This is a genomic window from Kosakonia sp. MUSA4 (genome assembly GCF_013085925.1).
Taxonomy (GTDB): Bacteria; Pseudomonadota; Gammaproteobacteria; order Enterobacterales; family Enterobacteriaceae; genus Kosakonia; species Kosakonia sacchari_B.
On the sequence record NZ_CP025697.1, the window covers coordinates 1,662,637 to 1,720,307 of the forward strand.

48 protein-coding genes and 1 pseudogene (2 of these 49 only partly in view) are annotated in these 57,671 nt (G+C 53.8%); 23 read left to right on the forward strand and 26 right to left on the reverse strand.

Translation table 11 applies throughout. The features are described 5' to 3' along the window. The 3 genes from artI to C0557_RS07875 all read right to left on the reverse strand — a co-directional run. A protein-coding gene (gene artI / locus C0557_RS07865) for an arginine ABC transporter substrate-binding protein ArtI (RefSeq protein WP_035885879.1) crosses the window boundary here: on the reverse strand, window positions 1–537 show its 5' portion. It extends 195 nt beyond the left edge of the window; 537 of the gene's 732 nt are visible here — the first part of the coding sequence; it begins with the start codon at window positions 535–537; the stop codon falls past the left edge of the window. A 19-nt stretch (window positions 538–556) separates the two neighbouring features. Further along, entirely contained in the window at window positions 557–1,285 is a 729-nt protein-coding gene (gene artP, locus C0557_RS07870) for an arginine ABC transporter ATP-binding protein ArtP (RefSeq protein WP_208658067.1), read from the reverse strand. Window positions 1,286–1,485: 200 nt separating this feature from the next. After that, window positions 1,486–2,001 carry a lipoprotein gene (locus tag C0557_RS07875; RefSeq protein WP_208658068.1) on the reverse strand — a complete coding sequence of 172 codons (516 nt, stop codon included), beginning with the start codon at window positions 1,999–2,001 and terminating at the stop codon, window positions 1,486–1,488. Window positions 2,002–2,101: 100 nt separating this feature from the next. Between C0557_RS07875 and C0557_RS07880 the strand changes: the two genes are divergently transcribed. Genes C0557_RS07880 through C0557_RS07890 form a run of 3 tightly spaced genes read left to right on the forward strand, consistent with a single transcriptional unit; the run spans window position 2,102 to window position 3,846 of the window. After that, the gene (locus C0557_RS07880; RefSeq protein ID WP_208658069.1) at window positions 2,102–2,425 is read left to right on the forward strand and encodes a heavy metal-binding domain-containing protein; all 324 of its coding nucleotides are present in this window, start codon (window positions 2,102–2,104) and stop codon (window positions 2,423–2,425) included. Then, complete coding sequence (locus C0557_RS07885) at window positions 2,422–3,249, forward strand: N-acetylmuramoyl-L-alanine amidase (protein ID WP_208658070.1); 828 nt, start codon at window positions 2,422–2,424, stop codon at window positions 3,247–3,249. The genes C0557_RS07880 and C0557_RS07885 overlap by 4 nt, the downstream gene beginning before the upstream one ends. An 18-nt stretch (window positions 3,250–3,267) precedes the next feature. Then, window positions 3,268–3,846, forward strand: coding sequence for a hypothetical protein (locus tag C0557_RS07890; RefSeq protein WP_253073796.1), 579 nt, complete (start codon window positions 3,268–3,270; stop codon window positions 3,844–3,846). Between the two features lie 4 nt (window positions 3,847–3,850). Here C0557_RS07890 and C0557_RS07895 read toward each other — a convergent pair whose 3' ends face one another. The 4 genes from C0557_RS07895 to poxB all read right to left on the reverse strand — a co-directional run bounded on the left by C0557_RS07895 (window position 3,851) and on the right by poxB (window position 9,159). Continuing rightward, window positions 3,851–4,864: an NAD(P)-dependent oxidoreductase gene (locus C0557_RS07895; RefSeq protein WP_007374106.1), complete on the reverse strand. Its 1,014-nt coding sequence runs from the start codon at window positions 4,862–4,864 to the stop codon at window positions 3,851–3,853. Between the two features lie 94 nt (window positions 4,865–4,958). Beyond that, entirely contained in the window at window positions 4,959–6,395 is a 1,437-nt protein-coding gene (locus tag C0557_RS07900) for a DUF2867 domain-containing protein (protein WP_208658071.1), read from the reverse strand. A 9-nt stretch (window positions 6,396–6,404) separates the two neighbouring features. Next, window positions 6,405–7,403 carry a low-specificity L-threonine aldolase gene (gene ltaE, locus C0557_RS07905; protein WP_208658072.1) on the reverse strand — a complete coding sequence of 333 codons (999 nt, stop codon included), beginning with the start codon at window positions 7,401–7,403 and terminating at the stop codon, window positions 6,405–6,407. A gap of 37 nt (window positions 7,404–7,440) precedes the next feature. Further along, window positions 7,441–9,159, reverse strand: a complete 1,719-nt coding sequence (poxB, locus tag C0557_RS07910; RefSeq protein ID WP_074775565.1) for a ubiquinone-dependent pyruvate dehydrogenase — start codon at window positions 9,157–9,159, stop codon at window positions 7,441–7,443. A gap of 150 nt (window positions 9,160–9,309) precedes the next feature. Here poxB and C0557_RS07915 point away from each other — a divergent pair, with 150 nt between their 5' ends. Further along, window positions 9,310–9,738 carry a DoxX family protein gene (locus C0557_RS07915; protein WP_043954070.1) on the forward strand — a complete coding sequence of 143 codons (429 nt, stop codon included), beginning with the start codon at window positions 9,310–9,312 and terminating at the stop codon, window positions 9,736–9,738. Window positions 9,739–9,831: 93 nt separating this feature from the next. On the opposite strand, the gene hcr is transcribed toward C0557_RS07915, so the two are convergent. The 4 genes from hcr to aqpZ form a co-directional block, all read right to left on the reverse strand. Next, on the reverse strand, window positions 9,832–10,800 hold the full coding sequence (hcr, locus tag C0557_RS07920; RefSeq protein ID WP_208658073.1) for an NADH oxidoreductase: 969 nt from the start codon (window positions 10,798–10,800) through the stop codon (window positions 9,832–9,834). 10 nt (window positions 10,801–10,810) lie between these two features. Then, the gene (gene hcp / locus C0557_RS07925) at window positions 10,811–12,463 is read right to left on the reverse strand and encodes a hydroxylamine reductase (RefSeq protein ID WP_208658074.1); all 1,653 of its coding nucleotides are present in this window, start codon (window positions 12,461–12,463) and stop codon (window positions 10,811–10,813) included. A 148-nt stretch (window positions 12,464–12,611) separates the two neighbouring features. Continuing rightward, window positions 12,612–13,511 (reverse strand): lysine exporter LysO family protein, encoded by a 900-nt coding sequence (locus C0557_RS07930; RefSeq protein ID WP_043954068.1) that lies wholly within the window; start codon window positions 13,509–13,511, stop codon window positions 12,612–12,614. 132 nt (window positions 13,512–13,643) lie between these two features. After that, a complete protein-coding gene (aqpZ, locus tag C0557_RS07935; protein ID WP_074775571.1) occupies window positions 13,644–14,339 on the reverse strand; it encodes an aquaporin Z in 696 nt (231 codons plus the stop codon). 351 nt (window positions 14,340–14,690) lie between these two features. Here aqpZ and C0557_RS07940 point away from each other — a divergent pair, with 351 nt between their 5' ends. Continuing rightward, window positions 14,691–16,349, forward strand: a complete 1,659-nt coding sequence (locus tag C0557_RS07940; protein WP_208658075.1) for an ATP-dependent endonuclease — start codon at window positions 14,691–14,693, stop codon at window positions 16,347–16,349. On the opposite strand, the gene C0557_RS07945 is transcribed toward C0557_RS07940, so the two are convergent. After that, window positions 16,346–17,302 carry a VirK/YbjX family protein gene (locus C0557_RS07945; protein ID WP_208658076.1) on the reverse strand — a complete coding sequence of 319 codons (957 nt, stop codon included), beginning with the start codon at window positions 17,300–17,302 and terminating at the stop codon, window positions 16,346–16,348. The genes C0557_RS07940 and C0557_RS07945 overlap by 4 nt on opposite strands. 161 nt (window positions 17,303–17,463) lie before the next feature. Here C0557_RS07945 and macA point away from each other — a divergent pair, with 161 nt between their 5' ends. Both macA and macB read left to right on the forward strand, forming a co-directional pair. Then, window positions 17,464–18,579 (forward strand): macrolide transporter subunit MacA, encoded by a 1,116-nt coding sequence (macA, locus tag C0557_RS07950; RefSeq protein ID WP_208658077.1) that lies wholly within the window; start codon window positions 17,464–17,466, stop codon window positions 18,577–18,579. Then, entirely contained in the window at window positions 18,576–20,522 is a 1,947-nt protein-coding gene (macB, locus tag C0557_RS07955; RefSeq protein ID WP_208658078.1) for a macrolide ABC transporter ATP-binding protein/permease MacB, read from the forward strand. The genes macA and macB overlap by 4 nt, the downstream gene beginning before the upstream one ends. 64 nt (window positions 20,523–20,586) lie before the next feature. On the opposite strand, the gene cspD is transcribed toward macB, so the two are convergent. Next, window positions 20,587–20,808, reverse strand: coding sequence for a cold shock-like protein CspD (cspD, locus tag C0557_RS07960; protein ID WP_007374119.1), 222 nt, complete (start codon window positions 20,806–20,808; stop codon window positions 20,587–20,589). 328 nt (window positions 20,809–21,136) lie between these two features. Here cspD and clpS point away from each other — a divergent pair, with 328 nt between their 5' ends. Then, window positions 21,137–21,457 carry an ATP-dependent Clp protease adapter ClpS gene (gene clpS, locus C0557_RS07965; protein WP_007374120.1) on the forward strand — a complete coding sequence of 107 codons (321 nt, stop codon included), beginning with the start codon at window positions 21,137–21,139 and terminating at the stop codon, window positions 21,455–21,457. Window positions 21,458–21,488: 31 nt separating this feature from the next. Continuing rightward, on the forward strand, window positions 21,489–23,777 hold the full coding sequence (gene clpA / locus C0557_RS07970) for an ATP-dependent Clp protease ATP-binding subunit ClpA (RefSeq protein ID WP_074775584.1): 2,289 nt from the start codon (window positions 21,489–21,491) through the stop codon (window positions 23,775–23,777). 121 nt (window positions 23,778–23,898) lie between these two features. Here the strand turns inward: clpA and C0557_RS07975 are convergent, their stop codons facing one another. From C0557_RS07975 to trxB, 8 genes and pseudogenes are all read right to left on the reverse strand, one after another. After that, entirely contained in the window at window positions 23,899–24,363 is a 465-nt protein-coding gene (locus C0557_RS07975) for an RES family NAD+ phosphorylase (protein ID WP_208658079.1), read from the reverse strand. After that, complete coding sequence (locus C0557_RS07980) at window positions 24,360–24,803, reverse strand: antitoxin Xre/MbcA/ParS toxin-binding domain-containing protein (RefSeq protein WP_208658080.1); 444 nt, start codon at window positions 24,801–24,803, stop codon at window positions 24,360–24,362. The genes C0557_RS07975 and C0557_RS07980 overlap by 4 nt, the downstream gene beginning before the upstream one ends. Before the next feature lie 146 nt (window positions 24,804–24,949). Next, window positions 24,950–25,168: a translation initiation factor IF-1 gene (gene infA, locus C0557_RS07985; protein WP_001040187.1), complete on the reverse strand. Its 219-nt coding sequence runs from the start codon at window positions 25,166–25,168 to the stop codon at window positions 24,950–24,952. After that, window positions 25,096–25,268, reverse strand: a pseudogene (locus C0557_RS27400) (hypothetical protein); the annotation flags it as partial. The pseudogene C0557_RS27400 and the gene infA, both read right to left, overlap by 73 nt. Before the next feature lie 184 nt (window positions 25,269–25,452). Then, window positions 25,453–26,157, reverse strand: a complete 705-nt coding sequence (gene aat, locus C0557_RS07990) for a leucyl/phenylalanyl-tRNA--protein transferase (protein ID WP_208658081.1) — start codon at window positions 26,155–26,157, stop codon at window positions 25,453–25,455. 105 nt (window positions 26,158–26,262) lie between these two features. Beyond that, entirely contained in the window at window positions 26,263–27,984 is a 1,722-nt protein-coding gene (cydC, locus tag C0557_RS07995) for a cysteine/glutathione ABC transporter ATP-binding protein/permease CydC (protein WP_208658082.1), read from the reverse strand. Beyond that, window positions 27,985–29,751 (reverse strand): cysteine/glutathione ABC transporter permease/ATP-binding protein CydD, encoded by a 1,767-nt coding sequence (gene cydD, locus C0557_RS08000; protein ID WP_208658083.1) that lies wholly within the window; start codon window positions 29,749–29,751, stop codon window positions 27,985–27,987. A gap of 115 nt (window positions 29,752–29,866) precedes the next feature. Further along, complete coding sequence (gene trxB, locus C0557_RS08005; RefSeq protein ID WP_074775596.1) at window positions 29,867–30,832, reverse strand: thioredoxin-disulfide reductase; 966 nt, start codon at window positions 30,830–30,832, stop codon at window positions 29,867–29,869. 523 nt (window positions 30,833–31,355) lie between these two features. Here trxB and lrp point away from each other — a divergent pair. The 6 genes from lrp to C0557_RS08035 all read left to right on the forward strand — a co-directional run bounded on the left by lrp (window position 31,356) and on the right by C0557_RS08035 (window position 40,744). After that, entirely contained in the window at window positions 31,356–31,850 is a 495-nt protein-coding gene (gene lrp, locus C0557_RS08010; RefSeq protein WP_002439523.1) for a leucine-responsive transcriptional regulator Lrp, read from the forward strand. Between the two features lie 120 nt (window positions 31,851–31,970). Then, window positions 31,971–35,759: a DNA translocase FtsK 4TM domain-containing protein gene (locus tag C0557_RS08015; protein ID WP_208658084.1), complete on the forward strand. Its 3,789-nt coding sequence runs from the start codon at window positions 31,971–31,973 to the stop codon at window positions 35,757–35,759. 119 nt (window positions 35,760–35,878) lie between these two features. Beyond that, the gene (gene lolA / locus C0557_RS08020) at window positions 35,879–36,490 is read left to right on the forward strand and encodes an outer membrane lipoprotein chaperone LolA (protein ID WP_208658085.1); all 612 of its coding nucleotides are present in this window, start codon (window positions 35,879–35,881) and stop codon (window positions 36,488–36,490) included. A gap of 9 nt (window positions 36,491–36,499) precedes the next feature. Further along, on the forward strand, window positions 36,500–37,843 hold the full coding sequence (gene rarA, locus C0557_RS08025) for a replication-associated recombination protein A (protein ID WP_208658086.1): 1,344 nt from the start codon (window positions 36,500–36,502) through the stop codon (window positions 37,841–37,843). Window positions 37,844–37,938: 95 nt separating this feature from the next. After that, window positions 37,939–39,231 carry a serine--tRNA ligase gene (serS, locus tag C0557_RS08030; protein ID WP_043954052.1) on the forward strand — a complete coding sequence of 431 codons (1,293 nt, stop codon included), beginning with the start codon at window positions 37,939–37,941 and terminating at the stop codon, window positions 39,229–39,231. A gap of 364 nt (window positions 39,232–39,595) precedes the next feature. Next, complete coding sequence (locus C0557_RS08035; protein ID WP_208658087.1) at window positions 39,596–40,744, forward strand: MFS transporter; 1,149 nt, start codon at window positions 39,596–39,598, stop codon at window positions 40,742–40,744. 76 nt (window positions 40,745–40,820) lie between these two features. Here C0557_RS08035 and pflA read toward each other — a convergent pair whose 3' ends face one another. The 4 genes from pflA to ycaO all read right to left on the reverse strand — a co-directional run bounded on the left by pflA (window position 40,821) and on the right by ycaO (window position 47,111). Then, entirely contained in the window at window positions 40,821–41,561 is a 741-nt protein-coding gene (pflA, locus tag C0557_RS08040; protein WP_007374133.1) for a pyruvate formate lyase 1-activating protein, read from the reverse strand. 192 nt (window positions 41,562–41,753) lie between these two features. Further along, window positions 41,754–44,036 (reverse strand): formate C-acetyltransferase, encoded by a 2,283-nt coding sequence (pflB, locus tag C0557_RS08045; RefSeq protein ID WP_208658088.1) that lies wholly within the window; start codon window positions 44,034–44,036, stop codon window positions 41,754–41,756. Window positions 44,037–44,087: 51 nt separating this feature from the next. Next, entirely contained in the window at window positions 44,088–44,945 is an 858-nt protein-coding gene (focA, locus tag C0557_RS08050; protein WP_208658089.1) for a formate transporter FocA, read from the reverse strand. Between the two features lie 405 nt (window positions 44,946–45,350). After that, window positions 45,351–47,111, reverse strand: coding sequence for a 30S ribosomal protein S12 methylthiotransferase accessory factor YcaO (ycaO, locus tag C0557_RS08055; protein WP_064569041.1), 1,761 nt, complete (start codon window positions 47,109–47,111; stop codon window positions 45,351–45,353). Between the two features lie 138 nt (window positions 47,112–47,249). On the opposite strand from ycaO, the gene C0557_RS08060 reads away from it, so the two are divergent. From C0557_RS08060 to ihfB, 6 genes are all read left to right on the forward strand, one after another. Further along, a complete protein-coding gene (locus C0557_RS08060) occupies window positions 47,250–47,942 on the forward strand; it encodes a DUF421 domain-containing protein (RefSeq protein ID WP_208658090.1) in 693 nt (230 codons plus the stop codon). A gap of 162 nt (window positions 47,943–48,104) precedes the next feature. Next, on the forward strand, window positions 48,105–49,193 hold the full coding sequence (serC, locus tag C0557_RS08065; protein WP_208658091.1) for a 3-phosphoserine/phosphohydroxythreonine transaminase: 1,089 nt from the start codon (window positions 48,105–48,107) through the stop codon (window positions 49,191–49,193). Window positions 49,194–49,261: 68 nt separating this feature from the next. Continuing rightward, entirely contained in the window at window positions 49,262–50,545 is a 1,284-nt protein-coding gene (gene aroA, locus C0557_RS08070) for a 3-phosphoshikimate 1-carboxyvinyltransferase (RefSeq protein WP_208658092.1), read from the forward strand. Between the two features lie 167 nt (window positions 50,546–50,712). Then, window positions 50,713–51,396: a (d)CMP kinase gene (gene cmk / locus C0557_RS08075; protein WP_074775612.1), complete on the forward strand. Its 684-nt coding sequence runs from the start codon at window positions 50,713–50,715 to the stop codon at window positions 51,394–51,396. A 113-nt stretch (window positions 51,397–51,509) separates the two neighbouring features. Then, complete coding sequence (rpsA, locus tag C0557_RS08080; protein ID WP_208658093.1) at window positions 51,510–53,183, forward strand: 30S ribosomal protein S1; 1,674 nt, start codon at window positions 51,510–51,512, stop codon at window positions 53,181–53,183. A gap of 182 nt (window positions 53,184–53,365) precedes the next feature. Next, complete coding sequence (gene ihfB, locus C0557_RS08085) at window positions 53,366–53,650, forward strand: integration host factor subunit beta (protein WP_007374142.1); 285 nt, start codon at window positions 53,366–53,368, stop codon at window positions 53,648–53,650. Window positions 53,651–53,653: 3 nt separating this feature from the next. Here the strand turns inward: ihfB and C0557_RS08090 are convergent, their stop codons facing one another. Continuing rightward, window positions 53,654–53,965, reverse strand: coding sequence for a hypothetical protein (locus C0557_RS08090; RefSeq protein ID WP_208657065.1), 312 nt, complete (start codon window positions 53,963–53,965; stop codon window positions 53,654–53,656). Here C0557_RS08090 and C0557_RS08095 point away from each other — a divergent pair. Further along, window positions 53,865–56,126 (forward strand): ComEC family protein, encoded by a 2,262-nt coding sequence (locus tag C0557_RS08095; protein WP_208658094.1) that lies wholly within the window; start codon window positions 53,865–53,867, stop codon window positions 56,124–56,126. The two genes, C0557_RS08090 and C0557_RS08095, sit on opposite strands and share 101 nt — an antisense overlap. Before the next feature lie 36 nt (window positions 56,127–56,162). Beyond that, window positions 56,163–57,671, forward strand: partial view of a lipid A ABC transporter ATP-binding protein/permease MsbA gene (gene msbA / locus C0557_RS08100; protein ID WP_208658095.1) — the 5' portion only. Its footprint extends 240 nt past the window's final position; 1,509 of the gene's 1,749 nt are visible here — the first part of the coding sequence; it begins with the start codon at window positions 56,163–56,165; its stop codon lies off the right edge, out of view.

Sequence of the window (57,671 nt, forward strand, 5' to 3'; positions counted from 1 at the left end):
GGTTACCACTGCGGTGTCGCCAAAGACAGCATCAATACGGCCGTTTTGCAGATCCAGACGCGCATTCTGGTAGCTGTCGTAAGGTACGGTGGTGATTTCCGGGTGTTTATCGTTAATGAATTTCTGGTGCGTAGTGCCGTTCTGCACGCCAACACGTTTGCCTTTCAGCTGATCGATGCTGGTGAATTTACCCTGCTGGCCGACGAACAGCGCAGAGTTATCGTAGTACGGCGTGGTGAACAGAACCTGTTTTTCACGCTCTGGCGTGATATCCATACCGGCCATCACCGCGTCAAAACGGCGGAATTTCAGGCTCGGAATCAGGCTGTCAAAGGCCTGGTTGGTAAAGGTACAGGTCGCATCGATCTCTTTACACAGCGCATTCGCCAGATCCACATCAAAGCCGACGATCTTGTTGTTGGCATCGGTGGATTCAAACGGAGGGTAGCTCGCTTCCGTCGCAAAACGAATGGTCTGGGCTGCTGTAGCGCTAAGGCTGATGCTGGCAAGTAGTGCGGCAATCAGTACTTTTTTCATTGTCTTTATTCCCGAGTCTTCAGTGAGATAGGTAGTATTTAAACGCATCGGTCTGCGGCGCGGCAAAGCAGCTGGCATCCCCTTGCTCAACAATGTGACCGTTTTCCATATACACCACGCGGCTGGCGGTTTTGCGCGCCACTTCCACTTCGTGGGTCACGATGACCTGCGTAATGCCGGTTTCCGACAGTTCGCGAATGATGCTGACAATTTGCGCGGTGATTTCCGGATCGAGTGCGGCGGTGGGTTCATCAAACAGCAGAACCTTCGGCTCCATCATCAGCGCACGGGCGATGGCGACACGCTGCTGTTGTCCGCCGGACAGGTGCAGCGGATAGCGATCGCTATAGGGTTTAAGACGTAAACGCTCCAGCAGCTTCTCGGCGCGCGCCAGCGCCTGATCTTTGCTTAAACCGAGCACGCGGCACGGCGCTTCAATCAGGTTTTGCTGCACGGTCAAATGCGGCCAAAGATTATATTGCTGGAACACCATACCCACGTTCTGACGCAATTCACGAATCGCTTTATCTGACGGGGTTTTGGCAAAATCAAAATGGTTGCCTGCAATGCTTAACTGGCCGGAACGCGGCATTTCGAGCAGGTTGAGTACGCGCAACAGCGAACTTTTACCCGCACCGCTTGGGCCGAGCAGCACCAGCGTTTCACCCTGTGGGCAATCCAGTGTGATGTCGAAGAGCGCCTGGTGTGCGCCATAAAAGCAATTGATGCTGTTTAATTTAATACTCATCGAAGCAGTCTGATAGCAATTGAGGCCGCAAATAGTAACGTTGACAGAATAGTTATGCAATATTTGTGCGTTAAAACTTAAAAATAAACCAGGTTATGCGATAAAGTTAGCACAAAATACCGGGCGGCGAGGGAACCAGGCATAAATGTCGGCATTCCCCAGGGAATGCCAGACAATTTACGGGGGTTATCACATAACCGTTAGCGATGTTCCACTGACTGGCGCAGCGTCCCGGCGGGCGCATGTACCGAGCCGCCCAGGTAGCGGACATCGTCCACCGCCCAGCACTGGCCTTCGCGGATCATCAGTACTTCATCCTGCCAGCGCTGGCTGCCCTGGCTTAACGTGACGCGCAGCGGAATATTCCGCGCATCGCTATTAGGAATGGTGGAAGCGCTGGCGACGTCGGCATGATCGGCGGCAACGCTGCGGCTGGAGAAGGGATCGGTTTTAAGCAGCGCAGCGGTTTGCGGATCGCGGCTGGCGTTATTCAGCATTTTTGCCAGGTCGTCGCTAAGATATGGGCGCAATGCGGTCAGGTCACTGCCCGGATGAGCGATGCGGTAGTCATAAAATTGTTGTGCAACACTGTCCGGACCGCCTTCCACACACTGCCCGCTATGGGCACCGATATCTTTATAGGCCGGGGTTACGGTGGTACAGGCGCTCAGCAGCAGCGCGCACGGCATTACAAGAGTCAAAACTGAATAGCGCATATTGATTTCCTTATTTCTCTTCAGAAGACACGACCTTTCAAGAATAGTGTATTGATCTGATAATGTGTCTCGTAACGTGCGCACTTAAAAGGAGAACTTTATGCAATTTTCAACCACGCCGACCCTTGAAGGACAACCGATTACCGAGTACTGCGGCGTTGTGACAGGCGAAGCGATTCTGGGCGCCAATATTTTCCGTGATTTTTTTGCCGGTATCCGCGACATCGTCGGCGGACGTTCTGGTGCCTATGAGAAAGAGCTGCGTAAAGCGCGGGAAATTGCCTTTCGTGAACTGGGCGAGCAGGCGCAGCAACTCGGCGCAGATGCGGTGGTCGGTATTGATATCGATTATGAAACTGTCGGCAAAGACAGTAGCATGCTAATGGTAAGCGTCAGCGGTACGGCGGTTAAAACGCGCCGATGAAAAAGTATGCATTAGCAATGCTGGCGCTGCTTCTGGCTGGCTGTGCGAGTGAAAAAGGGATTATCGATAAAAACGGCTACCAGCTGGATACGCGGCGTCAGGCGCAGGCAGCTTACCCGCGTATCAAGGTGCTGGTGATTCATTACACGGCGGATGATTTTGATGTCTCGCTGGCGACGCTCACCGACAAGCAGGTGAGCGCCCATTATCTGGTGCCCGCCAGCCCGCCGCTGTACCACGGGAAACCGCGCATCTGGCAACTGGTGCCGGAGCAGGATCTCGCCTGGCACGCGGGCGTGAGTTTCTGGCGCGGCGCGACGCGCATCAACGATACCTCGATCGGTATTGAGTTAGAGAACCGCGGCTGGCAACGGAGCGCGGGCGGAAAAACCTTTGCGCCTTTTGCCCCTGCGCAAATTAGTGCATTGATTCCGCTGGTAAAAGATATTATTGCGCGGTACAACATCGCGCCGCAAAACGTGGTGGCGCATGCCGATATCGCGCCGCAGCGTAAAGACGATCCCGGCCCGTTATTCCCGTGGCAGGCGTTGGCCGCTCAGGGGATTGGCGCCTGGCCGGATGCGGCAAGGGTGGCATTTTATCTGAATGGTCGTTCTCCCCATCAGCCGGTTGAAACGGCATCGCTGCTCGATTTGCTGGCGCGCTACGGCTACGAAGTGAAACCGGAAATGACCCCTGCGCAGCAGAAACGGGTGATCGAGGCGTTTCAGATGCATTTTCGTCCGGGGTTATGGAATGGCGTTGCGGATGCCGAAAGCCAGTCCATTGCCGAGGCATTACTGGAAAAATATGGCCAGGGGTGACTGCCGCTGGTTTTTTTTATGACGAGGTCAATGGAAATGGTGTTTCGCATCATGACAGGGGCATTGCTGATGGCGGCTTTTGCTGTCCACGCTGCGCCAAACCCGCCGTACGCATGTTCCTACTGGGACAAACAAACTGACAGTGTGAAAACGCTGGATGAGTGCGCCGTACTGAAAGATGGCAAGCTGGCATTTTTACCCGCGCTATTTGCCAAAACCCATGATGTCGATGGCATGTCGTGGGTCGGGCTGCACAATTATACCCGTGGAGCGGGGGAGCAGGATGCGGATTATTATGTGCGTTCTGCGCACGAGTATTTGCCGGTGATTCATTTCGATAACGGGCCGGACTGGTTTGTCGAGGGGCTGGTGCGCTCAACGCAGAACGGCAAAGTGGGCTACTGGGATGACAGTTTCCGCAACCGCATTGCCGCCCGCTATGATTACGCTTCGCAGTTTGAGGGCGGCAAAGCGCTGATCTGCATCGGGTGCAAACCGCAGCGTGAAGGCGAACATATCGCGTTGAGCGGCGGGGAGTGGTACTACATTGATAAGAGCGGCCAGCGGGTGTCTGAGATTAAATCCGGGCCGTTCTGATCTATCAGCGGTGCAGTTTACCGTGATCTTTTAACCAGTGCGCCGTGCGTTTGATGCCTTCATCCAGCGTCACGATCGGCGCATAGCCCAGCTCTTCCTGCGCGCGCGTGATATCCAGCGTGAAATCAAAATTGAGCTTCGACACGCCATAGTGGGTGAAGGCGGGTTCTTTCGCGCGTTTATCGCCAAAACGTTCCATGCTGCGGGCCAGCATATCCAGCATGGTGTAGGGCACGGAGCGAATGCGGCAGGAGATCGCCAGATCGTCAATCAGCCGCTGTACGATACTGCGCAGCGAGCGCGGCTCGCCGTTGGTGATGTTATACGCCCGCCCGGAAGGTAACGTGTCGCACTGTTGCTGGCTGGCGAGCCACATCGCATGCACTGCATTTTCGTAGTAGGTCATATCCACCAGCGCATCACCGCCGCGCGGCAGTAACACGCTGCGGTAGTGGTGCATCATCTGCGCCAGCCGCGGGATAAACACTTTGTCGTGCGGACCAAACAGGCTTTGCGGACGCAGAATGGTAAAGCGGGTGTTGGGGTTCGCCTGCGCCAGCAGATCGATAACCTGCTCGCCAGCGGCTTTGCTGCGGGCAAATTCGTTGGCGAAACGCGCCGGGCGAAAATCTTCCGGGATATCGCGGTGGTGATGATAATCGAAGTAGAGCGAAGGCGAGGAGATATGGATAAAGTTGCGCACGCCCCAGGCAACAGCCCATTCACCCAGACGGCGCGTGGCGCGCACATTTGCCAGGTCAAACGCTTCCTGCGTTCCCCACGGTGAGGTGAAACTGGAGCAGTGCCACAGCGTATCGATATCGGCGAGCATGATTTTAGCCTGCGATGAAACCAGCTCGGTTAAATCCGCATGCACAAACTCGGCGCCCATCTTGCTCAGCAACTTGCCCATCGCTTCGTTGCGGCCCGTCGCCCTGACGCTGATCCCTTTTTGACGCAGATATTCGACGGCGTTTCGGCCTAAACCGCTGGTTGCGCCCGTGACCAGTACCTTCATATCAATCCACTGTGTTGAAAAGCAATTATCGCGCGCATTCTTCCGTGAATTACGCCGCGATGCAATGGGAGAAGTAAAAGAAAAAGGTTAACCGTCAGACTTTTTCACTATTTTTTTCTGCCAGACGGGCAATTTGTTGCGCCATGCCACGAAAGATGAACAGATGAGCCGGGAACATCAGTAGCCAGTAAAACAAACCCGGCATGCCGTGCGGATGCCACCAGGCGCGGACATCCAGCAGCCGGTGGTCGCCTTTGTCGCTCAACGTAAAGGTCAGCCGTCCCAGCCCCGGCGCTTTCATACCAAACAATAATGCCAGTTGCTGCTCCGGCTCGGCGATAATCACTTTCCAGCTATCCACCGCATCGCTGGTTTGCAGCCAGGCGCGATCGGGACGCCCGCGCGGCAGTGGGTGACCAATTAAACGATCGAGCGCAGCGCGGGTTTCCCACAGCAGATTGCCGAAAAAATAGCGCTCTTTGCCGCCGATACGGTTAATCACTTCCCACAGCGCGCTGAGGCTGGCTGCGGTTTTTACCTGATAACCAGCCTGTTTCGGAAAGTAGCCGTATTGCGGACGCCAGCGTGAGAAGGCCTGCGGGTCATAGCCCCAGTCGGCGGAATTCACCAGCTTTTCTTCTTCCTGCAACGTCTGGCGCACCGCGTCATCAAAGTGGATCAGTGTTTGCGGGATCAAACGGCGCAGCGCGCGATCGTCGGCCAGCAGATCGTGTTTCAGCCCCTGGATCAGCGCCTTTGCAATCGTTGGCGGCACGGAAGTGATGAGATGTAAAAACCAGACCGAGATCAGTCGCGTTGGCAGCGGAATGGGGATCAGCGGGCGGTGTACGCCGCTGACGCGCATAAAGTGCTCGAACTGCTGCTGATAGCTCAGCACTTCCGGCCCGGCAGCCTCAAACACGCGGTGTTCCGCCGCCGGGTGATGCAACAATTCCAGCAGATAATACAGCAGGTTTTCCAGCGCAATTGGCGTGGTGCGCGAACGCACCCAGCGCGGCGGCGTCAGTACCGGCAGGTTAAACACCATATCGCGCATCACTTCAAAGGCCGCCGAACCCGCGCCGACAATGATCCCGGCGCGCAATTCGGTCACCGGAACACCGGCTGCCCGCAGCAGATCGCCGGTATATTGCCGCGCCAGTAGATGGTCAGAATCCGTTGCGCCTTTTGCCTGCAACGAACTGAGGAAAATGACCTGTTTGACCGGCGTTTCCCGCAACGCGTCGCGCACATTCAGGGCGATTTGCCGTTCATGCGCCACAAAATCGCTGCTTTCGCCCATGCTGTGCACCAGATAGTAGAGCGTATCGACATCGGCCAGCAGCGCCGGAAGATCCTGTGGCCAATAGAGATCGACAATGTGGCAGGTCACGCCGGGCAACCGCTGCTTTTGCAGGCGCGTTAACTGGCGCGCCGCTGCTTTGACCTGATGGCCTTGCTGACTGAGCGCAGCCACCAGCCGCTGCCCGATATAACCGCTGGCGCCAAGCACCAGGATCCGCTGCGCCACATCTGCTCCTTAGCGCTGTAAAAAAGCCTGCCAGTGGCGAACCACCTCGGTGAGCTGCTGGCGATTGACGTCGAGATGGGTGACCAGCCGTACCACCGGCGAAGCGTTGATCAGCACATCGCGCTCGCGCATAAACGCGCCCAGATCTGCGGCCGGTTCGCCAACGCGGACGAACAGCATGTTGGTGTCGTGACGCATCACGTCGGCGCCAATTTCCTGCAACTGAGCGGCCAGCCAGGCGGCGTTCTCGTGATCCTCTTTCAGCCGCGCGACGTTGTGCTTCAGCGCATACAGGCCCGCTGCGGCAAGGATCCCGGCCTGGCGCATGCCGCCGCCGGTCATTTTGCGCCAGCGGTTGGCGCGGGTGATATAAGCTTTGTCGCCCACCAGTAATGAACCGACCGGCGTGCCGAGGCCCTTCGACAGGCAGATGGTGAAGGAGTCGCAATATTGCGCGATCGCGCTAAGGTCGCAGCCGTATTCCACGATGGCGTTAAAGATGCGTGCGCCATCAACGTGCAGTGACAGCCCGCGCTCGCGGGTAAATTCCCACGCCTGTTTCAGGTAGTCGCGCGGCAACACTTTACCGTTGTGGGTGTTTTCCAGACTGAGCAGTTTGGTGCGCGCGAAGTGGATATCATCGGCTTTGATTTTTGCCGCGACTTTGTCCAGCGGCAACGTGCCGTCGGCGGCGGCATCAATCGGTTGCGGCTGAATGCTGCCGAGCACCGCTGCACCGCCCGCTTCGTAGAGATAGTTATGCGCACCCTGGCCGACAATATACTCTTCGCCGCGCTCGCAGTGGCTTAACAGCGCGACCAGGTTGGCCTGCGTTCCGGTCGGCAGAAACAGTGCGGCTTCTTTGCCGCTGAGTTCTGCCGCGTAACGCTGCAGTTCGTTTACGGTGGGATCATCACCGTAAACATCGTCCCCGACCGGGGCGGCGATCATCTCTTCAAGCATGGCGCGCCCCGGGCGGGTTACGGTATCACTACGTAAATCAATCACGGCATTTCCTTTCTCTGGCTCAGGTTAAGCTTCTGTTTTACCTGAGCCAGTTGGTTTTCGCCAGTTCGATGACTTCATCGCCGCGTCCGCTGATAATGGCGCGCATCATATAGAGGCTGAAGCCTTTGGCCTGCTCCAGTTTGATTTGCGGCGGGATCGCCAGTTCCTCTTTGGCGACAGTGACATCTACCAGCACCGGGCCATCGATCGAGAAGGCGCGCTGGAGCGCTTCGTCAACATCGGCGGATTTCTCTACGCGGATCCCGGTAATGCCGCAGGCCTCGGCGATGCGGGCAAAGTTGGTGTCCTGCAACTCCGTACCGTCGGTTAAGTAGCCGCCTGCTTTCATCTCCATCGCCACAAAGCCGAGCACGCTGTTATTAAAGACGATAATTTTTAGCGGCAGCTTCATCTGCACAACGGAGAGAAAATCGCCCATCAGCATGCTGAAACCGCCGTCGCCGCAGAGCGCCACGACCTGTCTTTCCGGGCAGGTTGCTTTTGCGCCGAGCGCCTGCGGCATGGCGTTGGCCATCGAACCATGGTTAAAGGAACCAAGCAGGCGGCGCTTGCCGTTCATTTTCAGATAGCGCGCCGCCCATACCGTTGGCGTACCGACATCACAGGTGAAAATCGCGTCATCCGCGGCAAAATGGCTGATTTGCTGCGCCAGATATTGCGGGTGAATCGATTTCTCGCTCGGCTTCGCTAAATCATCCAGCCCTTTGCGGGCTTCGCGGTAATCCGCCAGCGCTTTATCAAGGAAGCGGCGATCGGTTTTTTCTTCCAGCAACGGCAGCAACGCGGCAAGGGTAGCTTTGATATCGCCCACCAGCGCCATGTCCACTTTACTGTGTGCGCCAATGCTGGCCGGATTGATATCGATCTGGATGATTTTGGCATCGGTGGGGTAGAAGGCGCGATAGGGGAATTGCGTGCCGAGCAGCACTAAAGTATCGGCATTCATCATGGTGTGGAACCCGGAAGAGAAGCCAATCAGCCCGGTCATGCCGACATCGTACGGGTTGTCATACTCCACATGCTCTTTACCGCGCATCGCGTGGACAATGGGCGCATTCAGTTTCCCGGCGAAAGCCACCAGCTCTTTGTGCGCACCGGCGCAGCCGCTGCCGCACATCAGGGCGATATTGCTGGAGTAGCGCAGCAACTGCGCCAGTTTTTGTAACTCTTCTTCTGTCGGTGTGACCACCGGCTGCGGCGCACTATACCAGTGGCTGCTGGCGCTTTCCGGCGCGGGTTTTAGCGCCACGTCGCCAGGCAGTACAACGACGGACACGCCTTTATTAAGCACGGCTTTACGCATGGCGATCGCCAGCACCTGCGGGATCTGCTCCGGATTGGAAACCAGTTCGCAATAGTGGCTACATTCGCGAAACAGCTCCTGCGGATGGGTTTCCTGGAAGTAGCCGCTACCGATTTCACTTGATGGAATGTGGGCCGCAATGGCCAGCACCGGAACATGATTGCGGTGGCAATCGAAAAGGCCATTGATCAGATGTAAATTTCCCGGCCCGCAGGAACCGGCACAAACCGCCAGCTCACCGGTCAATTGTGCTTCCGCGCCAGCAGCGAAGGCAGCGACTTCTTCATGACGCGTTGGCATCCAGTGAATGGTACCCATGCGATTCAGGCTGTCGCTCAGCCCGTTAAGAGAGTCACCGGTTACCCCCCAAATCCGTTTAACGCCCGCTTGTTCAAGGGTTTTAGCAATATAAGCAGCCACAGTCTGTTTCATGGAAAGCTCCTTTTGTGATCTTGCTTACAAGCTTAGACAATGATTCTGCGTGGAATGAGATTAATCATGCCCTTTTTTAAAACAGGGGTTTATTTCAGTTACACTCCGTAATACTCTGACAAAGGTCGATGAAAACAGGAATCATTTCAAATGGTTAAATCATTGTTAAATACGGTTAATAAGATGTTTTCGCATGAAGATCTTGGCCGACTGTTGCTGCGTTTGTTGGTTGGCGGATTGATGTTGTTTCACGGGCTGCACAAATTAATCGGCGGTATTGATGGTATTGCGGGCATGCTGGTGGCAAAAGGGTTGCCGGGTTTTATTGCTTACGGCGTGCTGATTGGCGAAGTGTTGTGCCCGATCCTGATCATTCTGGGCGTTCTGACTCGTCCTTCCGCGCTGGTGCTGGCATTTACGATGGTGGTGGCGTGGTTACTGGTCGGCATCGGTAAAACGGGCGCTCTGGATGCGACCGGTGCGTGGGCGATTGAGAGTATTGTTTACTTCTTTATTGCTGCGCTGGTGATTGCTTTTATTGGCGCGGGCCGTTATTCCGTGGCTCCGGCGTGGAAGTAGCGCAGAGTTAACAGCGTACCGGAACGCTACCCGGTCAATGAGATCAAAAAAACGCCCTTCCTGTGAAGGGCGTTTTATTTTGTGCAGAAAGCGTTACGCCAGCACCAAATCCCCTTGTGGATGACAGGAGCAGGCCAGCACATAACCGGCGGCAATCTCCTGCTCCGTCAGCGTCATGGTGCTGCTGACGGTATACTCCCCGGAAATCACCTGCGTTTTACAACAGCCGCACACCCCGGCGCGGCAGGCGGCATTCACGGGCATCTTATTGCTTTCCAGTGCTTCCAGCAGCGTACTGCCCACCGGCGCGTAGAAGGTTTTCATCGGCGAGAGTTTGCTGAACTTCAATCCACTGGTGGCAGCCTGCGCGACAGGGGTAAAGAATTTCTCTTTGAAGAAACGCGTCACGCCCAGCGCTTTCACTTCACTCTCAACCCAATCCATGTACGGCGCCGGGCCACAGGTCATCACCGTGCGTACAGCCAGATCCGGCACCTGGCTGAGCAGTTCGCGGCTCAGGCGGCCAGAAGCAAAACCGGCGGTCGCGTCATTTTCTGCCACCAGCGTGACCGGATATTCGCGCCACTCGTCGGCGAAAATCACATCCTGCGGCGAACGCACATTGAAGATCACCTGCACATCGGCCTGCGGGCGATACTTTGCCAGCCAGCGACGCATCGACATAATCGGTGTCACGCCGCACCCTGCCGCCAGCAGCAACAGCTTATCGTTCGGTTCGTTATCACAGGTAAATTCCCCCTGCGCATCGGAAAGCCACAGATAATCGCCGCGTTTTACCTCCTGGGTCAGCCACCGGGAACCTGCGCCATCATCAATACGGCGAACGGTCAGCGTAATGTATTCGCTCACGCCCGGCGTGGATGAAAGGGTGTAAGCACGCAGCGTGTCGGCGCTGTTGCGAATGCTTACCAGCGCGTACTGCCCGGCGCGATACGGATAGTAATCGTGGCATAACAGCGACAGCGTCCAGACATCCGGCGTTTCCTGACGGATATGGTGAACCTGCATGCGCCACGGGCATTGAGGGATTGGCATGGTCATCGTTATCTCCTTATGCGCTCAGCAACTGCTGCATATCCTGTTCAACGGTTGTGACCTGGCGCAGGCCAAATTTCTCATTCAGCACGGCCAGCAGATCCGGCGTCAGGAAGCCCGGCGCGGTTGGCCCGGTAACGATATTGGTGACGCCCAGCGACAGCAGAGTCAGCAGGATGACGATCGCTTTCTGTTCAAACCAGGAGAGCACCAGCGACAGCGGGAGATCGTTCACACCGCAGCCCAATTTTTCCGCCAGTGTTACCGCCAGAATAATCGCCGAGTAGGCGTCATTACACTGGCCGGCATCGATCAGACGCGGCAGCCCTTCGATATTGCCGAAGTCGAGTTTGTTGAAGCGATATTTCCCGCAGGCCAGCGTCAGGATCAGGCAGTCATCCGGCACCTGGGTGGCGAAATCGGTGAAGTAATTACGTTCGCCGCGTGCGCCGTCGCAGCCGCCGACGAGGAAGACGTGGCGCAGTTTTTCGCGGCTCACCAGGTCGATCAGCGAATCCACCGCGCCAAGCAGGGTCTGGCGACCAAACCCGACGGTGATCAGGTGTTCAATTTCGCTGAACGGGAAACCGGACATTTGCTGCGCCTGGCGGATCACCGGTGCAAAATCGTCGCCTTCGAGGTGGTTCACGCCCGGCCAGCCAACAATGCTGCGGGTCCAGATGCGGTCGTCATAAGAACCGACGGTCGGATCGATGATGCAGTTGGAGGTCATCACGATCGGGCCCGGGAAGCGGGCGAATTCCACCTGCTGGTTCTGCCAGCCGCTCCCGTAGTTGCCGACCAGATGTTTAAACTTACGCAGTTCAGGATAACCGTGTGCTGGCAACATTTCACCGTGGGTGTAGACGTTAACGCCGGTGCCTTCGGTTTGTTGCAGCAGGTTATAGAGATCTTTCAGGTCGTGACCGGAGATCAAAATGCATTTCCCGGCGACGGCTTTAACGTTCACCTGAGTTGGCGTCGGATGGCCGTAAGTGCTGGTTTCACCAGCATCGAGGATGCTCATGACGCTGAAGTTCATCTGGCCAATGTCCATTGAACATTCAAGCAAAGCGTTCATGTCCGCAGGCCAGGTGCCCAGCCAGGCCATAATTTTATGGTAGCGGGCATAAATATCATTGTCGTACTGGCCGAGTACGTGCGCATGCTCCATATAGGCGGCTGCGCCTTTCAGGCCGTACAGGCAGAGCAGGCGCAGGCCAAGGATATTTTCGCCAATCGTGGCTTTGTCTTTATTCGGTGTGAATTCTGCTGCCTGACGCTGTAATTCGCCCAGATCGTCGCTGGCCAGTTGCAGCTCCGCCATCGGGTTATCAACGCTGGCGTTCGGGTCGATGGAGAGGCAGAGCGCTTTTAGCGCTTCACGTTTGGCGATCGCTTCTTGGGCGTAACCGACAATGCGAACGGAGTCGAAGTTTACGTTGGTCAGCGTCGAGAAGAAGGCGCGCGGCGCGAAGCTGTCGATTTCATGATCGATCAGATCGTAGTCACGGGCTTTGCAGGCCCAGGCAGAGAGCCCTTGTAACGCGGCAATCAGCAAATCCTGGAGGTCGGACGTTTCGGCGGTTTTACCGCACATCCCCTGCGCGTACGCACAGCCATTACCCGCCGGGGTTCGAATGGTTTGTTCACATTGCACACAAAACATGGTCACACCTTCACTGTTAAAGTTATATTTTAAATACATGTTTAAGATTATGCTGGTGAGAGAAGCCTTAAAAGCGCTTTTCGGTGCAACTTACAGGGAGATTGATTTAGCGCAATTTTGGCGGCAAAAAGTTACCGCCAAAGAGGTATCAGGCAGAGAAGAAGGCCATGAGCAATGGCACCAGCAGGCTGAGGATAAAACCGTGCACAATGGCCGCTGGCACCAGCTCCAGACCGCCGCTGCGCTGGAGCACCGGCAGGGTAAAATCCATTGACGTTGCGCCGCACAGACCGAGCGCCGTGGATCGGCTGCGGCGTACTAAGCCGGGGATTAACATGATGGCGATCAGTTCGCGCGCCAGATCATTAAAGAAGGCCGCGCTGCCAATGACCGGGCCAAAAGATTCGGTCAGCAAAATCCCGGACAACGAATACCAGCCAAAACCGGAGGCCATCGCCAGACCTGTCTGGAGCGGCAGGCCAAGCAGTAATGCGTTGATTGCGCCGCCGACTAACGAACTGAGCGCCACCACTACGGCGATGATCATTCCGCGGCGGTTGAGGACAATCTGCTTCAGCGTCATACCGCTGTTACGTAACTGGATGCCGACCAGCAGCAGCAGGAAGATCAGCGTATATTCGCTGGCTTCCGTGGCATGCTGTAAAAACGCCAGCCCGCTGAGGCCAATGGCAAAACCGGCAACCACCACGCCGCACAGACGCAGGGATTCCAGCGCCATGGCAAGACGTGAAGGCAGTTTTTCCTGCTGATGTTGGTGCTGCCAGGGCAGGGTACGCTCCAGCCATAACAGTGCAACGGCATTGCACAGCAGGATCACCACGATACTCACCGCGGAATAGTGAAATATTGACAGCAGATTGGCGCTGAGATTATCGAGGAACGCGAGGCTGATCCCCATAAAAAACAGGATCAGATAAACAATCCAGCTGAGTAATTTATTGATCAGTTTAAGAGCCGCGGTATGGCGCAGGGGAATGAGGTAGCCGACGATCAGCGGCAGAAGAATAATTAGCAATCCTGAAAGCATGAACAGCCCGAATCCTTGCAAAAATGAGTAAGCGCCGGACACACTACCGAAAGGTGGGAACTGAGTAAAGCCGCGAAAAGACGCAGTAATAATGTTAAATAAAAGCCCGGCGTGCTTGCCGGGCCTGATTTATTAATCGCGTTTTTCCAGCAGCGTGCGGTAAATCACCCCACCCAGAATGCCGCCGATAATCGGCATTACCCAGAAGAACCATAATTGTTGCAATGCCCAGCCGCCCTGGAATATTGCGACGGCGGTACTGCGCGCCGGGTTAACGGAAGTATTGGTCACCGGAATACTGATTAAATGGATAAGCGTCAGCGCCAGACCAATGGCAATAGGGGCAAAGCCCGCAGGCGCGTGTTTATCCGTGGCGCCGTGGATCACCAGCAGGAAGCCGCAGGTCAGCACGATTTCAATCAGCATCGCGGAGTAAATGGAGTATCCCCCCGGCGAATGCTCGCCATAACCGTTCGAGGCAAAACCACTGGCTGTTGCATCGAAACCCGCTTTGCCGCTGGCGATAAAATAGAGTGCCGCCGCTGCCACGATGCCGCCGACGACCTGCGCGACAATATAACCAATCACGTCTTTAGCCGGAAAACGGCCGCCTGCCCACAGGCCTATTGTCACTGCCGGATTAAAATGCCCGCCTGAAATATGACCAACGGCAAAAGCCATGGTCAGCACCGTTAAACCAAACGCCAGCGCAACCCCGGCGAAACCAATACCGGTTTGCGGAAACGTTGCGGCCAGTACTGCACTGCCGCAGCCGCCAAACACCAGCCAAAATGTGCCAAAGCACTCTGCTGCTAATTTTCTGAACATAGCCACCTCGATAAGAACAGAACCGGGCAAATGCCCTTGCCATAGGTAAAACTCCAATAAATGCGCGGTTATTCTAATTCCAGTGATGGTTAAAACAACTGATAAATTAAAATAAAGTAAAATATAATATATGTTCTATGGAATTATCCTGGTATTGAATTTTGATATTTGTTTAATGATTAGATTATTATTCTTTTTATTTCTCTGCGTTGTACTTCCTTCGACGGCATTAGCGGTTTGCTACATATTTTTCAATAAAATTTTGTACTTAGCGCATGTCCTGGCGCTTTCCGCCCCGCTATACTTCTCAGAAAGCATAGACGAGAAAGACGAAATCAGCCGGAGGGAAGAATGATTCTGGAGCGTGTAGACATTGTCGGATTCCGCGGCATCAATCGTTTATCGTTACAGCTTGAGCAGAATAACGTGCTGATTGGCGAGAATGCCTGGGGTAAATCCAGCTTGCTTGATGCATTAACGTTATTACTGTCACCGGAAACCGATCTCTACCATTTTGTTCGGGAAGATTTTTGGTTCCCGCCGGGAGATATTCAGGGGCGTGAGCACCATCTGCACATTATTCTGACTTTCCGTGAATCTGAGCCGGGGCGCTACCGCGTGCGACGCTATCGTCCTCTTGCCGAATGCTGGGTGCCCAGTCATGACGGATACCATCGCCTGTTTTATCGCCATGAAGGTGAGCTGTCTGATGATGGCAGCGTACTGACATTGCGTGGTTTTCTGAATGAACAGGGTGAGTTGCTCGATCTTGCCGATATCGACGAATGCGCCCGTCATCTGGTGCGTTTGATGCCGGTGTTGCGTCTGCGCGATGCGCGATTTTTACGGCGTATCCGCAGCGGTACGATGCCTGATACACCCGAAATGGAGACCACCGCCCGGCAGCTTGATTTCCTCTCCCACGAGCTGGTCTCCCGACCGCAAAATTTGACGGACGGGCAGATTCGTCACGGCCTCTCTGCGATGGTGCAACTGCTGGAACACTACTTCGCGGAACAGGGCAGCGGGGCTTCGCACCAGCGTCTGATGCGGCGTCGCTCTCATGACGAGCAGCGCAGCTGGCGCTATCTGGATATTATCAACCGCATGATCGACAAACCCGGCGGCCGTATGTACCGGGTGATCTTGCTGAGTTTTTTTGCCACCTTATTGCAGGCGAAAGGAACGGTGCGCCTCGACCGTGACGCGCGACCGTTGCTGCTGGTGGAAGATCCTGAAACACGGCTGCACCCGATTATGCTGTCGGTTGCGTGGCAACTGCTGAATTTGTTGCCATTGCAGCAGGTGACGACGACCAATTCTGGTGAGCTGTTGTCGATGACGCCGGTTGAGCATGTTTGTCGGCTGGTGCGCGAATCGTCACGCGTTGCGGCCTGGCGTCTTGGGCCCGGCGGCTTAAATTCCGAGGATGCGCGGCGTATCGCTTTCCATATCCGTTTCAATCGCGCTTCTTCGCTGTTTGCCCGCTGCTGGCTGCTGGTGGAAGGGGAGACAGAAACCTGGGTGATTAACGAACTGGCGCGCCAGTGCGGCCACCATTTCGATGCCGAAGGGGTGAAAGTTATTGAATTCGCCCAGTCCGGATTAAAACCACTGGTTAAGTTTGCTCGCCGTATGGGGATTGAATGGCATGTGCTGGTAGATGGCGATGAAGCGGGGAAAAAGTACGCCGCCACGGTGCGCAGCCTGCTGGATAATGATCATGTTCAGACGCGGGAGCATTTGACCGAGCTGCCGGCGCGGGATATGGAACATTTTATGTATCGGGAAGGTTTTGCCGATATCTATCATCGGGTGGCGCAACTGCCGGAAAACGTGCAGATGAATATGCGTCGGGTGATCATCAAAGCGATTCACCGCTCATCGAAGCCGGATTTGGCGATAGAAGTGGCGATGGAAGCGGGGCGCCGCGGGATAGATGCTGTACCGCCCCTGTTGCGCAAGATGTTTTCCCGCGTGCTGTGGCTGGCGCGCGGGCGAGCTGACTAGTTCTGGCAGAGGCTGGCTGTCTGGGTATGCAGGCTATCGAGTAATTCGTAACGGCGTCGGTATTCTGCGCGTTTTTTACTGGCGATCGCCTCCATCGGTTTACGCGGCATTGCCAGTGGCAGGATATAATCGCCGGACGCGTCAGCTACAGCGCCCAACGATTGCCAAAAACTATTGTAATCCGCATGCAGTTGCCCCTGCTTTTTTCGGCGGTAACGAATATTACGATAGATATGGGTTTCGTTGCTGACAGCGCGGATCTGCTGCACGCGCAGGAACTGGCTCAGCGTCATCACTGCCTCTACCAGCAGGCGTTTTGGAAAAAGACCGTGGCAGGATTTGGTCGCAGCCTGAATAAGTTCATGCGGCACGTGGGCTTTGGCTCCCTGTAATCCGCCAATATACAGCGTGTTTTGGCCAGCAAACTGGCACAGGGTGAATGTCAGCCCGGCCAGTACGGTATTCTGTGCATCGCAGAATACCAGTGTTGCTTCGCCTTCCTTGTCCTGCATGGCTTCTGAACACAGACGCAACGAATAATGTTGCTCATCTTTACCGTTCAACACTGCAACGGTGATTCCTGCCCTGGTAAGATAGCCGTTCACCAGTCTGGCGGGCAGCAGGCTTGCGATCGTGTTGTAATGCCAGCACAACGCGTCGGATGCTTGTGCACGACTGGTGTTCATGGATAACCATGGGCGATGCAGACGGCAAGGTAAACCAGGCTGCACCTGTAATATGTTAGCCAGCATGGGCTGACGTAGCAGGCGCGTAAGAAAACGGGCGGTGCTGAACGGCGTGGCCAGCGAACGTAGCAGAAATTTGCGGCGATACGCAGGATGATGCCACGCCAGTCCTGGCATCAGTTCGCCTGAAGCAAGAGAATAAAAGAGTTGCCATGCCGTTTTCGGCAGTGGCATAGCGGTATGTGTCGTGTCGGCGATGGTGGACATATTGAAATCCGGGTATCTCACAGAGATCGCCATTCCATCAGCCAGCGCTTCAACAACATCTAAATGAATAGTGGAGAGATTAAGAGTTTTCTGTTTCGTTGATGTTTTGTTTGGTTAAGAATGTTATCTACAGGCCGCGTGTCAGATTATCCGGGATTTTTATGAAACTTAAGGGAAAACGCAGGACGGTATTTATCGTACTGGCGGTCGTCATTTTACTGGCCGTCTTTTGGCTGTGGGGAAAATTAAACGCGCCGGTGGTGCAGTATCAGACGCTGATTGTCCGCCCAGGCGAATTGCAACAGAGCGTACTGGCGACAGGCAAGCTAGATGCATTACGTAAAGTTGACGTCGGTGCACAGGTAAATGGCCAGTTGAAAACGCTGTCGGTCAATATTGGCGATAAAGTCAAAAAGGATCAGTTGCTCGGGGTTATCGATCCGGACCAGGCAGAAAACCAGATCAAAGAAGTGAATGCCACGCTGATGGAACTGCGTGCGCAACGCCGTCAGGCGCAGGCGGAACTGAAGCTGGCGCAGGTGACGCTGGCACGTCAGCAGCAACTGGTGAAACGCAATCTTATCTCCCGCCAGGATCTGGATACCTCGGCCACCGATGTGGCGGTTAAAGAGGCGCAGATCGGCACTATTGATGCGCAGATAAAGCGCAACCAGGCGACGCTGGATACCGCGAAAACAAATCTCGACTACACACGCATTCTGGCCCCGATGGCCGGTGAAGTGACGCAAATTACCACTCTGCAAGGGCAAACGGTGATTGCGGTGCAACAGGCGCCAAACATCCTGACGCTGGCCGACATGAGCACCATGCTGGTTAAAGCACAGGTTTCAGAGGCGGATGTGATCCATCTGAAACCCGGGCAAAAAGCATGGTTCACCGTGCTGGGCGATCCTGGCACCCGCTATGAAGGGTCACTGAAAGACATTCTGCCGACGCCGGAGAAGGTCAATGACGCTATCTTCTATTATGCCCGTTTTGAAGTGCCTAATCCGCAGGGCATATTGCGCCTGGATATGACCGCGCAGGTGCATATTCAACTGACCGGCCTGAAAAATGTGCTGACCATTCCACTGGCGGCGCTGGGCGATCCGGTTGGCGATAATCGTTATAAAGTGAAAGTGCTGCGCAACGGCGAAACCCGCGAGCGCGAAGTAATGCTGGGCTCGCGTAATGATACCGATGTCGTGGTCGTGAAAGGGCTGGATGCCGGTGAAGAAGTGGTGATCGGCGAGCTGAATCGCGGAGCGGCCCAATGACGGCACTGCTGGAGCTGAAGGATATTCGCCGCAGTTATCCTTCAGGTGACGAGCAGGTGGAGGTGCTGAAGGGCATTACTCTCAGTATCAATGCCGGTGAAATGGTGGCGATTGTCGGGGCTTCGGGTTCCGGTAAATCGACGCTGATGAACATACTCGGCTGTCTGGATAAACCCTCCAGCGGTACATACCGCGTTGCCGGAACGGATGTCTCCACGCTTAGCGGCGATGCGCTGGCACAACTGCGGCGCGAGCATTTTGGTTTTATCTTCCAGCGTTATCATCTGCTTTCGCATCTGACGGCCGCGCAGAACGTTGAAGTGCCTGCGGTATACGCCGGAACCGATCGTAAAGCGCGGCTGATACGCGCCAGAGAGTTACTTACGCGCCTCGGCCTGGGTGAGCGGGCGGATTATCAGCCTTCTCAGCTTTCTGGCGGCCAGCAGCAGCGCGTCAGTATCGCCCGGGCGTTGATGAACGGAGGGCAGGTCATTCTGGCCGATGAACCCACCGGTGCGCTGGATAGTCACTCAGGCGAAGAGGTGATGGCGATCCTTCACCAGCTGCGCGATCGCGGGCATACGGTGATTATCGTCACCCACGATCCGCAAGTGGCGGCGCAGGCTGAGCGAGTAATTGAAATTCGCGATGGTGAACTTATCAGTAATCCTTCGACCCGCGAACGAGTGATAACAGCGGATAACCGCGATGCCGTGTCTGTGCAGGCGGGCGGCTGGCGGCAGTTTATCAGCCGTTTTCACGAAGCGCTGACCATGGCCTGGCGCGCAATGGCGGCGAATAGGATGCGCACGCTGTTGACCATGCTCGGCATTATTATCGGTATCGCCTCCGTGGTCTCGATTGTGGTGGTGGGCGATGCGGCGAAGCAGCTCGTGCTGGCGGATATCCGTTCAATCGGTACCAACACTATTGATGTCTATCCCGGTAAGGATTTTGGTGATGATGAGCCGCAATACCAGCAGGCGCTGAAATATGACGATCTGCTGGCGATCCAGAAACAGCCGTGGGTGCGCTCAGCGACACCGTCGGTTTCGCAAAACCTGCGTCTGCGCAATGACAATATTGATGTCGCGGCCAGCGCGAACGGTGTGAGCGGGCAGTACTTTAATGTTTATGGCATGACCTTCAGCGAAGGCGCGTCGTTCAATGCCGAGCAGGAGAAGGGACGGGCGCAGGTGGTGGTGCTCGACAGCAATACCCGCCGCCAGCTCTTTCCCAATAAAGCCAGCGTGGTGGGCGAGGTGATGCTGGTCGGCAATATGCCGGCAACGGTGATTGGCGTGGCGGAAGAGAAGCAATCCATGTTCGGCAGCAGCAAAATCCTGCGCGTCTGGCTGCCCTACACGACCATCTCCGGGCGCATTATGGGCCAGTCGTGGCTAAACTCTATTACTGTTCGGGTGAAAGATGGCTACAGCAGTGAGCAGGCGGAACAGCAGCTCACCCGGCTGCTGAATTTGCGGCACGGAAAAAAAGATTTCTTCGTCTGGAATATGGACGGGGTATTGAAAACTGCGGAAAAGACCACACGTACTCTTCAATTGTTCCTGACGCTGGTGGCGGTGATTTCCCTGCTGGTTGGTGGTATCGGTGTGATGAATATCATGCTGGTCTCGGTGACCGAGCGAACCCGCGAGATCGGCATCAGGATGGCGGTGGGCGCCAGAGCGGGCGATGTGTTGTCGCAGTTTCTGATTGAGGCAGTGTTTGTTTGCCTGGTTGGCGGCGCGCTCGGCGTAACGCTTTCGATGTTGATCGCGTTTACTTTGCAGCTCTTTTTACCGGGCTGGGAAATTGGTTTTTCACCGGTTGCGTTGATCACCGCTTTTTTGTGTTCAACGTTTACCGGGGTGCTGTTTGGCTGGTTGCCGGCGCGCAATGCGGCGCGCCTGGATCCGGTGGATGCGCTGGCTCGCGAGTAATAAAAATGCCAGCCGATTGGGCTGGCATTTTAACTGCGGCATGTACACAATGAGGTTGCTGGCGTCAGGCCATGGCTTCCACTTCGACGGGCACGATAACGCTGGCGTGATTGCCTTTAGGGCCCTGGTGTACATCAAACCGGACTGTCTGCCCGGCTTTTAACGTTCTGTAACCATCCATTTGAATGGTGGAGTAATGCGCGAAGATATCTTCGCCGCCGCCTTCAGGGCAAATAAAACCAAACCCTTTGGCATTGTTGAACCACTTAACAGTACCCGTTTCCATGCTTCGACATCCTTCGTAAATCTTATTTAAGTAAGATGGAATGAACCGGTGGCAGAGCGAGCGGGCTGTTCAAAACCTCACCAGCTCTCGACTGTACAATTTAGATAAATCGTATAACGCGTCAAGCGTTTGGCAGGGGTTCTGGGAGGCGGCGCATCAAAATTTTGAAGCAGTTAACGCTATGACGACAGAATGTGACAGCCGTCGCGGATGGCAACGATAGATGATTGTTATCTGACATCTGATGTAGATTAAAAATACATCTAGACTCATGTAATCGGCCGATTAAAGACCGCCGGAATCTGTAACCTAAGATGAAGCGCTAACGATGGGTAAGAGTAATAGCTGGCTGGATTTCGACCAATTGGCGGAAGAAAAATTGCGCGATGCGCTAAAACCGCCATCCATGTATAAAGTCATGTTAATGAACGATGATTACACGCCGATGGAATTTGTTATTGACGTGCTACAAAAGTTCTTTTCTTATGATGTAGAACGTGCAACGCAACTGATGCTTACGGTTCACTATCACGGCAAGGCTATCTGCGGTGTTTTCACCGCCGAAGTTGCAGAGACCAAGGTCTCTATGGTGAACAAGTACGCGAGGGAGAACGAGCATCCGTTGCTGTGTACGCTGGAAAGAGCCTGAATGCAGGCATGAAACTTGGGGGAGGTGCCCTATGCTCAATCAAGAACTGGAACTCAGTTTAAATATGGCTTTCGCCAGAGCGCGCGAGCACCGACATGAGTTTATGACCGTCGAGCACTTGTTACTGGCATTGCTCAGTAACCCTTCGGCCCGCGAAGCGCTTGAAGCGTGTTCCGTGGACCTGGTGGCGCTGCGGCAGGAACTCGAAGCCTTCATCGAACAAACCACACCCGTTCTACCCATGAGCGAAGAGGAGCGCGACACGCAGCCGACGCTCAGCTTCCAGCGTGTTTTGCAGCGCGCGGTGTTCCATGTTCAGTCCTCCGGTCGCAGCGAAGTCTCCGGGGCGAATGTACTGGTTGCCATTTTTAGTGAGCAGGAGTCGCAAGCGGCTTACCTGCTGCGCAAACATGAAGTGAGCCGCCTCGACGTGGTGAACTTTATTTCTCACGGTACGCGTAAAGACGAACCGGGACCGTCATCGGATGCAGGTAGCAGCAGTAGCAGCCAGGTGAACAGCGAAGAGCAAGCAGGCGGGGAGGAACGTATGGAAAACTTCACCACCAACCTTAATCAGCTTGCTCGTGTTGGTGGCATCGACCCGCTGATTGGCCGTAGTAAAGAGCTCGAGCGCGCGGTTCAGGTGCTGTGTCGCCGCCGTAAAAACAACCCTCTGCTGGTTGGGGAATCCGGTGTCGGTAAAACGGCGATTGCCGAAGGGCTGGCCTGGCGGATTGTGCAGGGCGACGTGCCGGAAATTATGGCCGACTGCACTATCTATTCGCTGGATATCGGCTCGCTGCTGGCAGGTACCAAATACCGCGGTGATTTTGAAAAACGTTTCAAAGCGCTGCTGAAACAGCTTGAGCAGGACAATAACAGCATTCTGTTTATCGATGAGATCCACACCATCATCGGTGCAGGCGCTGCGTCCGGCGGGCAGGTTGATGCTGCTAACCTGATTAAGCCGCTGCTTTCCAGCGGTAAAATCCGCGTGATGGGATCGACCACCTATCAGGAATTCAGCAACATCTTCGAAAAAGATCGCGCCCTGGCGCGTCGCTTCCAGAAAATTGATATTACTGAACCGTCCGTTGAGGAAACGGTGCAGATTATCAACGGCCTGAAGCCGAAGTATGAAGCGCATCACGATGTACGTTACACAGCGAAAGCGGTGCGTGCAGCGGTGGAACTGGCGGTGAAATACATTAACGACCGTCATTTGCCGGATAAAGCGATTGACGTGATCGATGAAGCGGGCGCGCGTGCGCGTCTGATGCCGGTGAGCAAGCGTAAGAAAACCGTCAACGTGGCGGATATCGAGTCGGTTGTTGCGCGCATCGCGCGTATTCCTGAGAAAAGCGTTTCTCAGAGCGACCGCGACACGCTGAAAAATCTCGGCGATCGCCTGAAAATGCTGGTGTTTGGCCAGGATAAAGCCATTGAGGCATTAACCGAAGCCATCAAAATGAGCCGCGCAGGGCTGGGTCAGGACCATAAACCGGTCGGTTCCTTCCTGTTTGCCGGCCCAACCGGCGTGGGTAAAACCGAGGTGACCGTACAGTTGTCGAAAGCGCTGGGTATTGAGTTGCTGCGTTTCGATATGTCCGAGTATATGGAGCGACACACCGTCAGCCGTTTGATTGGTGCGCCTCCGGGATATGTCGGCTTCGATCAGGGAGGTCTGTTGACTGATGCGGTGATCAAACATCCGCACGCGGTGCTGCTGCTTGATGAAATCGAAAAAGCGCACCCGGATGTCTTTAACCTGCTGTTGCAGGTGATGGACAACGGTACGCTGACCGATAACAACGGACGCAAAGCTGATTTCCGCAACGTGGTGCTGGTGATGACCACCAACGCCGGGGTGCGTGAAACCGAGCGTAAATCCATTGGTCTTATCCACCAGGATAACAGTACCGATGCGATGGAAGAGATCAAAAAGATCTTTACGCCGGAATTCCGCAACCGTCTGGACAACATTATCTGGTTCGATCACTTGTCTACCGAGGTGATCCATCAGGTGGTCGACAAATTTATCGTCGAACTCCAGGTGCAACTGGATCAGAAAGGCGTGTCGCTGGAAGTCAGCCAGGAAGCCCGCAACTGGCTGGCCGAGAAAGGCTATGACCGTGCAATGGGGGCTCGCCCGATGGCGCGTGTTATCCAGGACAACCTGAAAAAACCGCTGGCCAACGAACTGCTGTTCGGCTCGCTGGTTGACGGTGGCCAGGTAACCGTGACGCTGAATCAGGAAAAAGATGTGCTGGAGTATGATTTCCAGAGTGCCCAGAAGCACAAACCGGAAACCGCCCACTAATCTCTGTTATTAAGTCACAAAAACCGGGTCACTGAACCCGGTTTTTTTATGCCTGCGATTTGTCGGCGGGTGGCTGGATCAGATAAGTGCGTTATCCAGTAAAGCAGATTCCCGACAGCCATCAGGACGAAGCCAGCCGCGGATCAAACGAAAAAGGCAGCTCTTTTACTGATTTGAGTAACTTGCTGAATTCAGCGTGCTGCGGATTGAGGATGGCATTGTTTTCCTGCGGAATGACGCAGGAAGGAAGTACCAGCGCGACGGCGCTGTTGGCTTCCAGCCAGGCGGTTCCCAGATCCATCGTTGACAGCGGCGCCGGGTTTTCCTGCCAGTCTGGCGGTAGCCACTGTTTATCCAGATATTCAATCGCTTTATCGGGGATGTCGATACTGAACAGTCCGTACTGGCTCAGGATCGTGTCGCTGTGTACATGCACCAGCATTTCCAGCGCGGCGAGCGAAACGGATGAGGCAACATAAACCGCCGGGTGACCTTTGTGATTCCATCTGCCGCCGTACTGATTCGCACCGCTGCCGGTCCAGGCTTCGCTGGCGTAGCGGCGCGAAACAAGGCGATAAAAAATCACGCAAATACTCCGTGTTCCAGCCGGCCGATCAGATCGGTCACTTCCAGAGCGCCACTTTCAGTGGCAATCAGGGAGATAGGGGCAACGTTGCCGAGGCCGCGCACTGGCGCTTGTAGCCAGTCGTACGCCATTTTTTTATCACCAAAAAACTGAACAGCGGCGTCGATCACGCGAACTAAACGGGCGATCCGCTCGCTCTCTTCCGGCGTTAAGGTGCGTCCCGCGCTCTTACGGCGGGCTACGTTGCGCTCGTTAATACCGGTGACGCGCAGGATGTCGGAGCGGGACATCTCCGTCCATTCGTGAATAGTATCCAGAATGCTGACGGGCAAACCCTCATTCAACATCTGAACAAGTTTTATGCCGCGGTTAGCGGGGAAACCGGCGAAACGCCAGAGCGCATTTTCAACCGGTTTTTGTTCCGGGCTCCAGGTTCTCATTTTTCCTCCTCTGTGCAGACATTTGTCATAGCTCAGTATAGACATTTGTCCTGAGTTGCGAAAGGCAATAAGAACGCAGAAAAACAAAAGGCCGGGTTTTACCCGGCCTTTAATATTAGGTGCACTAGTTGTGCTGGCGGAAGATCTTAGCGGCTACGGAAGACAATGCGGCCTTTGCTCAGGTCGTACGGGGTCAGTTCCACAGTCACTTTATCGCCCGTCAGAATACGGATATAGTTTTTACGCATTTTACCGGAGATATGCGCAGTGACCACGTGACCGTTTTCCAGTTCTACGCGGAACATCGTATTAGGTAACGTTTCAAGAACGGTACCCTGCATTTCAATATTGTCTTCTTTGGCCATCTAATCCTCGGGGGTATCACTACCATAATTTTTGAATCGGCAAGATAATGCCGAAGTTCGTGTGTTAAGTAAAGATTTGTGCTGATAAAACGCAGCAAAACGACTTTTGCCAGTTACCCTCACGCCACAGCCAGGACGCGCTAAATGCGCAACCGTAAAGGGGAGCGATGGAGTAAAACGAAGGGCATCCCTGATACGAACGACTCCCGGATGGGGCGGGGCAACAGGCAAAAGCTGCTTTGAGCGTCCATTATAACACCCTGATAAAAAATGTGCCGAAAACATTATTCAGGAGATAAAAACAGCGTGCGCGGCACCCAAAAATGGGAAGGCAAAGGGATTGCGCGCAATTTGGCAAGCTGGAGTAAATAATCTCTGCGCGGTATTTCTACCGCGCCCAGCGATGCGGTGTGATTATTTAGCACCTGGCAATCAATCAATTTGCCGCCCTGACGGAGAAACTCGTCGCAGAAAACAAGCAATGCCGTCTTCGAGGCGTTAATGCGGCGGCTAAACATCGACTCGCCGCAAAACAGCAAACCCTGCGCCACGCCGTACATTCCACCGACCAGTTCGTCGCCTTCCCACACTTCAATTGAGTGCACATGACCAAGCTCGTGCAGGCGATGGTAGGCCATCACGATATCGGGCGTAATCCAGGTGCCTTCATCACGATCCTGCGCGCAACCGTCAATCACTTTGCCAAAGGCATGATTGAGGGTAACGCGGTAAGGAGAAGACTTATGAAAGCGTTTCATGCTGCGGCTGATATGAAACGTCTGCGGCCACAGTACGGCGCGCGGATCGGGCGACCACCAGAGGATCGGATCGCCGGGAGAAAACCAGGGGAAAATGCCGCGCTGATAGGCCATCAGCAGCCGGGCCGGGCTTAAGTCTCCGCCCAGCGCCAGCAGACCATTAGGTTCGCGCAGCGCCGCTTCAGGCGAAGGAAAAGCGATAGAGTGACGAGAAAGCTGAACCAGGCGCATGACAACAACGCTCCACAACGCGACAAGGGACCCCTTTTAATATCGTCATTTTGCCATTTCACTTTAATCGCGCTGCGGCAGAAGCGGCAAAATGACGAATATCAACTACAGACGCTGCTTAAACTGGTAATACCGCCCCTGTTTCGCCATTAACGCTGCGTGATTACCTTGCTCAATTATTTGTCCGTTGTCCATCACAATTATGCGATCAAAAAACGCCAGGCCGCGCAGACGGTGCGTGACCATTAACAGCGTTTTGTCTTTCATTACTTCACGAAGTAATTCAAGAACCTGGCTCTCTGTTTCAGCGTCCAGCCCTTCGGTTGGTTCGTCCAGTAAGACCAGTGGAGCGTCATGCAACAGCGCGCGGGCAATTGCCAGGCGGCGCAATTCGCCGCCAGAAAGCTGGCGACCACCTTCACCTAACCACGCGTTCAGACCGCCATCAGCGAGCAGCTTTTCCAGCCCGACACGCGTCAGCATCGCGCTCAACGTTTCATCACTGGCCTGCGGCGCCGCAAGCAGCAAGTTATCACGCAGCGTAGCGCTAAACAGATGTACGCGCTGTGGCACCATGCTGATGAGCGAACGCAGCGTCGCTTCGTCCACATCGCTCAGCGGCCGATCGTTCAGCCGAATTTCGCCTTGCTGCGGATCCCAGGCGCGCGTAAGCAATTGTAGCAGCGTTGATTTGCCGCAGCCGGTACGGCCCAGAATGGCGACATGTTCACCCGCGGCTATCGACAATGCGATATTCTCCAGCGCACGCTGTGGCTGCCCGGGATAGCTAAAAGCCAGATCCGTAAATTGCACCGCAACACGCGCTGGTACAGGCATGCTGGATTGCGGGAAAGTCACATCAGGCGGACAGTCGGTGATTTGCGTAATGCGGGTAGCGGAAGCGATCACCTGGCCAAGGTGCTGGAAAGCGCCAGTAACCGGCGCCAACGCTTCAAACGCCGCCAGCGCACAGAAAACGAACAGCGCGATTAATGCGCCTGGCTGGGTATTGCCGCCAACATCGCCGGAAGCAAACCATAGCATGACGATGACCGCTGCCCCGCTAATCAGCAACATCAGCGCCTGCGAAATGGCACTCAGATCGGACTGACGGCGCTGGGCGTCGTGCCAGTTTAACTCTGTGTTCTCCAGTTGTTCACGGTAGCGCTGGCTGGCGCCAAAAATGGTCAGCTCCGCCTGGCCTTGCAACCAACTGGTCAATTGCTGACGATACTGGCCGCGCAGAGCGGTCAGGCTCTCGCCAGTTGGTTTGCCCGCCCGGTAAAAGAGTGGCGGTAATATAAGCAGCGTCGCCAGCATAATGCCGCCGAGCATCAGCGCCAGAGAGACATCCAGCACGCTTAAACCGACCATCACCACAATGATGACCACCAGTGCGCCGACCAGCGGAGAGATGACGCGCAAATAAAGATGGTCGAGTGTATCGACATCGGCCACCACCCGGTTCAGCAATTCCCCCTGGCGAAAACGCGCCAGCCCGGCAGGGGAGAGGGGTAACAGTTTGCTGAAAGTGGCGACGCGTAAATGTTCCAGTACGCGGAAAGTGGCTTCATGGCTGACCAGACGCTCAAAATAACGCCCGGCGGTACGGGTAATCGCAGCGCCACGAACCCCGGCAGCAGGCAGCATATAGTTAAAACTGTAAAGTCCGGCCACGCCAACGACCGCCGAGGCCGACAGGAACCACCCGGAGAGCGTTAACAGCCCGATACTGGCCAGCAGGGTGACAATCGCGAGGATCACGCCCAGCAGCAACATCCATTTGTGGCGTTTATACAGCGCGAGGTAAGGCAACAAAGCACGCATTTAAATCTCCTCCTGGCGGTGGGCGAGAAGGTCGGCAAACGTTCCCTGCGCCGTTGAAAGTTCAGCATAGCTGCCTTGCTCAATGATCTCGCCATCCTGCATCACCCAAATGGCATCCCATTCGTTCAGATTTTCCAGCTGGTGGGTAACCATCAGCGTGGTTTGCTGGTGGGAAGCCTCAGTCAACGCCTGCATAACCCGTTGCTCGCTATGGGCATCCAGGCTGGCAGAAGGCTCATCCAGCAGCAGTAATTTGCACGGCGAAAGCAGCGCGCGGGCTACGGCGACACGTTGTGCCTGACCAACAGAGAGGCGTACGGCCTGGTCGCCAGGCTGCGTTTCCAGCCCTTCCGGCAACAGAGGTAAAAATTCGCTGACCCAGGCTTTATCCAGTGCCGCTTGCAGTTCAGCAGCGCTGGCATTTGGCCGCGCCAGCAGAACGTTTTCCCGTAATGTGGTAGCCGGAAGTTGTGGGTTTTGCCCCACCCAGCTTATCGCTTCGTGCCAGCTATCCGGATCAAGCGCGCTCAGCTCAATACCATTTACGCGCAGCGAGCCCTCATAGGGCAAGAAACCGGAGAGAACATTAATCAGCGAGCTTTTACCAGAACCGCTTTTACCTACCACTACCACACGTTGTCCGGCGGCAAGGGTGAAGTTGAGTGGCCCGGCGAGTTTTGCGCCTTCGGCAGACTTTATTATCAGATTGTGTGCGGTGAGTGTGACAGGCTCATCGCTTGCTAACCGGGTTTCACCGCGTTGTGGATGTGCCAGCGGTGCTTCCATGAACGTTTTTAGGCTGTCGGCGGCACCGATAGCTTGCGCCTTGGCATGATAGAAGGTACCCAGATCGCGTAGCGGCTGGAAAAACTCCGGCGCCAGCACCAGAGCAAGGAAACCGGCGAACAGTGTAACGCCGGTGCCGTAATGACCAAAATTCAGCTCGCCAAGATAAGAGAAGCCGAAGTAGACCGCGACCAGCGCAATCGATAGCGAAGCGAAAAACTCCAGCACGCCGGAAGATAAGAAGGCCAGACGCAACACTTCCATGGTCCTGCTGCGGAAATCCTGAGAGGCGCGACGGATACTCTCGGTTTCCGCTTCGCCGCGACCAAAAATACGCAGCGTTTCCATACCGCGCAGGCGATCAAGAAAATGACCGCTCAAACGCGCCAGCGCTTTAAAGTTACGGCGATTAGCATCGGCGGCGCCCATTCCAACCATCGCCATAAACAACGGGATAAGGGGCGCTGTGCCGAGCAAAATAAGCGCGGCAGCCCAATTAATGGGGAATAAAGTGAGAACGATTAACAGCGGCACGCTGGCCGCAAGGGCCATCTGTGGTAAATAGCGGGCATAGAAATCGTGCATATCGTCAATTTGTTCAAGTACCAGCGTCGCCCAGCTCCCGGCGGGTTTACCCTGGATCCAGGCCGGACCCGCTTGATGCAGGCGCTCCAGCACTTGTCGGCGGATTTCAAAACGAATATGCGCTCCGGCATGAAATCCCACCCGTTCGCGCAGCCAGACAACCCAACTACGCAGGATAAAGATCAGCACCAGTAAGGTGAAGGGTAGCAGTAACGCTTCACGAGGAATATTTTCCATAATCAAATGATTGAGGATGCGCGCCAGTATCCAGGCCTGCGCCACAATCAGTGCGCCGCTGACCACGCCGAGAAGGCGGGAAAGCATTAACCAGCGGCGGGAAATAATGCTTTGCTGTTTCAACCAGCGAGTGAGTTCTTGTTGACGGGTTTTATTCATTGCGCGCTTAGCAGGTGAAGTTATCGGAATTTTTAGCTTGCGCAATGTTACATCGGGGCAAAAATAAAGGCGACTTATAGTCGCCTTTTTTACCTTTGTTACTGACTTGTAAAGATTATTTACGTTCAGCCAGACCGTCGAGATAGCGTTCCGCATCCAGAGCCGCCATACAGCCCGTGCCCGCAGAAGTGATCGCCTGACGGTAGATATGATCCATAACATCACCGGCGGCAAAGACTCCCGGAATGCTGGTTTGCGTGGCGTTACCGTGAATACCGGACTGCACCTTGATGTAGCCATTTTCCAGCGCCAGTTGACCTTCGAAGATGCCGGTGTTCGGGCTGTGGCCGATAGCCACAAACAGCCCCGCAACGTCCAGTGACTCCACGTTGTCTGCATTTTGCGTATCACGCAGACGCAGACCCGTGACGCCCATCTGATCGCCGGTGACTTCTTCCAGCGTGCGATGAGTGTGCAGCACAATATTGCCGCTCTCTACTTTATCCATCAGACGTTTAATCAGGATTTTTTCCGCACGGAAAGTGTCGCGACGATGGATCAGATGTACTTCAGAGGCGATATTTGCCAGATATAGCGCTTCTTCAACGGCAGTATTACCGCCGCCGATTACCGCCACTTTCTGATTGCGGTAAAAGAAACCGTCGCAGGTTGCGCAGGCGGAAACGCCGCGGCCTTTAAACGCTTCTTCCGAAGCCAGCCCCAGGTAACGTGCAGATGCGCCAGTCGCGATGATAAGCGCATCGCAAGTATATTCGCCGCTATCGCCAGTCAGACGGAAAGGACGGTTTTGCAAATCAACGCTATTGATGTGATCAAAAATGATTTCAGTATCAAATTTGGTGGCATGCTCATGCATGCGTTCCATCAGCAGTGGCCCGGTCAGATCGTGCGGGTCGCCCGGCCAGTTTTCCACTTCAGTGGTGGTGGTGAGCTGGCCGCCTTTTTCCATCCCGGTAATCAGCACTGGCTGCAGGTTTGCGCGCGCAGCATAGACCGCGGCGGTATAACCGGCAGGGCCTGAACCAAGGATGAGCAGCTTACTGTGTTTGGCCGTACCCATGAGATCCTCATTGTTGTTTGGCAGACATTGAGCTGAATTGTAGGGAATTTAGCGTCGTAAAAAAAGGGCGCGCCAGTTTTGTTAACGATATGTGTAATAGAAATGACCGATGACGTGGAGGGATTTGGGGCTGAAATATAATAATTTCTACTGAAAATCGGCCTGTTATAAGGTGATAAAGTGAGGATTAGCGAGTGGTGTTGATGAATATCTGGCATGTTGTACTAAAAAAAGATGTTTTGCTTTGACAATCCCCTGCGCATTTGCGAAAACATCAAAGGAAGAGAAAAGCAGTGTTTCGCGCGTGATGCAAACTTACGCACGTAAATGCCATTTTTTACCGGGCTAGTGAAATCTACGCATGGTGTGGACAGACGCCATTCGTGATATCGATAGCTGCCTTTGGCAACGGTCTTCTTAATATTGCCTCCGCAATGCCGTAACGCGACGGGCAAAGACTCTGAACAGTGAAGTGCACAGGGTCAAGACAGGAGTAGGGAAGGAATACAGAGAGACAATAATAATGGTAGATAGCAAGAAGCGCCCAGGCAAAGATCTCGACCGCATTGATCGTAATATTCTGAACGAACTGCAAAAAGATGGGCGTATTTCCAACGTCGAGCTTTCTAAACGAGTGGGGCTTTCCCCGACGCCGTGCCTTGAGCGTGTGCGCAGGCTGGAAAGACAAGGATTTATTCAGGGCTATACCGCGCTGCTAAATCCGCATTATCTGGATGCATCACTTCTGGTATTTGTTGAGATTACTCTGAATCGTGGCGCGCCCGATGTGTTTGAACAATTCAACTCCGCTGTGCAAAAACTTGAAGAAATTCAAGAGTGTCATCTGGTTTCAGGCGACTTCGACTACCTGTTGAAGACGCGTGTACCGGATATGTCGGCTTACCGCAAACTGTTAGGGGAAACCCTGCTGCGTCTGCCGGGCGTGAACGACACCCGCACATATGTGGTGATGGAAGAAGTTAAACAGAGCAATCGTCTGGTAATTAAGACGCGCTAATACGGAACAGGTGCACAATCGCTGTTTTTTGATTACACTCCTGTTAATCCATACAGCAACAGTGCCGGGGAGACCCGGCGCTGTTGTCCGTTTTAGCATCAAGGACCTGGAGAGCCTGTCTTGAGCCAGGAATACACCGAAGACAAAGAAGTCACACTGACCAAGCTTAGCAGCGGGCGCCGACTCCTGGAGGCGTTGCTGATCCTCGTTTCACTTTCTGCCGTCTGGTTGATGGCCGCGCTCTTAAGTTTTAACCCGTCTGACCCTAGCTGGTCGCAAACGGCCTGGCATGAACCTATCCATAATCTGGGCGGTGTGCCCGGCGCATGGCTTGCCGATACGCTGTTTTTTATTTTTGGCGTTATGGCCTACACCATTCCGGTGATCATCATTGGCGGCTGCTGGTTTGCTTACCGTCACCGCGCCAGTGAAGATTATATCGATTACTTTGCCGTATCGTTGCGCATGATTGGTGCGCTGGCATTGATCCTGACCTCCTGCGGTCTGGCAGCGATTAATGCCGATGATATCTGGTATTTCGCCTCCGGCGGGGTGATTGGCAGCCTGCTGAGTACTACGCTGCAACCTCTGCTGCGCAGCAGCGGTGGTACGCTCGCGCTGCTCTGCATTTGGGCCGCCGGGTTGACCCTATTTACCGGCTGGTCGTGGGTTACCATTGCCGAGAAAATCGGCAGTGTCATCCTTAATATTCTGACCTTTGCCAGTAATCGTACCCGTCGCGATGACACCTGGGTTGATGATGACGAGTACGAAGACGATGAAGAGTATGAAGAGGAAAAACCGCGTGAGTCGCGTCGTGCTCGTATTCTTCGTGGAGCGCTGGCTCGCCGTAAGCGCGTGGCTGAAAAATTCGCCAACCCGATGGGGCGTAAAACAGACGAAGCGTTGTTCTCCGGTAAGCGGATGGACGATGAGGAAGATGAGATCGCATACAGCGCGCGCGGTGTGCCGGCGGATGCTGACGACGTCCTGTTCTCCGGGCATCGTGCTACGGAAGCTGAGCAGGAGTACGATCCACTGCTGAACGGGCACAGTGTCACTGAGCCGGTAGTGGCAGCCGCAGCAGCGACAACCGCCGCTGTGCAGGCGTATGCAGCACCTGCTGAACCTTACGTCCCCGCAATGCAGCAAGATATTGAATGGCCGTATGCGCAGGCACCAGCAACTCAGGTACCACCGCAAGCCCCTTATCAGCCAGAGCAGTATGTCGAAGCTGCTCAGGAGGCCCCGTATCATTCTCCTCAGCATGAACTTCCTGAGTGGCAGCAACCTGTCGCAGAAGCGGAGTGGATGCCGGATGCGCCGGTAACGCCACTGCCGCCGGAAGAAGAGGTTTATGCTCAGCAGGCGCAGGAGCCGTTGCCATGGCAAAGCGAACCGCAAATCGCACCGGCTCCGGAACCGATAATCACGCCTGAACCTGAACCGGTCATTGAAGAAGTAAAACAGACTCGTCCGCCGCTTTACTACTTTGAAGAAGTGGAAGAGAAGCGTGCGCGTGAGCGTGAACAACTTGCCGCCTGGTATCAGCCAATCCCGGAGCCTGCTGTTGATGAACCCGCAGCAAAACCTGCTGTTTTCTCTGCGCCATCGGCCGCAGCGGTTGATCCATCCGTTGCTCCTGTCGCGGCTGGCATACAACAAGCTACGGGCCATGTCACCGCTGCAGCGGCAGCCGCAGCGCCGGTCTTTAGCCTGGCTGCTGGTGGCGCACCGCGTCCGCAGGTTAAAGAAGGGATAGGTCCGCAGTTGCCGCGCCCGAACCGCGTTCGTGTTCCGACGCGCCGCGAGCTGGCGTCTTACGGTATCAAATTGCCTTCCCAGCGTATGGCCGAAGAGCGCGCCCGCGAGGAAGAAGTGCATCAGCATGATGACGACGAAGCCGATATGTTGCAGCAGAACGAACTGGCTCGCCAGTTTGCTGCTACACAGCAAGATCGCTATGGAAATGAATTTCAGCACGAGGCGCCACAGTTCCATCCGCAGCACCCCGCAATGAGCGACGAAGAAGTGGAAGAAGCTGAGCTGGCCCGTCAGTTCGCAGCCTCTCAGCAACAGCGCTATTCGGAAGGCCAACCGGCAGGCGCACAAGCGTTTATGCCTGAAGATTTTGCGTTTTCGCCGATGAAAACGCTGGTTGATGATGGGCCGCACGAACCGCTGTTCACGCCTGGCGTGATGTCAGAGCCGGAGCCGCCAGTACAGCAGCCGCATCATTATCAACAACCGACGCCGCCGCAATACCAGCAGCCAGCACAGCCGCACTATCAGCCGCAAACTCCGCAGACGGCTCAGCAGCCCACTATGCCGCAACAGCATCAGGCTGCGCCACAGCCGCAAGAGAGCCTGATCCATCCGTTGTTGATGCGTAATGGCGATAGCCGACCAGTGCAGAAACCGACTACGCCGCTGCCATCACTGGATCTGTTGACGCAGCCGCCAGCGGAAGTTGAACCCGTTGATACCTTCGCGCTTGAGCAAATGGCGCGCCTGGTCGAAGCGCGGTTGGCCGATTTCCGCATCAAAGCCGATGTGGTGAATTATTCGCCGGGGCCGGTGATTACCCGCTTTGAGCTGAATCTGGCGCCGGGGGTGAAAGCCGCACGTATTTCCAACTTGTCCCGCGATCTGGCGCGTTCGCTCTCCACCGTTGCCGTGCGCGTGGTGGAAGTAATTCCCGGCAAGCCGTATGTTGGCCTCGAATTACCGAACAAGAAACGTCAGACCGTCTATCTGCGTGAAGTGCTGGACTGCGTGAAATTCCGGGAAAGTCCGTCGCCGCTGACCGTGGTGCTGGGTAAAGATATCGCAGGCGATCCGGTGATTGCCGATCTGGCGAAAATGCCGCACCTGTTGGTTGCCGGTACGACTGGCTCTGGTAAATCGGTGGGCGTGAACGCCATGATCCTCAGCATGCTGTATAAAGCGACACCGGAAGAGGTGCGCTTTATTATGATCGACCCGAAAATGCTCGAACTTTCGGTGTATGAAGGCATTCCGCATCTGCTGACCGAAGTGGTTACCGATATGAAAGACGCCGCCAATGCGTTGCGCTGGAGCGTCAACGAGATGGAACGTCGCTACAAACTGATGTCGGCACTTGGCGTGCGAAATCTGGCGGGTTACAACGAGAAAATTGCGGAAGCTGCACGTATGGGGCGTCCGATCCCGGATCCGTACTGGAAACCGGGTGACAGCATGGACGTTCAGCATCCGGTGCTGGAAAAATTGCCGTATATCGTGGTAATGGTGGACGAATTTGCTGACCTGATGATGACCGTTGGCAAGAAAGTGGAAGAGCTGATTGCGCGCCTGGCGCAGAAAGCGCGTGCCGCAGGTATTCATCTGGTACTGGCGACCCAGCGTCCGTCGGTCGACGTTATCACAGGCCTGATTAAAGCGAACATCCCAACACGTATTGCATTTACCGTATCGAGTAAGATTGATTCGCGTACCATCCTCGATCAGGGCGGTGCGGAATCGCTGCTTGGGATGGGCGATATGCTCTACTCCGGTCCAAACTCTACGTCTGCGCCGGTGCGTGTCCACGGGGCATTCGTACGTGACCAGGAAGTGCATGCTGTGGTGCAGGACTGGAAAGCGCGTGGTCGTCCGCAATATGTCGATGGCATTACGTCTGAAAGCGAAAGCGAAGGTGGCGCAGGCGGAGGTTTTGACGGTGGTGAAGAGCTGGATCCGTTATTTGATCAGGCCGTTAACTTCGTGACCGAAAAACGCAAGGCCTCTATCTCCGGTGTTCAGCGCCAGTTCCGTATCGGCTATAACCGTGCGGCGCGTATTATCGAGCAGATGGAAGCCCAGGGAATTGTCAGTGAGCAGGGGCACAATGGTAACCGTGAGGTGCTGGCTCCACCGCCGTTCGAATGATTGCAAAGCTGGGTAAATAAGTAAAAATTCAGTCTTTTCTTCTGTCTCTCTTTGCATTCGGTGCTTAGAGTGACAGAAGTATTCTCCCGCGTCGGGAGTGACGTATTTGAGGAATAACGATGAAAAAAATCGCCGTGGCGTGTGCGTTAATGGGCAGTTTGCTGGCCAGTAACGTATGGGCGGATGCTTCCAGCGACCTGAAAAGCCGTCTTGATAAAGTCAGCAGTTTCCATGCCAGCTTCACTCAGAAAGTGACGGATGGTAGCGGAGCTGCGGTGCAGGAAGGTCAGGGGGATTTGTGGGTTAAGCGCCCGAATCTGTTCAACTGGCATATGACCCAGCCGGACGAAAGCGTGCTGGTTTCTGACGGGAAAACCCTGTGGTTCTACAACCCGTTTGTTGAACAGGCTACTGCGACCTGGCTGAAAGATGCCACCGGCAATACACCGTTTATGCTGATTGCCCGTAATCAGGCCAGCGACTGGCAGCAGTACAATATAGAGCAAAAGGGCGATGATTTTATTCTGACGCCAAAAGGTAACAACGGTAACCTGAAGCAATTCACTATCAATGTTGGTCGTGATGGCACTATTCATCAGTTCAGCGCAATTGAACAAGACGATCAGCGCAGCAGCTATCAACTGAAATCACAGCAAAATGGCGCGGTCGATCCCACAAAATTCACCTTTACCCCGCCGCAGGGCGTAACGGTTGACGATCAGCGTAAGTAAGAGGCGCGGATGAGCAATATGTCGCTCGATTTCTCCGACAATGCGTTTCAACCTCTGGCCGCCCGTATGCGGCCAGAAAATTTAGCGCAGTACATAGGCCAGCAGCACCTTCTGGCGTCGGGCAAACCTTTGCCGCGAGCCATTGAGGCAGGGCATCTGCACTCGATGATCCTCTGGGGGCCGCCGGGTACGGGGAAAACGACGCTGGCGGAAGTGATTGCCCGTTATGCGAATGCGGACGTTGAACGCATTTCTGCGGTAACGTCTGGCGTGAAAGAGATCCGGGAAGCCATTGAGCGCGCGCGGCAGAATCGCAATGCCGGGCGGCGTACCATTCTGTTTGTTGACGAAGTCCACCGCTTTAACAAAAGCCAGCAGGACGCGTTTCTGCCGCATATTGAAGACGGCACAATCACTTTTATCGGCGCAACAACCGAAAACCCCTCTTTTGAACTCAATTCAGCGTTGCTCTCCCGTGCGCGCGTTTATCTGCTGAAATCTCTCACGACGGAAGATATTGAGCAGGTATTGACGCAGGCGATGGAAGATAAAGCCCGTGGTTATGGCGGTCAGGATATCGTACTGCCGGATGAAACCCGACGGGTAATTGCTGAACTGGTTGCTGGCGACGCGCGACGCGCGCTCAACACGCTGGAGATGATGGCCGACATGGCGGAGCTGGATGATGCCGGCAAACGCGTATTGAAACCGACCTTGTTGACCGAGATTGCTGGCGAACGTAGCGCGCGCTTTGATAACAAAGGCGACCGTTTTTACGATTTAATCTCAGCATTGCATAAATCGGTACGCGGTAGCGCGCCGGATGCGGCACTTTACTGGTATGCGCGTATTATCACTGCCGGAGGCGATCCGTTGTACGTGGCGCGTCGCTGTCTGGCGATTGCTTCAGAAGATGTCGGCAATGCCGATCCGCGCGCCATGCAGGTGGCCATTTCCGCCTGGGATTGTTTTACACGCGTTGGCCCGGCGGAAGGCGAGCGTGCAATCGCACAGGCAATTGTCTACCTGGCCTGTGCGCCGAAGAGTAACGCGGTGTATACGGCGTTTAAAGCGGCACTTGCAGACGCACGCGATCGTCCGGATTTCGATGTGCCTGTGCACCTGCGTAATGCACCAACGAAATTGATGAAAGAGATGGGGTACGGCCAGGAGTATCGTTATGCACACGACGAACCCAATGCCTACGCCGCTGGCGAGGAATATTTCCCGCAGGAATTAGCACAAACGCGCTATTATCACCCCACCAACAGAGGTCTTGAGGGCAAGATTGGCGAAAAGCTCGCCTGGCTAGCCGAACAGGATCATAAAAGCCCTATAAAACGCTATCGCTAGTGCGGGCGTTGCGGTAAGGTTACCGCTGTACATTATATCGATCGCAGGCAGCGATCGACTTCTTCTTTTTACAATACAACAAGCACAGGAAAAGCATGCTCGATCCCAATCTGCTGCGTACCGAGCCAGACGCAGTCGCTGAAAAACTGGCACGCCGGGGCTTTAAGCTGGATGTAGATAAATTACGCGCGCTCGAAGAGCGTCGTAAAGTTTTGCAGGTTAATACTGAGAACCTGCAAGCAGAGCGTAACTCACGATCGAAATCCATTGGCCAGGCGAAAGCACGCGGGGAAGACATCGAGCCATTACGCCTGGAAGTGAACAAACTGGGTGAAGAACTTGACGCAGCGAAAGCCGAGCTGGAAACCCTGCTGGCTGAGATCCGCGAAATTGCGCTGACTATCCCGAACCTGCCTGACGACTGTGTCCCGACAGGGCGCGATGAGAACGATAACGTCGAAATCAGTCGCTGGGGTACACCGCGTCAATTTGATTTTGAAATCCGCGATCATGTTACGCTGGGTGAAATGCACAGCGGGCTGGATTTTGCTGCCGCAGTAAAACTGACCGGCTCCCGTTTCGTGGTGATGAAAGGGCAAATCGCCCGTATGCATCGCGCGCTGGCCCAGTTCATGCTGGATCTGCACACCGAGCAACATGGCTACGCGGAAAACTACGTACCGTATCTGGTCAACCATGACACGCTATATGGCACCGGTCAGTTGCCGAAATTTGCTGGCGATCTGTTCCACACGCGTCCGCTGGAAGAAGAATCTGACAGCAGCAACTATGCGTTGATCCCGACGGCTGAAGTGCCGCTGACCAACCTGGTACGTGATGAGATCATCGACGAAGACGATCTGCCGATCAAAATGACCGCTCACACGCCGTGCTTCCGTTCCGAAGCGGGGTCTTATGGTCGTGATACCCGTGGCCTGATTCGTATGCACCAGTTCGACAAAGTTGAAATGGTGCAGATTGTTCGTCCGGAAGAGTCAATGGAAGCGCTGGAAGAGATGACCGGTCATGCCGAGAAAGTCTTGCAGCTGCTCGGTCTGCCGTACCGCAAAATTCTGCTCTGCACCGGTGATATGGGCTTTGGCGCATGCAAAACCTACGATCTGGAAGTATGGGTTCCGGCGCAGAATACTTACCGTGAAATCTCTTCCTGCTCTAACGTTTGGGATTTCCAGGCGCGTCGCATGCAGGCACGCTGCCGCAGCAAGTCCGATAAGAAAACCCGTCTGGTGCATACGCTGAACGGTTCTGGTCTGGCTGTTGGCCGTACGCTGGTTGCCGTGCTGGAAAACTACCAGCAGGCCGATGGTCGTATCGAAGTTCCTGAAGTACTGCGTCCGTATATGAACGGTCTTGAGTTCATCGGTTAATCGCTTCTTTAGTGTTTCCTGAAAAGCGCCTGTTGGCGCTTTTTTTATGCCCTGTTGCTGAGTAATCCTCCATTAACCCATTTTTCTATGATTTATGCAGACCTGTTAATTACTTCCATTCCGGTCGGGTGAAGTATTGTTTTCTACCATGAAATTTTTCTACTGATCTCTTTACTGCTTTTGTGGCTTAGTACAATAAAAACAACCAGATGAATATTACCTGAAGTACGTCGAATCGATGCGGGATAAGTTTTTCAAATCGACAACGCACAATTCATGCCAGCTCGCTAAATCTGTGGATTGACTTTGCTTTTGCCAGTGGCATGATGCGCAAGCAATCTGAACTTCCTCACGGTTTGAATCCATGTCCACCTATACCCGGCCGGTGCTGTTATTGCTCTGCGGCCTGATGCTTTTGACGCTGGCGATCGCGACGCTGAATACGCTCGTGCCGCTCTGGCTCGCCCATGAAAACTTACCCACCTGGCAGGTCGGTATGGTGGGTTCGTCTTATTTTACCGGTAATTTACTCGGCACCTTATTGACCGGGCGTCTTATCCGCCGTCTGGGTTTTAATCGTAGCTATTACATTGCTTCGCTGATTTTTGCTGCCGGCTGCGTTGGGCTGGGGCTGATGGTGGGCTTCTGGAGCTGGATGATTTGGCGTTTCATCGCCGGTGTGGGCTGCGCAATGATTTGGGTGGTGGTGGAAAGCGCGCTAATGTGCAGTGGCACTTCCCGTAACCGTGGCCGCCTGCTGGCGGCTTATATGATGGTTTATTATGTAGGCACCGTGCTGGGACAGGTGATTGTCAGCAAATTGCCGACGGATCTGATGAGCGTGCTGCCTTTGATGACAGGGCTGGTACTGGCAGCGATCCTGCCGCTGCTGTTTACCCGTATTGTTAATCAACAGAGCGAGGAGCAAGCCGCGACCTCAGTATGGCCGATGCTGCGCCTTCGCCAGGCGCGCCTGGGGGTAAATGGTTGCATTATCTCCGGGATTATTCTCGGCTCGTTGTATGGCCTGATGCCGCTCTATCTTTCACATCAGGGGATCAGTGATTCCGGTATCGGTTTCTGGATGGCGCTGATGGTGAGCTCAGGCATTATCGGGCAGTGGCCTGTTGGTCGTCTGGCCGATCGCTTTGGCCGACTGCTTGTACTGCGTGTGCAGGTGTTTATCGTAATCATCGGTTGTATGGGAATGCTGAGTAATGCGGCGATGGCCCCGGCGCTGTTTGTGTTGGGAACTGCTGGTTTTACTCTTTATCCGGTGGCAATGGCCTGGGCGTGTGAGAAAGTGGAACATCACCAGTTGGTGGCCATGAATCAGGCTCTGCTGTTGAGCTACACCATTGGTAGTCTGCTTGGCCCGACGTTGACGGCGATGCTGATGCAAAGCTATTCAGACAGTCTACTGTTTATCATGATTGCGGGTGTATCGTTTATCTATCTGGTGATGCTGATGCGTAAAGCAGGGCATCATCCCACTCCGGTTGCGCACGCCTGAGTAACATCGGCGGAGAAACAACCCGGCGTAAAAAAAGCCACAACGGTGTGTTGTGGCTTTTTGCTTTTACTGCGGCTCAGTACATCACTTTATGGCCGTACTGCTCCAGAATGCCTTTGACACGTTCCATGGTCTCTTTTTTCGGTGGATGGACGCCATCAAGCTTGTACTCTTCGCCCATGGCGACCCATTTGTGTTTACCCAACTCATGGTAAGGCAACAGTTCTATTTTCTCGACATTGCCCATATCACGGGTAAATTCACCGAGGCGGTGTGCGGAGTCGTCATCATCTGACCAGCCGGGAACGACTACGTAGCGGATCCAGACCTTAATGTTTTTCTTCGCCAGGTACTGGGCAAACTCCAGCGTACGGTGATTAGAGACGCCAACCAGATTCTGGTGAATTTCATCGTTCATCTGTTTCAGATCGAGCATGACCAGGTCGGTAACTTCCAGAAGCTCATCAATCACCGGATCGTAGCGGCGCACAAAGCCGTTAGTATCGAGGCAGGTATGAATTCCTTCTTTCTTACAAGCGCGGAACCAGTCGCGGACAAACTCCGCTTGCAGGATAGCCTCTCCGCCGGATGCGGTTACGCCGCCGCCGGATGCGTTCATAAAGTGGCGATAGGTCACTACGTCGCTCATCAGATCTTCAACCGTGATCTCTTTACCACCGTGCGTGTCCCAGGTATCGCGGTTATGACAATAGAGGCAGCGCATCAGGCAGCCCTGGAAGAAAGTAATGAAGCGGATGCCCGGGCCGTCGACCGTGCCACAGGATTCGAAAGAGTGGATGCGACCAATAACTGACATTGCGGTGTTTTCTCCAGATGCGGCCCATCCGGGCCTGTGTCTGCGCAATTTATTTCCCTTTGCGCTAAGTCTGTTTTGTCAGATATCCAGCAAGTATAGACGTCTGACAAAGCGGGCTCAGGTATTAAAAAGGCCCCACTTATGTGGAGCCTTTATTGTACGCTTTTTACTTCGCGATTTCAGTCAATACCATTACATGGTTTGAGTGAAGGTACGAGTAATAACGTCCTGCTGCTGTTCTTTAGTCAGGGAGTTGAAGCGTACTGCGTAACCTGAAACACGGATGGTCAGCTGCGGATATTTTTCCGGGTTTTCCATCGCGTCGAGCAGCATTTCACGGTTCATCACGTTCACGTTCAGGTGCTGACCACCTTCGATGGACGCTTCGTGATGGAAGTAACCGTCCATCAGACCCGCGAGGTTGGTTTTACGCACTTCGTCGTCTTTACCCAGCGCATTCGGAACGATAGAGAAGGTGTAAGAAATACCATCTTTAGCGTAAGCGAACGGCAGTTTAGCAACGGAGGTCAGAGAGGCAACAGCACCTTTCTGGTCACGGCCGTGCATCGGGTTAGCACCCGGTCCGAACGGAGCGCCAGCGCGACGGCCATCCGGGGTGTTACCGGTTTTCTTACCATACACAACGTTAGAGGTGATGGTCAGAACAGACTGAGTCGGGATAGCGTTGCGGTAAGTAGTCAGTTTCTGAATTTTCTTCATGAAACGTTCTACCAGGTCAACTGCCAAATCATCGACACGAGCATCGTTGTTACCAAATTGCGGGTATTCGCCTTCGATTTCGAAGTCGATTGCCAGACCGTCTTCGTCACGAATCGGTTTAACTTTCGCATATTTGATAGCAGACAGGGAGTCAGCAGCAACGGACAGACCGGCGATACCGCATGCCATGGTGCGAATTACGTCACGATCGTGCAGCGCCATCAGAGAGGCTTCGTAGCTGTACTTGTCGTGCATGTAGTGGATAACGTTCAGTGCGGTGACATACTGTTTAGCCAGCCAGTCCATGAAGTGATCCATGCGATCCATGACTTCGTCGAATTTCAACAAGTCGCCTTTGATAGGCTCAGATTTCGGACCAACCTGTATTTTCAGTTTTTCATCAACGCCGCCGTTGATTGCGTACAGCATGGTTTTCGCGAGGTTAGCGCGAGCACCGAAGAACTGCATTTGTTTACCCACAACCATTGGGCTTACGCAGCAAGCAATCGCATAGTCGTCGTTGTTGAAGTCAGGACGCATCAGGTCATCGTTCTCGTACTGCAGAGAAGAGGTGTCGATGGAGACTTTCGCAGCGAATTTTTTGAAGTTCAGCGGCAGTTTTTCAGACCACAGAACGGTGATGTTCGGTTCCGGAGACGGGCCCATGGTGTACAGGGTGTTCAGGAAACGGAAGCTGTTTTTGGTAACCAGAGTACGGCCGTCAACGCCCATACCACCGATAGATTCAGTTGCCCAAATCGGGTCACCGGAGAACAGTTCGTCATACTCAGGGGTACGCAGGAAGCGAACCATACGCAGTTTCATGACCAGGTGGTCAATCATTTCCTGAGCGTCTTTTTCAGTGATTTTACCTGCTTTCAGGTCACGTTCGATGTAAGCATCCAGGAAGGTGGATACGCGACCGAAGGACATTGCAGCGCCATTCTGAGATTTAACCGCAGCCAGGTAACCGAAGTAGGTCCACTGGATTGCTTCCTGAGCGTTCGTTGCCGGACCGGAGATATCGCAGCCGTATTTAGCCGCCATCTCTTTGATCTGACCCAGTGCGCGGTGCTGTTCAGCAATTTCTTCACGCAGACGGATAGTCGCTTCCAGATTTACGCCGTTTTCCAGATCGGATTGCAGAGACAGGAACTGAGCGTATTTGTCTTTCATCAGGAAGTCGATACCGTACAGCGCAACGCGACGGTAGTCACCGATGATACGGCCACGGCCGTAAGCGTCCGGCAGACCAGTCAGAACACCGGATTTACGGCAGTTCAGAATGTCTTTGGTATAAACATCGAATACACCCTGGTTATGGGTTTTACGGTATTCGGTGAAGATTTTTTTCAGCATCGGGTCCAGTTCGCGATTGTACGCTTTGCAGGAACCTTCAACCATTTTGATGCCGCCAAACGGGATGATAGCGCGTTTCAGCGGAGCTTCAGTTTGCAGACCAACGATTTTCTCAAGCGCTTTGTTGATGTAGCCAGCGTCGTGAGAAGTAATGGTGGAAGCAACAGAGGTGTCAAAATCAACTGGCGCGTGAGTGCGGTTTTCCAGTTTAACCCCTTCCATGACTTTGTCCCACAGGGCGGTGGTCGCGTCAGTAGCGCCAGCCAGGAAGGACTCGTCGCCTTCATATGGGGTGTAGTTTTTCTGGATAAAGTCACGTACGTTGACTTCTTTCTGCCAGTCACCTTTCGCAAAACCTTCCCAGGCTGTGGCTAATTTTTCATTAAGCTCGGACATGTAACACCTACCTTCTTAAGTGGATTTTTTATTTACTGCCTGAAACAACCATTAATGATGATCGTTGCCACGCAGGTAAATGACCCAGTATGTCAACCCGACTAATAACCCACCACCTATGATATTCCCGATTGTTACCGGAATAAGGTTATCGATGATGAAATTCGTAATAGTCAGATGAGAAAAACTTTCCGGGCTGGAACCAACTGCGGTCCAGAACTCCGGGCTAGCAAAGTTACGGATTACGATACCCATCGGAATCATAAACATGTTTGCGATACTGTGCTCAAAACCGCTGGCGACAAACATCGCTACCGGCAGCACCATAATCATCGCTTTATCCATCAGGCTGCGACCGGAATAACTCATCCACACGGCCATACAAACCATCAGGTTGGCCAGAATACCCAGCGCAACAGCTTCGATGAAAGTGTGATGCACTTTATGGTCTGCGGTCTGCAGGACGTTTAAGCCCCAGCCACCGTTGGCGACCATATATTCGCCAGACAACCACATTAGCAAGACAAACAGCAGCGCACCTATCAGATTACCGAAGTAGACGTTGATCCAGTTACGGGCCAGTTGCCCCCAAGTGATACGCCCACTGGCTTTCGCCACGACAATCAACACGGTCGAGGTAAAAAGATCCGCACCGCAGATAATGCAGAGGATCAACCCCAGGGAGAAGCAGATACCCCCAATCAGTTTAGCAATACCGTAGGGCATTGCCGCTGTGCCGGTGGTGGCGGTGATATAGAAAACAAAAGCAATAGAGATGAACACACCTGCGGTGATAGCCAGGTAGAAAGTCTTCAGCGGATGTTTAGTCGCTTTATAGACGCCAGCTTCTTCGGCAACTTTGGCCATTTCGGCTGGAAGGATAAGATCAAAAGGGTTGTCAGCTTTCACACTAACTCTCTCTTTATTAAGTCGGCGACGAGATACTAACAAAGCATTATAGAAGAGAATTTGATATGGATCATATCTCGCCTGGCTTATAGGACCGCAAAGAGCGTGGTTTTTTTACGAATGCGGAGTAACTTGTTGATTATCTGAATAAAAATAAATTTTAAAAGTTATAAAATGTGTTGATTATTTTTATGAAGCCTCCGAAAAATCGTTAATTAAAATGGGGTAGTTGCCATAAGAAGTAACAATATTAGTCCGCAAGTAATAATACCATTTACCCGTATTTAACTTAATTATTACAACTTACTGACATTGCAAAAATATAAATAAAAAGGGGCAATAAAATTGCCCCGTAATATAGCGTAGACCTGCTATGAAGCCTACATATTGTCGTGCTACTTGTCGTTATTTCGCCCAGAATGCCGTTTTGGCGCGTTGTAACTTTTCGTAAGCCGCTAACAGGGACTGATGCGCCGGGAATGCCTGCAGGGTACCGTCTGCCGGTTGCAGGTCATAGAACGGCGCTTCACCACTCAACGCGGCGCTGGCTGCTTCAACTGCCTGTGCGCCGTACATGCGTACGAATGCATTCAGATATTGCAGCGGCTCGCGATCCTCTTCCTGCGCCAGCAGCAGTAGCGTTTGCAGGCAGCGGTAGTAGTTGGCGCGTTCCGCGCTGAAGATGGATGCGTTGAATTCCATGGTCCATTCGGTCCAGGCCAGCGCCTGATCCAGATCGCCGCCAGCCAGCGCCAGCATCGCTTTTAACTCGCCAATGCGCAGGGTGTACCAGCCATTGTCTTTACCGGTTGCCAGACCCAGCAGTTCACGAACGCGGGTAAAATCGTCGTGACCTTCGTCGTCCAGTTGGGCGATAAGGTTGAGGTACTCCTCTTTCTCCCACTCGCTGCCCGGTAGTGACAGAATAGTTTCGCGCAGATGGCTGCCCATGGTGTTATTCGCCAGCCACAGATCTTCTGCCGGATAAATATCGGACATGCCCGGCACCAGAATACGGCAGGCGTACACGCCAAGGTGCTCGTAATCGGCGATATAAACTTCTTTATCTTCTGCATTAAAGATAGCCATCAGCGTGGCGAACTCTTCTTCGGTGGTCCCTGCGAAGCTCCAGTCAACGAACGGATAATCCGCATCCTGCTTAAACAGATCCCAGGAGATCAAACCGCTGGAATCGATAAAGTGAGTTTCGAGGTTAGCGTGTTCAGCCACTTCTTCGTCATCAAAGGTCGGCGGGGTAAAGACATCGAGATCTTTCAGACCGCGCCCCTGCAACAGCTCGGTGACTGTACGTTCCAGCGCAACGCCAAAATCCGGATGCGCGCCAAAGGAGGCAAAGCAGGTGCCATTCGCCGGATTAAACAGCACGACGCAGATCACCGGATATTTACCGCCCAGCGAACCGTCGTAGGCAAAAATCGGGAACCCTTCGGCTTCCAGTTTGGCAATGGCTTCCACCACGCCAGGATAGCGGGCCAGTACTTCCTGCGGGATTTCCGGCAGGCTGATACTCTCCGCGATAATACGGTTTTTGATATGGCGTTCGAACACCTCAGACAGACCCTGTACGCGGGCTTCGTTGCGGGTGTTACCGGCAGACATACCGTTGGAAACATACAGGTTGCCGACGATGTTCATCGGAATATAGACCGTCTGCTCATCAGACTGGCGGGTAAACGGCAGGGCGCAGATACCACGCTCATCATTCCCGGATTGCAGATCGACCAGCATCCCGGCGGCCAGCTCGTTCTGTGGATCGTAGAATGCGCGCAGACGAGCATCGAGGATCCCTTCGGGCAGCGAGTCATCTTCCGGCAGCGGGAACCACTTTTCGTTCGGGTAGTGAACGAACGGGCCTTGCGCGATAGCATCGCCCAGCCAGAAGTCAGCGAAGAAGTAGTTGGTGGAAAGACGCTCGAAGTACTCGCCCAGCGCAGAGGCAAGCGCAGCCTTTTTCGTTGCGCCTTTACCGTTAGTGAAGCACAGCGCGCACTCTTTATCGCGAATATGCACGGACCAGACGTTCGGTACCGGATTCAGCCATGAGGCTTCTTCAATGTGAAAACCGAGGTCGGTGAGCTTTTGCTGGAAGCGGGCGATGGAGTCTTCCAGTGCGGCGTCTTTGCCGGGAATAAATGTTTGAGTCATGGCGGTCACTTTTTTCGTACGTAAAGCGCGCAATGATACGGGTTTTGCGTGACTGGCGCTATCTTCCGCTTCTGCCCGGCGAAAATAAAACAGCGGTCTATGCTTAGGGAGAGTAACCGACTGTTCATGGATGGAAAAATGAAAGCGTTCGACCTTCATCGCATGGCACTGGATAAAGTTCCCTTTGAGTTTTTGTGGGAAGTGGCCCTGCGCAGCCTTTATACCTTCGTTTTAGTCTTTTTATTTCTCAAAATCACTGGCCGACGCGGCGTACGGCAAATGTCGCTGTTCGAAGTCCTCATTATTCTGACGCTAGGCTCGGCAGCGGGAGATGTGGCCTTTTATGACGACGTTCCAATGCTGCCCGTGCTGGTGGTTTTTATTACGCTGGCGGTGCTTTACCGTCTGGTGATGTGGCTGATGTCGCACAGTGAAAAGCTGGAGGATCTGCTGGAAGGCAAGCCGGTTGTAATTGTTGAGAACGGTGAGCTGGCATGGGAGAAATTGCATGAAGAGAACATGACTGAATTTGAGTTCTTTATGGAGCTGCGCGGCAACGGCATTGAACATCTGGGGCAAATTCGGCTGGCGATTATGGAGACCAACGGGCAAATCAGCGTCTATTACTTCCCCGACAACGAGGTTAAACCAGGGCTCTGTATTCTGCCGGAAGGATGCAGCGAGAGATATACCTCGGTACCTGAATCGGGCGATTACGTTTGCGTACGTTGCAGTAAAATTGTCGCTTTGCAGGCAGGCGAAAAGCGATCCTGTCCACGCTGTGCAAATCCGGAATGGTCGAAGGCCAGCAGGGCAATTCGGGTGACATAACAGGTTTTTTATCGGGCCCGGCTCGGCTGTGCAAAACATTCTGCTATGTGACTGAGCGCACATTTCCCCCCACGCGGCTATTACCCATTGCGGCGCGTGACGCGCAATGATAAAACCGATGTCACAGGAATAACTTATTGCTTTTTAGCGTGGTGAGGGGAAATGACTCAGGTCTTCAATTTTAGTTCTGGCCCGGCAGTATTACCGGCGGATGTGCTCAAACAGGCGCAACAGGAATTGTGCGACTGGCAAGGTCTTGGCACTTCGGTGATGGAAATTAGCCATCGTAGTAAAGAGTTTATCCATGTGGCTGAAGAGGCGGAGAAGGACTTTCGCGATCTGCTGAACATCCCCTCCAACTATAAGATTCTGTTCTGTCACGGCGGCGGTCGCGGTCAGTTTGCTGGCATCCCGCTCAATTTGCTGGGTGATAAAACAACCGCTGATTATGTTGATGCCGGTTACTGGGCGGCAAGTGCGGTCAAAGAAGCGAAAAAATACTGCGTTCCACACGTTATTGACGCGAAAATCACTGTTGATGGCCTGCGTGCTGTTAAGCCGATGAGCGAATGGCAACTCAGCAATAATGCGGCTTACCTCCACTACTGCCCGAACGAAACGATTGATGGCATCGCGATCGATGAAACGCCCGCGTTCGCCAATGATGTGGTAGTAACGGCTGATTTCTCTTCAACCATCCTGTCGCGCGAAATTGATGTCAGCCGTTTTGGTGTGATTTATGCGGGCGCACAGAAAAATATCGGTCCGGCTGGTTTAACGCTGGTGATTGTACGTGAAGATCTGCTGGGCAAAGCTCATGCAGCCTGTCCGTCTATCCTCGACTACAGCGTGCTGAATGAAAACGACTCTATGTTCAACACGCCGCCGACTTTTGCCTGGTATCTCTCAGGTTTGGTGTTTAAGTGGCTGAAAAAACAGGGCGGCGTCGCCGCAATGGAGAAAGTCAACCAGCAAAAAAGCGAACTGTTGTATGGCGTAATCGATCGCAGCGACTTTTATCGCAATGATGTGGCGAAGTCTAACCGTTCGCGCATGAACATTCCGTTCCAGTTGGCGGACGGCGCGCTGGACAAACTCTTCCTTGAAGAGTCTTTCGCTGCGGGTCTGCACGCCCTGAAAGGCCACCGCGTCGTTGGCGGTATGCGCGCTTCAATTTATAACGCGATGCCGTTGGCTGGTGTACAGGCGCTGACCGACTTTATGGTTGATTTCGAACGTCGCCACGGTTAATTGCTGTAGTCTGCATTCCCCGCAGTTGGACTGCGGGGTTTTATTTTGTCTGTAGAGAGTAAAGTTTCATGGAATCCCTGACGTTACAACCCATCGCGCGGGTAGATGGCACCATCAATCTGCCTGGTTCGAAAAGTGTCTCAAACCGCGCTTTGTTGCTTGCCGCATTTGCCCGTGGCACTACCGTTCTGACCAATTTGCTGGACAGTGACGATGTGCGCCACATGTTGAATGCCCTCAGCGCGCTGGGAGTTCATTATACCTTGTCTGCCGACCGCACCCGTTGTGAAGTGGCCGGCGTGGGTGGTCCGCTGCACTCTGCGGAAAAACTGGAGCTGTTTCTTGGCAATGCCGGAACGGCAATGCGCCCTCTGGCTGCAGCGCTTTGTCTTGGCGCAAACGATCTGGTGCTGACCGGTGAACCGCGCATGAAAGAGCGCCCGATTGGGCATCTGGTTGACGCGCTGCGTCAGGGTGGCGCGCAAATCGATTACCTCGAGCAGGAAAATTACCCTCCTCTGCGCCTGCGCGGCGGTTTTACCGGCGGTGACGTGAGCGTGGACGGCAGCGTTTCCAGCCAGTTCCTGACAGCGTTGCTGATGGCTGCGCCGCTGGCGCCGCAGGATACCGTTATCACTATCAAAGGCGACCTGGTCTCTAAACCTTACATCGACATCACGTTGCATCTGATGAAAACCTTTGGCGTGGTAGTGGAAAACCAGCACTATCAGCGTTTCGTGGTGCGCGGCGGTCAGCAATATCAGTCTCCTGGCCAGTATCTGGTGGAGGGAGATGCTTCCTCGGCTTCTTACTTCCTGGCCGCAGGGGCGATCAAAGGCGGCACGGTAAAAGTGACCGGGATTGGACGCAACAGCGTGCAGGGCGATATCCGTTTTGCCGACGTACTGGAAAAAATGGGCGCGACAGTGGTCTGGGGTGATGACTATATTGCCTGTACGCGCGGCGAACTGAACGCTATCGATATGGACATGAATCATATCCCGGATGCCGCAATGACTATCGCGACGGCTGCGCTGTTTGCCAAAGGCACCACTACGCTGCGTAATATCTATAACTGGCGAGTGAAGGAAACAGATCGTCTGTTTGCGATGGCGACAGAGTTGCGCAAAGTGGGCGCAACGGTGGAAGAGGGCGAGGATTATATCCGCATTACTCCGCCGGAAAAATTGCAGTTTGCGGAAATTGGTACGTATAACGATCACCGTATGGCGATGTGCTTCTCGCTGGTGGCGCTGTCAGATACGCCAGTTACCATTCTGGATCCGAAATGCACGGCGAAAACTTTCCCCGACTATTTTGAACAGTTAGCTCGCATCAGTACGCTCGCGTAACCTTCTTTGCTCCGGGCTGGTGTAAATCAGCCCGGCCTGCCGCACATTTCTTCTACACTCAGCTTCAGACCCTTCTGTTATTCGCACGCAGTAGTAACGATTGTGTGCATTGCCGCGTATAATGCGCGGCGTTTACGTAACGATATGCCTTGATTAAGGAGAAAAAGATGACTGCAATTGCCCCGGTAATCACCATTGATGGGCCAAGCGGTGCGGGAAAAGGCACGCTTTGCAAGGCAATGGCGGAAGCGTTGCAATGGCATCTGTTGGATTCAGGCGCAATTTATCGTGTGCTGGCGCTCGCTGCACTGCATCATCACGTTGATGTCACCTCGGAAGAGGTGCTGGTTCCGCTGGCTGCGCATCTGGATGTGCGATTTGTCTCAATCGACGGAAATCTGGAAGTGATCCTCGAAGGTGAGGATGTGAGCAGTGAAATTCGTACCCAGGAAGTAGCGAATGCAGCATCGCAGGTGGCTGCGTTTCCGCGCGTGCGTGAAGCATTATTACGCCGCCAGCGCGCGTTTCGCGAAGCTCCGGGTCTTATCGCCGATGGACGTGATATGGGAACGGTCGTTTTCCCCGACGCGCCGGTGAAAATTTTCCTTGACGCTTCTTCTGAAGAACGTGCGAATCGTCGCATGCTCCAGTTGCAGGAGAAAGGCTTTAGTGTTAACTTTGAACGCCTTTTGGCCGAGATCAAGGAACGTGACGATCGCGATCGTAATCGTCCTGTAGCGCCGCTGGTTCCCGCTGCTGATGCTTTAGTTCTGGATTCAACCCGTTTAAGCATTGAGCAAGTGATTGAGAAAGCGCTACAATATGCACGCCAAAAATTGGCTCTCGCGTAAGCGACCGAATTCGTAGTACCTGCTGCAATGGAATGTGAGCAGGCATGTTAAACAACCCCATCCGGCATGAAGCCAGGTGGACGTTAAATTGAAGAATCCTGAAGATTATCAATATGACTGAATCTTTTGCTCAACTCTTTGAAGAGTCCCTGAAAGAAATCGAAACCCGCCCGGGTTCTATCGTTCGCGGTGTTGTTGTTGCTATTGACAAAGACGTAGTACTGGTTGACGCCGGTCTGAAATCTGAGTCCGCCATTCCGGCTGAGCAGTTCAAAAACGCCCAGGGCGAACTGGAAATCCAGGTTGGTGACAAAGTTGACGTTGCTCTGGATGCAGTTGAAGACGGCTTCGGTGAAACCCTGCTGTCTCGTGATAAAGCTAAACGTCACGAAGCCTGGATTAAGCTGGAAAAAGCTTACGAAGACGCTGAAACTGTTACCGGTATTATCAACGGCAAAGTCAAGGGCGGCTTCACTGTTGAGCTGGACGGTATTCGTGCGTTCCTGCCGGGTTCTCTGGTAGACGTTCGTCCGGTCCGTGACACTCTGCACCTGGAAGGCAAAGAGCTTGAATTCAAAGTAATCAAGCTTGACCAGAAGCGTAACAACGTTGTTGTTTCCCGTCGTGCGGTTATCGAATCCGAAAACAGCGCAGAACGCGATCAGCTGCTGGAAAACCTGCAGGAAGGCATGGAAGTTAAAGGTATCGTTAAGAACCTCACTGACTACGGTGCATTCGTTGATCTGGGCGGCGTTGACGGCCTGCTGCACATCACCGACATGGCATGGAAACGCGTTAAGCATCCGAGCGAAATCGTAAACGTTGGCGACGAAATCACTGTTAAGGTGCTGAAATTCGACCGCGAACGTACTCGTGTGTCCCTGGGCCTGAAACAGCTGGGCGAAGATCCGTGGGTAGCTATCGCTAAACGTTACCCGGAAGGCACCAAGCTGACTGGCCGTGTGACCAATCTGACCGACTACGGCTGCTTCGTTGAAATCGAAGAAGGCGTTGAAGGCCTGGTTCACGTTTCCGAAATGGATTGGACCAACAAAAACATCCACCCGTCCAAAGTTGTTAACGTTGGCGACGTAGTGGAAGTTATGGTTCTGGATATCGACGAAGAACGTCGTCGTATCTCCCTGGGCCTGAAACAGTGCAAATCCAACCCGTGGCAGCAGTTTGCTGAAACCCACAACAAGGGCGATCGCGTTGAAGGTAAAATCAAGTCTATCACTGACTTCGGTATCTTCATCGGCCTGGACGGCGGCATCGACGGCCTGGTTCACCTGTCTGACATCTCCTGGAACGTTGCAGGCGAAGAAGCAGTTCGTGAATACAAAAAAGGCGACGAAATCGCAGCTGTTGTTCTGCAGGTTGACGCAGAGCGTGAGCGTATCTCTCTGGGCGTTAAACAGCTCGCAGAAGATCCGTTCAACAACTACGTTGCAATGAACAAGAAAGGCGCAATCGTAAACGGTAAAGTCACTGCAGTTGATGCTAAAGGCGCAACCGTAGAACTGGCTGACGGCGTTGAAGGTTACCTGCGCGCTTCTGAAGCTTCTCGCGATCGTGTAGAAGATGCAACTCTGGTTCTGAATGTTGGTGATGACGTTGAAGCTAAATTCACCGGCGTTGACCGTAAGAACCGTGTAGTTAGCCTGTCTGTACGTGCGAAAGACGAAGCTGACGAGAAAGATGCTATCGCTTCTGTTAACAATAAACAGGAAGAAGGCAACTTCTCTAACGCTATGGCTGAAGCTTTCAAAGCAGCTAAAGGCGAGTAAGATCAAGTACCCGGAGTTATTTGTGCGGTAACTGGACGAAAGTCACACAGTTGCCGTGCGAACGACGATGAGTTACTTGACAGATTACAGGATTCGTCCTGTAATCAATGACAAAGGGCGGCTACGGCCGCCCTTGTTAAAGCTATTAAGCGAATATTGCGTTGAAGGAAACCGGAGGAATCATGACCAAGTCAGAATTGATAGAAAGACTTGCAAGCCAGCAATCGCATATCCCGGCTAAAGCCGTGGAAGATGCTGTAAAAGAAATGCTGGAGCATATGGCCTCTACTCTTGCCCAGGGTGAGCGCATTGAGATCCGCGGTTTCGGCAGTTTTTCCCTGCACTATCGTGCACCTCGCACCGGGCGTAACCCCAAAACAGGCGATAAAGTGGATCTGGAAGGAAAATACGTTCCACACTTTAAGCCGGGTAAAGAATTACGCGACCGCGCCAACATTTATGAGTAATTCTTAGCGAAAAGCAAAGAATTGCATGCGAGAAGGCACCTGAAAGGGTGCCTTTTTCATTTTCTGCTTTTCTTTTCCTGAAGCAGTCTCGCACATTTTTGCTGGTGTGATGTAACGCGATAAAAAACCAACAATTCGCGCCGCAAATCTGAAAACACACGAAAGAAAATAAAGCCAGAGCTCCGCATACTTCTGCTTCAACAAGGAGGTATGCATGGCGTTATCGACATTAGCCGCATGCATTATATTGGGCATTTTACCGCTGTTGTGGTTGCCTGCATTACCCGATATCCGCAGTATTTGGTGCGTCATCATGAGTGGGTGCCTGCTGGCATGCGTACGGTCACGGCTTTTACGCTATGGGGGCATCGCGTTACTTATTTTTGCCTGGGGCGTTTTGAACGCAATGCAGGCACTTTGGCCAACGGTGAGCCTTCCGGGAGCAAACCGTCAGGTTGAAGTCATTATTACCGAAACAGACAATATGACCCGCCATCAGGCGAAGATAGTGAGTCTTAATGGTAAACGCCTGTTCCCGGCCGCTGGCGTAACGCTCTATGGTCAATATTTACCTTTCCCGGTCTGTACGGGGCAGCGATGGGCGATGACCGTTCGTGTACGTGCGATGCATGGCCAACTCAACGACGGAGGATTTGATTCTCAGCGCTATGCACTGGCGAGCCACCTTCCTCTTAGTGGTCGCTTTAGCGATGCGCGTTTAATCGAGCCAACTTGTAGCTGGCGTGCGGATTATCTTCAGTCGTTGGCGCACACGCTTTCCCCTTATTCCTGGCGCCCGGTGATTCTGGCGCTGGGAATGGGGGAGCGTTCAGCACTCGAAAGCCCGGTAAAAGAGATTATGCGTCAGACAGGAACCGCCCACTTAATGGCTATATCTGGCCTGCATATCGCTCTTGCCGCGATGCTTGGCGGCGTTGTCACCCGCGGTATTCAGTTTTACTTCCCCGCTAACCGGATTAACTGGGCCTTGCCGCTGCTTGCCGGAGTGTTGTGTGCCATCGGGTATGCATGTCTCACAGGTTTACAACCACCCGCATTGCGTACGGCCATTTCGCTTAGCGTCTGGGCTACGCTACGTCTTTCAGGTCGATTATGGTCGCCCTGGCAAGTCTGGCTCTGTTGTGTCGCCGCGATACTGTTTATCGATCCGCTCTCCGTATTGTCATTCAGCTTGTGGTTATCGGCCTTCGCGGTGGCAGCATTGCTGTTCTGGTATCAGTGGTTACCGATGCCAGCACAGCAACGCTGGCTTATACATAGCAGTATGAGCCTGGTCCATTTGCAGATTGGGATGACGTTATTACTGATCCCATTACAATTATCTACGTTCCATGGAATCAGCCTGAGCTCACTGGTCGCCAACCTGGTGGCGATCCCGCTGGTAACATTTGTCACCGTCCCCCTGATTTTAACGGGAATGCTGCTGCACTTGACCGGGCCCCCGTTAATTGAGGAAGCCTGCTGGTACCTTGCGGACCAAACGCTCGCTCTATTGTTTGCTTTTCTGCGATGGCTGCCAGCGGGATGGGTCAATATTGATGCACGTTGGCAGGTAGCAGCCTGGGCGCCATGGTTGATGCTGATCTGTTGGCGCTTGTCTCTGTGGCGTCGTATTCCTGCGCTGTGTCTGACTGGCCTGACGATGTTGTTATTACCGCTATGGCGTGCTGACCGGCCAGGAGAGTGGTCAGTACATATGCTGGATGTTGGGCAAGGGCTGGCAATGGTGATTGAACGCAATGGTAAAGCGATTCTCTATGACACCGGCGTTGCGTGGCCTGGTGGTGACAGTGGGCAGCAACTGATTATTCCGTGGCTGCGCTGGCATGCTCTACAGCCCGAGGGCATCATTCTGAGCCATGAACATCTGGATCATCGCGGTGGTCTGGCGTCGTTACTGAAAGTTTGGCCAGAACTGTGGGTTCGCAGCCCATTAGGTTGGGCTGGCCATGCACCCTGTTTTCGTGGGGAGACATGGCAGTGGCAGGGGCTGACATTCAGCGCGCACTGGCCGCTACCGAAAGCGCAGACGCAGGGGAACAATCTCTCATGTGTCGTGAAGGTGGAGGATGGGAAACACAGTATCCTGCTAACCGGTGACATCGAAACGCAGGGAGAGATGGCAATGCTCAGCCGCTACTGGCAGCACCTGCAATCTACACTTGTGCAGGTACCTCATCATGGAAGTAACACCTCGTCGTCTCTGCCTTTCTTACAGCGGGTAGAAGGTAAGGCGGCATTGGCGTCAGCATCGCGGTATAACGCCTGGCGCTTCCCTTCGCTAAAGGTCGTAAAACGTTACCGGGAGCAGGGATATCGCTGGTATGACACTCCGCACCAGGGGCAGATAACCATCTCATTTTCTCCCCAGGGCTGGGAAATCCATAGCTTACGGGATCAACTTTTACCGCGTTGGTATCATCAGTGGTTTGGCGTCCCAAACGATAACGGGTAGAATATGCGGCTATTTCAACAAGTGTTGGTTTTCTGAATGCAGAACGATAAAGATCTCTCCACATGGCAGACATTCCGCCGACTATGGCCAACTATTGCGCCTTTCAAAACGGGTCTGATCGTGTCGGGGATTGCGTTAATCCTCAACGCAGCCAGCGATACATTCATGTTATCGCTGCTTAAACCGTTACTGGATGATGGTTTTGGTAAAACGGACCGTTCGGTGCTGCTGTGGATGCCGCTGGTGGTTATCGGGCTGATGATCCTCCGCGGTATCACCAGTTATATCTCCAGTTACTGCATTTCCTGGGTCTCGGGGAAAGTGGTGATGACCATGCGTCGTCGCCTGTTTAGCCACATGATGGGTATGCCGGTATCATTTTTTGATAAGCAATCGACTGGTACTCTGCTGTCACGTATTACCTACGATTCGGAACAAGTGGCTTCGTCTTCATCCAGCGCATTGATCACCGTGGTGCGTGAAGGCGCATCGATCATCGGCCTGTTCGTGATGATGTTCTGGTATAGCTGGCAACTGTCGCTGATCCTGATTGTGCTGGCGCCTATTGTTTCGGTTGCTATTCGCCTGGTATCTAAGCGTTTCCGTAATATCAGCAAAAACATGCAGAACACGATGGGGCAGGTGACCACCAGCGCGGAACAGATGCTAAAAGGGCATAAAGAGGTGCTGATGTTTGGCGGTCAGGAAGTAGAAACCCACCGCTTTGACAAAGTCAGTAACAAGATGCGTTTGCAGGGGATGAAAATGGTCTCTGCCTCCTCTATTTCTGATCCTTTGATCCAGTTGATTGCATCGCTGGCGCTGGCATTTGTACTGTATGCCGCCAGCTTCCCAAGTGTCATGCAGACGCTGTCGGCTGGTACGATTACCGTCGTCTTTTCTTCTATGATCGCCCTGATGCGTCCGTTGAAATCGTTGACTAACGTCAATGCCCAGTTCCAGCGCGGTATGGCGGCTTGCCAGACGCTGTTTGCTATCCTCGATAGCGAGCAGGAAAAAGACGAAGGAACGCGTGTTATCGAACGCGCTCGCGGCGATATTGAATTCCGCAACGTGACGTTTACTTATCCTGGTCGTGATACGCCAGCGCTGCGCAATATCAACCTGACGATCCCGGCGGGTAAGACTGTTGCACTGGTGGGGCGCTCCGGTTCAGGTAAATCGACATTGGCCAGCCTGATCACGCGTTTCTACGATATTGACGAAGGGCAGATCCTGATGGATGGCCACGATCTGCGCGAATACAAGCTCACATCGCTGCGTGATCAAGTCGCGCTGGTCTCCCAGAACGTGCATCTCTTTAATGATACCGTTGCCAACAACATTGCCTACGCCCGTACCGAGGTGTACAGCCGTGAGGAGATTGAGAAAGCAGCGAAGATGGCCTATGCCTTTGATTTCATCAATAAAATGGATGAAGGTCTGGATACAATAATTGGTGAGAATGGGGTACTGCTTTCCGGCGGTCAGCGTCAGCGTATCGCGATTGCCCGCGCGCTGCTGCGTGACAGCCCGATCCTGATC

Bases quoted from the DNA above. Each gene is read 5' to 3' on its own strand.
- artP (WP_208658067.1), bottom strand. From the start codon at position 1,285: ATGAGTATTAAATTAAACAGCATCAATTGCTTTTATGGCGCACACCAG.
- C0557_RS07875 (WP_208658068.1), bottom strand. From the start codon at position 2,001: ATGCGCTATTCAGTTTTGACTCTTGTAATGCCGTGCGCGCTGCTGCTG.
- C0557_RS07880 (WP_208658069.1), top strand. From the start codon at position 2,102: ATGCAATTTTCAACCACGCCGACCCTTGAAGGACAACCGATTACCGAG.
- C0557_RS07885 (WP_208658070.1), top strand. From the start codon at position 2,422: ATGAAAAAGTATGCATTAGCAATGCTGGCGCTGCTTCTGGCTGGCTGT.
- C0557_RS07890 (WP_253073796.1), top strand. From the start codon at position 3,268: ATGACGAGGTCAATGGAAATGGTGTTTCGCATCATGACAGGGGCATTG.
- C0557_RS07895 (WP_007374106.1), bottom strand. From the start codon at position 4,864: ATGAAGGTACTGGTCACGGGCGCAACCAGCGGTTTAGGCCGAAACGCC.
- poxB (WP_074775565.1), bottom strand. From the start codon at position 9,159: ATGAAACAGACTGTGGCTGCTTATATTGCTAAAACCCTTGAACAAGCG.
- C0557_RS07915 (WP_043954070.1), top strand. From the start codon at position 9,310: ATGGTTAAATCATTGTTAAATACGGTTAATAAGATGTTTTCGCATGAA.
- hcr (WP_208658073.1), bottom strand. From the start codon at position 10,800: ATGACCATGCCAATCCCTCAATGCCCGTGGCGCATGCAGGTTCACCAT.
- hcp (WP_208658074.1), bottom strand. From the start codon at position 12,463: ATGTTTTGTGTGCAATGTGAACAAACCATTCGAACCCCGGCGGGTAAT.
- C0557_RS07930 (WP_043954068.1), bottom strand. From the start codon at position 13,511: ATGCTTTCAGGATTGCTAATTATTCTTCTGCCGCTGATCGTCGGCTAC.
- aqpZ (WP_074775571.1), bottom strand. From the start codon at position 14,339: ATGTTCAGAAAATTAGCAGCAGAGTGCTTTGGCACATTTTGGCTGGTG.
- C0557_RS07940 (WP_208658075.1), top strand. From the start codon at position 14,691: ATGATTCTGGAGCGTGTAGACATTGTCGGATTCCGCGGCATCAATCGT.
- C0557_RS07945 (WP_208658076.1), bottom strand. From the start codon at position 17,302: ATGTCCACCATCGCCGACACGACACATACCGCTATGCCACTGCCGAAA.
- macA (WP_208658077.1), top strand. From the start codon at position 17,464: ATGAAACTTAAGGGAAAACGCAGGACGGTATTTATCGTACTGGCGGTC.
- macB (WP_208658078.1), top strand. From the start codon at position 18,576: ATGACGGCACTGCTGGAGCTGAAGGATATTCGCCGCAGTTATCCTTCA.
- cspD (WP_007374119.1), bottom strand. From the start codon at position 20,808: ATGGAAACGGGTACTGTTAAGTGGTTCAACAATGCCAAAGGGTTTGGT.
- clpS (WP_007374120.1), top strand. From the start codon at position 21,137: ATGGGTAAGAGTAATAGCTGGCTGGATTTCGACCAATTGGCGGAAGAA.
- clpA (WP_074775584.1), top strand. From the start codon at position 21,489: ATGCTCAATCAAGAACTGGAACTCAGTTTAAATATGGCTTTCGCCAGA.
- C0557_RS07980 (WP_208658080.1), bottom strand. From the start codon at position 24,803: ATGAGAACCTGGAGCCCGGAACAAAAACCGGTTGAAAATGCGCTCTGG.
- infA (WP_001040187.1), bottom strand. From the start codon at position 25,168: ATGGCCAAAGAAGACAATATTGAAATGCAGGGTACCGTTCTTGAAACG.
- aat (WP_208658081.1), bottom strand. From the start codon at position 26,157: ATGCGCCTGGTTCAGCTTTCTCGTCACTCTATCGCTTTTCCTTCGCCT.
- cydC (WP_208658082.1), bottom strand. From the start codon at position 27,984: ATGCGTGCTTTGTTGCCTTACCTCGCGCTGTATAAACGCCACAAATGG.
- cydD (WP_208658083.1), bottom strand. From the start codon at position 29,751: ATGAATAAAACCCGTCAACAAGAACTCACTCGCTGGTTGAAACAGCAA.
- trxB (WP_074775596.1), bottom strand. From the start codon at position 30,832: ATGGGTACGGCCAAACACAGTAAGCTGCTCATCCTTGGTTCAGGCCCT.
- lrp (WP_002439523.1), top strand. From the start codon at position 31,356: ATGGTAGATAGCAAGAAGCGCCCAGGCAAAGATCTCGACCGCATTGAT.
- lolA (WP_208658085.1), top strand. From the start codon at position 35,879: ATGAAAAAAATCGCCGTGGCGTGTGCGTTAATGGGCAGTTTGCTGGCC.
- rarA (WP_208658086.1), top strand. From the start codon at position 36,500: ATGAGCAATATGTCGCTCGATTTCTCCGACAATGCGTTTCAACCTCTG.
- serS (WP_043954052.1), top strand. From the start codon at position 37,939: ATGCTCGATCCCAATCTGCTGCGTACCGAGCCAGACGCAGTCGCTGAA.
- C0557_RS08035 (WP_208658087.1), top strand. From the start codon at position 39,596: ATGTCCACCTATACCCGGCCGGTGCTGTTATTGCTCTGCGGCCTGATG.
- pflA (WP_007374133.1), bottom strand. From the start codon at position 41,561: ATGTCAGTTATTGGTCGCATCCACTCTTTCGAATCCTGTGGCACGGTC.
- pflB (WP_208658088.1), bottom strand. From the start codon at position 44,036: ATGTCCGAGCTTAATGAAAAATTAGCCACAGCCTGGGAAGGTTTTGCG.
- ycaO (WP_064569041.1), bottom strand. From the start codon at position 47,111: ATGACTCAAACATTTATTCCCGGCAAAGACGCCGCACTGGAAGACTCC.
- C0557_RS08060 (WP_208658090.1), top strand. From the start codon at position 47,250: ATGAAAGCGTTCGACCTTCATCGCATGGCACTGGATAAAGTTCCCTTT.
- serC (WP_208658091.1), top strand. From the start codon at position 48,105: ATGACTCAGGTCTTCAATTTTAGTTCTGGCCCGGCAGTATTACCGGCG.
- aroA (WP_208658092.1), top strand. From the start codon at position 49,262: ATGGAATCCCTGACGTTACAACCCATCGCGCGGGTAGATGGCACCATC.
- cmk (WP_074775612.1), top strand. From the start codon at position 50,713: ATGACTGCAATTGCCCCGGTAATCACCATTGATGGGCCAAGCGGTGCG.
- rpsA (WP_208658093.1), top strand. From the start codon at position 51,510: ATGACTGAATCTTTTGCTCAACTCTTTGAAGAGTCCCTGAAAGAAATC.
- ihfB (WP_007374142.1), top strand. From the start codon at position 53,366: ATGACCAAGTCAGAATTGATAGAAAGACTTGCAAGCCAGCAATCGCAT.
- C0557_RS08095 (WP_208658094.1), top strand. From the start codon at position 53,865: ATGGCGTTATCGACATTAGCCGCATGCATTATATTGGGCATTTTACCG.
- C0557_RS08090 (WP_208657065.1), bottom strand. From the start codon at position 53,965: ATGATGACGCACCAAATACTGCGGATATCGGGTAATGCAGGCAACCAC.